Source organism: Pseudomonas sp. NBRC 111124 (genome assembly GCF_001320245.1).
GTDB lineage: Bacteria > Pseudomonadota > Gammaproteobacteria > Pseudomonadales > Pseudomonadaceae > Aquipseudomonas.
The window spans coordinates 1-57,671 of sequence record NZ_BCBA01000004.1 but is presented as its reverse complement, the minus strand read 5'-3'; the positions used below and the strand labels follow the sequence as shown (position 1 = coordinate 57,671).

49 protein-coding genes (1 of these 49 running past the window's edge) are annotated in these 57,671 nt (G+C 63.4%); 24 read left to right on the top strand and 25 right to left on the bottom strand.

The genetic code is table 11. The features are described 5' to 3' along the window. The 4 genes in view from ureE to ureG are tightly spaced (at most 23 nt apart) and all read left to right on the top strand, a layout consistent with a single transcriptional unit that may run on beyond the window. Positions 1–106: the end of an urease accessory protein UreE gene (gene ureE, locus APH28_RS02195; RefSeq protein WP_060507409.1), read on the top strand. The gene continues 386 nt to the left of window position 1, outside the view; the window shows 106 of its 492 coding nt (coding positions 387–492); its start codon lies beyond the left edge, outside the window; the stop codon is at positions 104–106. 23 nt (positions 107–129) lie between these two features. Next, positions 130–675, top strand: coding sequence for a HupE/UreJ family protein (locus APH28_RS02190; RefSeq protein WP_060507408.1), 546 nt, complete (start codon positions 130–132; stop codon positions 673–675). After that, positions 675–1,349 (top strand): urease accessory protein UreF, encoded by a 675-nt coding sequence (locus APH28_RS02185; protein ID WP_060507407.1) that lies wholly within the window; start codon positions 675–677, stop codon positions 1,347–1,349. Before APH28_RS02190 ends, APH28_RS02185 begins: the two co-directional genes overlap by 1 nt. Positions 1,350–1,360: 11 nt before the next feature. Beyond that, complete coding sequence (gene ureG / locus APH28_RS02180) at positions 1,361–1,984, top strand: urease accessory protein UreG (RefSeq protein ID WP_027916761.1); 624 nt, start codon at positions 1,361–1,363, stop codon at positions 1,982–1,984. Here the strand turns inward: ureG and APH28_RS02175 are convergent. The 3 genes from APH28_RS02175 to APH28_RS02165 all read right to left on the bottom strand — a co-directional run bounded on the left by APH28_RS02175 (position 1,947) and on the right by APH28_RS02165 (position 5,212). Next, positions 1,947–3,527, bottom strand: a complete 1,581-nt coding sequence (locus APH28_RS02175; protein ID WP_256248336.1) for a sensor domain-containing diguanylate cyclase — start codon at positions 3,525–3,527, stop codon at positions 1,947–1,949. The genes ureG and APH28_RS02175 overlap by 38 nt on opposite strands. A gap of 123 nt (positions 3,528–3,650) precedes the next feature. Beyond that, complete coding sequence (locus tag APH28_RS02170; protein ID WP_060507405.1) at positions 3,651–4,379, bottom strand: thioredoxin family protein; 729 nt, start codon at positions 4,377–4,379, stop codon at positions 3,651–3,653. 170 nt (positions 4,380–4,549) lie between these two features. Beyond that, positions 4,550–5,212, bottom strand: a complete 663-nt coding sequence (locus APH28_RS02165) for an HAD family phosphatase (protein ID WP_060507404.1) — start codon at positions 5,210–5,212, stop codon at positions 4,550–4,552. 95 nt (positions 5,213–5,307) lie between these two features. Between APH28_RS02165 and lexA the strand changes: the two genes are divergently transcribed. From lexA to APH28_RS02145, 4 genes are read left to right on the top strand one after another with little or no spacing between them, the layout of a single operon-like run. Next, positions 5,308–5,925 (top strand): transcriptional repressor LexA, encoded by a 618-nt coding sequence (gene lexA / locus APH28_RS02160; RefSeq protein ID WP_060507403.1) that lies wholly within the window; start codon positions 5,308–5,310, stop codon positions 5,923–5,925. Continuing rightward, a complete protein-coding gene (imuA, locus tag APH28_RS02155; protein WP_060507402.1) occupies positions 5,925–6,545 on the top strand; it encodes a translesion DNA synthesis-associated protein ImuA in 621 nt (206 codons plus the stop codon). The genes lexA and imuA overlap by 1 nt, the downstream gene beginning before the upstream one ends. Positions 6,546–6,551: 6 nt before the next feature. Continuing rightward, positions 6,552–7,970, top strand: a complete 1,419-nt coding sequence (locus APH28_RS02150; protein WP_060507401.1) for a DNA polymerase Y family protein — start codon at positions 6,552–6,554, stop codon at positions 7,968–7,970. Continuing rightward, on the top strand, positions 7,967–11,047 hold the full coding sequence (locus APH28_RS02145; RefSeq protein WP_060507400.1) for an error-prone DNA polymerase: 3,081 nt from the start codon (positions 7,967–7,969) through the stop codon (positions 11,045–11,047). Before APH28_RS02150 ends, APH28_RS02145 begins: the two co-directional genes overlap by 4 nt. A 7-nt stretch (positions 11,048–11,054) precedes the next feature. Here the strand turns inward: APH28_RS02145 and APH28_RS02140 are convergent, their stop codons facing one another. Both APH28_RS02140 and APH28_RS02135 read right to left on the bottom strand, forming a co-directional pair. After that, complete coding sequence (locus APH28_RS02140) at positions 11,055–11,876, bottom strand: aldo/keto reductase (RefSeq protein WP_060507399.1); 822 nt, start codon at positions 11,874–11,876, stop codon at positions 11,055–11,057. Beyond that, positions 11,864–12,769, bottom strand: coding sequence for a LysR family transcriptional regulator (locus tag APH28_RS02135; protein WP_060507398.1), 906 nt, complete (start codon positions 12,767–12,769; stop codon positions 11,864–11,866). Before APH28_RS02135 ends, APH28_RS02140 begins: the two co-directional genes overlap by 13 nt. A 140-nt stretch (positions 12,770–12,909) precedes the next feature. Here APH28_RS02135 and APH28_RS02130 point away from each other — a divergent pair, with 140 nt between their 5' ends. From APH28_RS02130 to APH28_RS02120, 3 genes are all read left to right on the top strand, one after another. After that, complete coding sequence (locus APH28_RS02130) at positions 12,910–13,608, top strand: CoA transferase subunit A (RefSeq protein WP_054885320.1); 699 nt, start codon at positions 12,910–12,912, stop codon at positions 13,606–13,608. A 34-nt stretch (positions 13,609–13,642) separates the two neighbouring features. Further along, positions 13,643–14,299 carry a CoA transferase subunit B gene (locus tag APH28_RS02125; protein WP_060507397.1) on the top strand — a complete coding sequence of 219 codons (657 nt, stop codon included), beginning with the start codon at positions 13,643–13,645 and terminating at the stop codon, positions 14,297–14,299. Positions 14,300–14,488: 189 nt separating this feature from the next. After that, on the top strand, positions 14,489–15,907 hold the full coding sequence (locus tag APH28_RS02120; RefSeq protein WP_060507396.1) for a short-chain fatty acid transporter: 1,419 nt from the start codon (positions 14,489–14,491) through the stop codon (positions 15,905–15,907). A gap of 64 nt (positions 15,908–15,971) precedes the next feature. Here the strand turns inward: APH28_RS02120 and APH28_RS02115 are convergent, their stop codons facing one another. Beyond that, positions 15,972–16,859: a dihydrodipicolinate synthase family protein gene (locus tag APH28_RS02115; protein ID WP_060507395.1), complete on the bottom strand. Its 888-nt coding sequence runs from the start codon at positions 16,857–16,859 to the stop codon at positions 15,972–15,974. Between the two features lie 33 nt (positions 16,860–16,892). After that, positions 16,893–17,675 (bottom strand): aldolase, encoded by a 783-nt coding sequence (locus tag APH28_RS02110; RefSeq protein ID WP_060507394.1) that lies wholly within the window; start codon positions 17,673–17,675, stop codon positions 16,893–16,895. 153 nt (positions 17,676–17,828) lie between these two features. Between APH28_RS02110 and APH28_RS02105 the strand changes: the two genes are divergently transcribed. Together APH28_RS02105 and APH28_RS02100 are read left to right on the top strand one after the other, a co-directional pair. Continuing rightward, positions 17,829–18,371, top strand: coding sequence for a helix-turn-helix domain-containing protein (locus tag APH28_RS02105; RefSeq protein ID WP_060507393.1), 543 nt, complete (start codon positions 17,829–17,831; stop codon positions 18,369–18,371). Positions 18,372–18,381: 10 nt separating this feature from the next. Beyond that, complete coding sequence (locus APH28_RS02100) at positions 18,382–19,230, top strand: AraC family transcriptional regulator (protein WP_060507392.1); 849 nt, start codon at positions 18,382–18,384, stop codon at positions 19,228–19,230. On the opposite strand, the gene APH28_RS02095 is transcribed toward APH28_RS02100, so the two are convergent. Beyond that, positions 19,165–19,746, bottom strand: a complete 582-nt coding sequence (locus APH28_RS02095; protein ID WP_060507391.1) for a LysE family translocator — start codon at positions 19,744–19,746, stop codon at positions 19,165–19,167. The two genes, APH28_RS02100 and APH28_RS02095, sit on opposite strands and share 66 nt — an antisense overlap. 259 nt (positions 19,747–20,005) lie before the next feature. Here APH28_RS02095 and APH28_RS02090 point away from each other — a divergent pair, with 259 nt between their 5' ends. Beyond that, entirely contained in the window at positions 20,006–21,577 is a 1,572-nt protein-coding gene (locus APH28_RS02090; RefSeq protein WP_060507390.1) for a TerC family protein, read from the top strand. Here APH28_RS02090 and rarD read toward each other — a convergent pair. After that, complete coding sequence (gene rarD, locus APH28_RS02085) at positions 21,540–22,427, bottom strand: EamA family transporter RarD (protein ID WP_060507389.1); 888 nt, start codon at positions 22,425–22,427, stop codon at positions 21,540–21,542. The two genes, APH28_RS02090 and rarD, sit on opposite strands and share 38 nt — an antisense overlap. A gap of 32 nt (positions 22,428–22,459) precedes the next feature. Continuing rightward, positions 22,460–24,046 carry a cyclic diguanylate phosphodiesterase gene (locus APH28_RS02080; protein WP_060507388.1) on the bottom strand — a complete coding sequence of 529 codons (1,587 nt, stop codon included), beginning with the start codon at positions 24,044–24,046 and terminating at the stop codon, positions 22,460–22,462. A gap of 302 nt (positions 24,047–24,348) precedes the next feature. On the opposite strand from APH28_RS02080, the gene hppD reads away from it, so the two are divergent. Beyond that, entirely contained in the window at positions 24,349–25,425 is a 1,077-nt protein-coding gene (hppD, locus tag APH28_RS02075) for a 4-hydroxyphenylpyruvate dioxygenase (protein WP_060507387.1), read from the top strand. A 16-nt stretch (positions 25,426–25,441) separates the two neighbouring features. Here the strand turns inward: hppD and APH28_RS02070 are convergent, their stop codons facing one another. Together APH28_RS02070 and APH28_RS02065 are read right to left on the bottom strand one after the other, a co-directional pair. Further along, positions 25,442–26,248: a CSS-motif domain-containing protein gene (locus APH28_RS02070; protein WP_060507386.1), complete on the bottom strand. Its 807-nt coding sequence runs from the start codon at positions 26,246–26,248 to the stop codon at positions 25,442–25,444. A gap of 130 nt (positions 26,249–26,378) precedes the next feature. Then, complete coding sequence (locus tag APH28_RS02065; protein WP_060507385.1) at positions 26,379–27,065, bottom strand: type 1 glutamine amidotransferase domain-containing protein; 687 nt, start codon at positions 27,063–27,065, stop codon at positions 26,379–26,381. 240 nt (positions 27,066–27,305) lie between these two features. Between APH28_RS02065 and APH28_RS02060 the strand changes: the two genes are divergently transcribed. Next, positions 27,306–29,372 carry a response regulator gene (locus APH28_RS02060; protein ID WP_371263058.1) on the top strand — a complete coding sequence of 689 codons (2,067 nt, stop codon included), beginning with the start codon at positions 27,306–27,308 and terminating at the stop codon, positions 29,370–29,372. 13 nt (positions 29,373–29,385) lie between these two features. Here APH28_RS02060 and APH28_RS02055 read toward each other — a convergent pair whose 3' ends face one another. The 5 genes from APH28_RS02055 to mexE all read right to left on the bottom strand — a co-directional run bounded on the left by APH28_RS02055 (position 29,386) and on the right by mexE (position 38,156). Then, positions 29,386–30,981, bottom strand: coding sequence for a response regulator (locus APH28_RS02055; protein WP_060507384.1), 1,596 nt, complete (start codon positions 30,979–30,981; stop codon positions 29,386–29,388). A gap of 103 nt (positions 30,982–31,084) precedes the next feature. Continuing rightward, positions 31,085–32,140, bottom strand: coding sequence for a HEAT repeat domain-containing protein (locus tag APH28_RS02050; RefSeq protein WP_060507383.1), 1,056 nt, complete (start codon positions 32,138–32,140; stop codon positions 31,085–31,087). Positions 32,141–32,307: 167 nt separating this feature from the next. Then, positions 32,308–33,726, bottom strand: a complete 1,419-nt coding sequence (locus tag APH28_RS02045; protein ID WP_060507382.1) for an efflux transporter outer membrane subunit — start codon at positions 33,724–33,726, stop codon at positions 32,308–32,310. Continuing rightward, complete coding sequence (locus APH28_RS02040) at positions 33,723–36,902, bottom strand: efflux RND transporter permease subunit (RefSeq protein WP_060507381.1); 3,180 nt, start codon at positions 36,900–36,902, stop codon at positions 33,723–33,725. The genes APH28_RS02045 and APH28_RS02040 overlap by 4 nt, the downstream gene beginning before the upstream one ends. A gap of 12 nt (positions 36,903–36,914) precedes the next feature. Beyond that, complete coding sequence (mexE, locus tag APH28_RS02035) at positions 36,915–38,156, bottom strand: multidrug efflux RND transporter periplasmic adaptor subunit MexE (RefSeq protein ID WP_060507380.1); 1,242 nt, start codon at positions 38,154–38,156, stop codon at positions 36,915–36,917. Between the two features lie 354 nt (positions 38,157–38,510). Here mexE and APH28_RS02030 point away from each other — a divergent pair, with 354 nt between their 5' ends. Then, positions 38,511–39,632, top strand: a complete 1,122-nt coding sequence (locus APH28_RS02030; RefSeq protein ID WP_060507514.1) for an MFS transporter — start codon at positions 38,511–38,513, stop codon at positions 39,630–39,632. Between the two features lie 61 nt (positions 39,633–39,693). Here APH28_RS02030 and APH28_RS02025 read toward each other — a convergent pair whose 3' ends face one another. From APH28_RS02025 to APH28_RS01995, 7 genes are all read right to left on the bottom strand, one after another. Further along, positions 39,694–39,936, bottom strand: a complete 243-nt coding sequence (locus tag APH28_RS02025; protein ID WP_060507379.1) for a hypothetical protein — start codon at positions 39,934–39,936, stop codon at positions 39,694–39,696. Between the two features lie 134 nt (positions 39,937–40,070). Next, positions 40,071–42,485 (bottom strand): RHS repeat protein, encoded by a 2,415-nt coding sequence (locus APH28_RS02020; RefSeq protein WP_060507378.1) that lies wholly within the window; start codon positions 42,483–42,485, stop codon positions 40,071–40,073. Between the two features lie 108 nt (positions 42,486–42,593). Continuing rightward, a complete protein-coding gene (locus tag APH28_RS02015; protein WP_060507377.1) occupies positions 42,594–43,886 on the bottom strand; it encodes an MFS transporter in 1,293 nt (430 codons plus the stop codon). Positions 43,887–43,923: 37 nt separating this feature from the next. Then, positions 43,924–45,084, bottom strand: a complete 1,161-nt coding sequence (tcuB, locus tag APH28_RS02010) for a tricarballylate utilization 4Fe-4S protein TcuB (protein ID WP_060507376.1) — start codon at positions 45,082–45,084, stop codon at positions 43,924–43,926. Next, positions 45,071–46,516, bottom strand: a complete 1,446-nt coding sequence (tcuA, locus tag APH28_RS02005; RefSeq protein WP_060507375.1) for an FAD-dependent tricarballylate dehydrogenase TcuA — start codon at positions 46,514–46,516, stop codon at positions 45,071–45,073. Before tcuA ends, tcuB begins: the two co-directional genes overlap by 14 nt. A 115-nt stretch (positions 46,517–46,631) precedes the next feature. Beyond that, the gene (locus tag APH28_RS02000; protein ID WP_060507374.1) at positions 46,632–47,564 is read right to left on the bottom strand and encodes a LysR substrate-binding domain-containing protein; all 933 of its coding nucleotides are present in this window, start codon (positions 47,562–47,564) and stop codon (positions 46,632–46,634) included. A gap of 110 nt (positions 47,565–47,674) precedes the next feature. Then, entirely contained in the window at positions 47,675–48,721 is a 1,047-nt protein-coding gene (locus APH28_RS01995) for a LacI family DNA-binding transcriptional regulator (protein ID WP_060507373.1), read from the bottom strand. 258 nt (positions 48,722–48,979) lie between these two features. On the opposite strand from APH28_RS01995, the gene APH28_RS01990 reads away from it, so the two are divergent. The 4 genes from APH28_RS01990 to APH28_RS01975 are packed head-to-tail and all read left to right on the top strand — an operon-like array spanning position 48,980 to position 54,520. Beyond that, a complete protein-coding gene (locus tag APH28_RS01990) occupies positions 48,980–51,184 on the top strand; it encodes a TonB-dependent receptor (protein ID WP_082432242.1) in 2,205 nt (734 codons plus the stop codon). A 28-nt stretch (positions 51,185–51,212) separates the two neighbouring features. After that, complete coding sequence (locus APH28_RS01985; protein WP_060507372.1) at positions 51,213–52,535, top strand: LLM class flavin-dependent oxidoreductase; 1,323 nt, start codon at positions 51,213–51,215, stop codon at positions 52,533–52,535. Between the two features lie 8 nt (positions 52,536–52,543). After that, complete coding sequence (gene mgrA / locus APH28_RS01980) at positions 52,544–53,587, top strand: L-glyceraldehyde 3-phosphate reductase (protein WP_060507371.1); 1,044 nt, start codon at positions 52,544–52,546, stop codon at positions 53,585–53,587. Between the two features lie 3 nt (positions 53,588–53,590). Then, positions 53,591–54,520 (top strand): aliphatic sulfonate ABC transporter substrate-binding protein, encoded by a 930-nt coding sequence (locus APH28_RS01975; RefSeq protein WP_060507370.1) that lies wholly within the window; start codon positions 53,591–53,593, stop codon positions 54,518–54,520. Between the two features lie 66 nt (positions 54,521–54,586). Here APH28_RS01975 and APH28_RS01970 read toward each other — a convergent pair whose 3' ends face one another. Further along, the gene (locus tag APH28_RS01970) at positions 54,587–55,066 is read right to left on the bottom strand and encodes a GNAT family N-acetyltransferase (protein WP_060507369.1); all 480 of its coding nucleotides are present in this window, start codon (positions 55,064–55,066) and stop codon (positions 54,587–54,589) included. A gap of 121 nt (positions 55,067–55,187) precedes the next feature. On the opposite strand from APH28_RS01970, the gene APH28_RS01965 reads away from it, so the two are divergent. The 3 genes from APH28_RS01965 to APH28_RS01955 all read left to right on the top strand — a co-directional run. Next, entirely contained in the window at positions 55,188–55,817 is a 630-nt protein-coding gene (locus APH28_RS01965; RefSeq protein WP_177334208.1) for a LysE family translocator, read from the top strand. A gap of 21 nt (positions 55,818–55,838) precedes the next feature. After that, on the top strand, positions 55,839–56,711 hold the full coding sequence (locus tag APH28_RS01960) for an alpha/beta fold hydrolase (protein WP_060507367.1): 873 nt from the start codon (positions 55,839–55,841) through the stop codon (positions 56,709–56,711). Positions 56,712–56,811: 100 nt separating this feature from the next. Next, positions 56,812–57,671: pirin family protein (locus tag APH28_RS01955; protein WP_060507366.1), on the top strand; the 860-nt coding region annotated here is incomplete at its 3' end.

Genomic DNA, 57,671 nt, shown 5'->3' with positions numbered 1-57,671 from the left:
GGCACCGTTCGAGCCCGAAGCCGGCGCCTACCAGAGCGCACCGCACAGCCACAGTCACAGTCACAGCAACGACCATCCATTCGTGCGCCTGCCAGCCCATTGCTGAATCCCTCATATAAGGAACCCACCATGAAAAAGATTTTCGCCCTTGCCCTGCTGATGGTCGCACTACCGGCTTTCGCCCACCCAGGTCACGACGGCAACCCATTGCATGACGGCTTGCTGCACCCGCTGACCGGCCTTGACCACCTGCTGATGCTACTGGGTACCGGTGTGCTGGCCGCGCTGACCCGGCGCAACCTGGCCCTGCCACTGGCCACCCTGGCTTCGATGTTCGCCGGTGCCGTGTGTGGCCACCTGTTCGGCGATGTGCTGGGCATGGAAAGCATGATCGCCCTGTCGGTGCTGGTGGCTGCAGCCGCCGTGCTGCTGCCGAGCCGTCAGTTGCTGCTGGCCCTGGCCATGCCGGTGTTCGCCCTGTTTCACGGCTGGGCTCACGGCGTCGAAGCCACGCCAAGCGCGTTCTGGATGTTCAGCGCCGGCTTTGTCACCGTCAGCGGCCTGCTGCTGGCCGTCGGCTTCGGCGTCGGTTGCCTGCTGCGCCGACACAGCGGCCTGCAGAAAGCCTTCGGCGGCGGCATGCTGGCTGGCGCCGCGCTGGTGCTGGCCGGTTGATGAACAGCGACCTGGCACTGCTGCGCCTGCTGCAGCTGGCCAGTCCAGGCCTGCCGGTGGGTGGTTTCACCTACTCGCAGGGGCTGGAGTGGGCCGTCGAGGCTGGCTGGGTACGCGACACTGCCGGCTTCAGTGCCTGGCAGCGCGAGCAGTTGCACGACACCCTTGCCCACCTGGACTGGCCGGTGCTGGCGCGCCTGTACCGCGCCTGTGAGGCCGACGATGCGCAAGCATTCGCCCACTGGAGCCGCTTCCTGCTGGCCAACCGCGAAACCGCCGAGCTGCGCCTGGAAGAACAGCAGCGCGGCTCGGCCCTGGCGCGGTTGCTCGATGGCTGGCAGCTGGGCCAGGACCCGGCCTGGCGCGCCAGCCTCGAACTCAGTCAGCTTGGCGGCATGGCCTGGCTTGCCGCGCACTGGCAGATCCCGCTGCGCCAGTTGGCCCTCGGCCATGCCTTCGCCTGGCTCGAGGGGGCGGTGATGGCCGGGGTCAAGCTGGTGCCGTTCGGCCAGCAGGCGGCGCAGACCTTGTTGCGCGACCTGGGCGCCGAACTGCCCGGCGTACTGGACGAGGCCTTGGCTTTGGCCGATGACCAGCTCGGCGGCGGCTTGCCGCTGCTGGCAATCGCTTCTTCACGTCACGAAACCCAATACACCCGTTTGTTCCGTTCCTGAGGACTGCCTCCATGCAAAGCTATCAGCAACCCCTGCGCGTCGGTGTCGGCGGCCCGGTCGGCTCTGGCAAGACCGCGCTGCTCGAATGCCTGTGCAAGGCCATGCGCGATCACTACCAGATCGCCGTGGTCACCAATGACATCTACACCAAGGAAGACCAGCGCATCCTCACCGAGGCCGGTGCCCTGGAGCCTGAACGTATCGTTGGCGTCGAGACCGGTGGCTGCCCGCACACCGCCATCCGCGAGGATGCGTCGATGAACCTGGCGGCCGTCGAAGCCCTGGCGCGCAAGTTCGGCAATCTTGAAGTGATCTTCGTCGAAAGCGGTGGCGATAACCTTAGCGCCACCTTCAGCCCCGAGCTGGCCGACCTGACCATCTACGTCATCGACGTGGCCGAAGGCGAGAAAATCCCGCGCAAGGGCGGCCCCGGCATCACTAAGTCGGATTTCCTGGTGATCAACAAGACCGACCTGGCGCCTTACGTGGGGGCTTCGCTGGAAGTGATGGAGCGTGACACCCAGCGCATGCGCCCGCAGCGCCCCTGGACCTTCAGCAACCTGAAGAAGGGCGAGGGCCTGCAGGCGGTGATCGACTTCATCGTGGAGCGGGGGATGCTGGGTGTGAGGGGTTGAATGCCTGTACCTCGACGCGGTTGCGGCCGTTCTGCTTGGCCTTGTACAGCATCTCGTCGGCTTGCTTGAGCAGGGTTTCGGCCAGCTCGCTATCGGGCTGACGGCAGGCCACGCCGACCGACAGGGTGAGTTTGCCGCAGTGGGGCGTGTCGGCCTGTTCGACCGCCTCACGGATGCGCTCGGCGATACGCCGGGCATCGGCCAGGGTGGTGTCCGGCAGCAGCATGGTGAACTCCTCGCCGCCGACCCGGCAGGGCAGGTCTTGCTGGCGGGAATTCTGCCGCAGCAGCTCGCTCAGGTGCTTGAGCACGTCATCGCCGGCGTCATGGCCATAGGTGTCGTTGACCCGTTTGAAGAAATCGATGTCCAGCGCCAGCACAGCGAATGCGCGTTCGCTTTCCATCAAGGTAGCGAGTGCCAGTTGCAGCGCCCGACGGTTGGCCAGGCCAGTAAGGGCGTCACTCTGGGCTTCCTGGCGCAGCTTGCCGAACTTCTCCTGCATCAGGCGCTCGGCAGTGAGCAGGGCCCGGCGGATGGCAGCGGCCTCGACGTACCAGGCATCTATCCCCCGCAGTTCATTGGCGGTTTCGCTGGCTGAAAGGTGCCTGGCGCCGTGTGCCAACTGGCGCAGTGGCTTGATCAGCCAGTAGGTCATCCACAACAGCAGCAGGAAGCCGATGAGGCTGGCCGGAAGAATGTACAACAGCACTTTGCGCATCAGTTCATGCAGCGGAGCCAGCGCCAGTTCGCGCGGTTGCTGGGCGACCACGGCCCAGTGCGTGTCAGGCACCGGGGCGAAGCCGGCGAGCATGGGGATGCCGATGTAGTTGGGCGCATCCAGGTTACCGGTCTCGCCGCGCAGGGCCGCTTCAATGGTCGGGCTGCCGGTGGCCAGCGCGCCGATGCGTTCATGGTCGGGGTGGTAGAGCAGGCGTTCGTTGGCGTCGGCGACGAAGGCAAAGGTGCCGTCATGCTGATAATGCTGGCCGATCACCGTGTGCAGTTCGCTTTCTTTTTTGAGAAACACCGAGCCACCGACAAGGCCCAGGTAGCGCCCGTCTGCAGCGAAGATCGGCTCCGAGACGAACACCACCAGCTCGTCCCCCCGTGAGGTGTAGGCCGGGCTGACCAGCGGCTTGCGGGCATCGACGGCCTGCTGGATTTCTGATGAACGCTGGCGGTGGCTGGCGATCTGGCGAATATCCGGGTACGCCACCAGCACTTGCCCCTGCGCATTGACGATGACAATGGAGTTGAAGTCCTCATCCTGGGCTTGCAGGCGCTTGGCTTCGGCTTGCAGCAACAGTGGGTCGTCCAGGCCGCCGGCAAGTTGCCCGGCGCTGTAAATCAGATGGCTGCGGGACGAGCGCAGGAACTCGGTGATGCTCGAAGCCACTTTGCTGGCATAGGCCTGGTTGGCCTTCAGGGAAAACTGTACCAACGTGTTGTGCTGCACCCGGTAGGCGACATACAGGGCATTGCCCAGCGTCGCCAGGCACGCCAGCACGACGATGCCGAGCACCAGGGTTCGCAGATCGATCATGGGCAAGCGCTTGGGCATGGCGGGTCTGTCTGGCAAGGGCGACGGGCTCAAGTATGGCCGGTTTCTGCCAGGCTGCTGCCAAAGTGCCGCCGTTGTGCGGCAGGTGGCACTTTGGGCGATGGGTCACTCATGGCAGCAATGGGGTTTGCCGGCTTGGCCCTCGTAGCGATCGTGGTGCCGGACCCAGTCCAAGGTCCCGGTCTCGTTGCGCCCCAGTGGGGCGATGTCGAGGAAGTTGTAAGTGTTGATCAGGATGTCCAGGCCACGGGCGTAGGTCGAATAGGTATGGTAGAGCGTGCCGTCCGGGTCCATGTAGAAGGCGCTCAGGCCGGGCAACTCGGCCTCATTGCCGGTGTACGGCGCGTAGTTGTACTGGCGTTGGCCTTCGCTGCCGACGCTGACGCCGAAGTCCTCGTTGAAACCGCTGCCGTCGGATGAGTACCAGGGGAAGCGCCAGCCCATGCGCTGGCGGAAGGCCTGGAATTCGGGGTAGGGCGCGCGTGACACGGCCACCAGCGAAACGTCGTGGTGGGCCAGGTGCAGGTTGGCGCCATCGAAATGGTCAGCGAGAAACGAGCAGCCTGGGCAGCCTTCGCTCCAGCCTTCGGCGAACATGAAGTGATAGACCAGCAGCTGGCTGCGCCCGGCAAACAGGTCGGCCAGGCTCAGCTCGCCGTCCGGGCCGTGGAAACGGTAGGGCTGTTCGACCTTGACCCAGGGCAGGGCGCGGCGGGCGGCGGCCAGTTCGTCGCGTTGGTGGGTGAAGGCTTTTTCGTGTAGCCAAAGTTGGCGGCGAGCGGCCAGCCATTGGTCGCGCGTTGCGACCGGGTGTTTTTGATCGGGGGTGCTCATGGTGCTGACTCCGCTTGGGGGTTCAGCTTTTGGTCGATTTGAAGTGAGGGAAATCGACAGGCCGGGCGGATGGGCGATGAGTGGTTGAGTGTGTTCGGCTCTGGATGTGTGGCGCCTGTGAGATCGAGCGCCGCGCGGGCGGCGCTCGATTGCCCGCCCTGATCAATAAATCAAGGCGAGCACATGGCCTCGATCACCGTCCACAGCTGCGGATCATTGAAATCTTTCACCACCAGCTTGGCCCCCGCAGCCAGCAGCCGCTCCGGCGTCTGGGTGGTGGCAACCCCCACGGTGAAGATTCCGGCCCTGCTCGCAGCCGTCACCCCCGGCAACGAATCCTCGAATGCCAGCGCTTCCCCAGCCTCCACTTCCAAGCGCTGCAGCCCGGTCAGGTAGGGCAGCGGATCAGGCTTGGGCCGCTCCAGCTCTTCGGCCACCAGCACATGCTCGAAGCGTTCCCCAAGGCCCATGGCTGTGAGCATGTGCTCGGCATTGAGCCGGGGTGCATTGGTCACCACGCACATGCCGATGTCCCAGGCTCGCGCATGGTCCATCAGGCGCAGCAGGCCTGGCATGGGTTGCAGCTCGGGTGACAGTTCGCGGAAAAGCGCTTCCTTGCGGTCGGCCAGCGCGTGGCGCTCGGTGGTATCGGCAAGTGGAAACAATTCGGCAAACAGTTCGCCATTGGCCCGGCCACTGACCTGGGCATCGAATTGCTCCTGGGTCAACTCGCGGCCGTCATAGTCGTGAAGCAGTTGGCGAAAGGCCTGCAAGTGCAGGGTGTCGGTGTCGGTCAAGGTTCCATCGAGATCGAACAGCAGGGCAGTCAGCATCAGGTATCCAGGTATTCACATAAACAAAAGCCCGGGGATGATAACCAAAGCTGACGACAAAGGGGGCTGTTCAGCGTACGCCGAAAAGAGTACAAATGTGCTCCATGGACAATCTCACCCCAAAACGCCGTGCAATCCTCGAATTCATTCGCGAGCGCATTGCCGACCACGGCCAGCCTCCGAGCCTGGCCGATATCGCCAGCCGCTTCGGTTTTGCCTCGCGCAGTGTCGCGCGCAAGCACATCACCGCGTTGAGGCAGGCCGGTTACATTGATGTCACGCCAAACCAGGCGCGGGGCATTCGCCTGGCCGAGCCCCTGCGCCGGCCGGAGATCCTCGAGATTCCCGTGCTGGGGCAAGTGGCAGCCGGTGCGCCGATCGGCCCGGACCTGGGCATTCACGAGCAATTGCTGCTCGACCCCAGCCTGTTCCGCCGCACACCGGATTACCTGCTTAAAGTGCGCGGCGATTCGATGATCGACGACGGTATCTTCGACGGCGACCTGGTCGGCATCCTTCAGCAGGGTGAGGCACGTGATGGCCAGATCGTGGTCGCGCGCCTGGATGGCGAGGTCACCATCAAGCGCCTGCAACGCCAGCCCGGTGGCTACCGGCTGCTGCCGCGCAACCCGGCCTATGCGCCGATCGACGTGGGGCCTGAACGCGAGTTCTTCATCGAAGGCGTGTTCTGTGGCCTGTTGAGGCGCGACTGATGGGCGCGGTGGTCGATCTCGATCGGCTGCTCGACCAGCGCCAGGTCTGGCGCGGGCGGCAGGGCCAGGTGCGCCCGGCCGGCTTGCAGCCCACCGGCCATGCGATGCTCGACCAACGTCTGCCGGATGGCGGCTGGCCGGCTGCTGCCCTCAGCGAGTTGCTGTTGGCCAGCCCGGGCTGTGGCGAGTTGCAACTGCTCTGGCCAACCTTGTCGCGCCTGACCGATGAAGGCGGGCGAGTGGTGCTGGTGGCGCCGCCGTTCATTCCCTACGCGCCGGCCTGGCAGGCCGCCGGTGTAGACCTGCGCTGGCTGGTGCAGGTCGATGCCGGGCAGGCCGATGCCCTGTGGGCCGCCGAACAATGCTTGCGCTCCGGCAGTTGCGCGGCGGTGCTGTGCTGGCCGGAGCGTGCCGATGACCGCGCTTTGCGTCGCCTGCAGGTGGCCGCTGAGACAGGCCAGGCACTGGCCTTCGCCTGTCGGCCGCAGCAGGCGGCGCACAACCCGTCGCCCGCCGCCTTGCGTATCGCCGTGGATACCCGCCCGGCGCAATGGCGTGTACTCAAGTGCCGTGGCGGTATGCCACCGGCGCTGCCTATCGCCTGCCCAGGGCGGGGCTGATGCACCATGCTCTGGGCCTGCATTCTCCTGCCCCAGCTGGCACTGGACTCGATCCTGCGCGAGCGTGACGACGCCGATACGCCACTGGTGCTGATCGGTGGCCCCGTTCAGCGTCGCCTGCTGCAAGCCGTCAATCCTGCGGCGGCGGCCATTGGCCTGCGGGCGGGGCAGACGCTGACCGCCGCGCGGGCCCTGGCCGATGGTTTCCATTGTGTCGAGGCTGATCCGGCCCGCATCGAGCAACTGCAGCAGTTGCTGGCAGCCTGGGCCTACAAGTTCAGTGCTCAGGTGAGCCTTCACTACCCTCGAGCCCTGTTGATAGAGGTCGGCTCCAGCCTGCAGCTGTTCGGCCCTTGGCCATTGTTCGAGGCCCGCCTGCGTGAAGAATTGGCAGCATTGGGCTTGCGCCAGCGCATCGTGCTCGCGACCAACCCGGTAGCGGCCCGTATGCTTGCCAACGGCCATGATGGCCTGGCACTGACCTGCGCCGACCAGACCCAGGCAGCGCTGGCGCGCATGCCGATTGAGCGTGTCGGGTTGCCAGCGGACGCTGCCGAGGCCTTTGCCCGCATGGGGCTGCGCCAGTTGGGCCAAGTGCTGGCCTTGCCGCGCGATGCGCTGGCCAGGCGTTTTTCCGCCCAGGTGCAGCTGCACCTGGACCAGTTGCTCGGCCTGCGTTCCAAGGGCCTGGATTTCTATCAGCCGCCGGACCGCTTCGAAACGCGTCTGGAGCTCAACTTCGACATCGAATCGCATCAGGCCTTGCTGTTCCCGCTGCGACGCATGCTCAATGACCTGGCAGCCTTCCTCGCTGGCCGCGACTGTGGTGTGCAGCGCTTTAGCCTGTACCTGGAACACGTCGAAGGGCCGGACACCTTGCTGCACGTTGGGCTGCTCTCTGCCGAGCGGGACGCCGCCATGCTGTTCGAACTGGCCCGCGGGCGCCTTGAGCCGCTGCGCATCCCGGCGCCCGTGCGTAACCTGCGGTTGGTCGCTGACGACCTGCCAGCCTTCGTGCCCCAGCACCAGGCACTGTTCGACCCCCGCGCCAAGCAGGCCCAGCCTTGGGAGCAACTGCGCGAACGCCTGCGTGCGCGCCTGGGTGATGAAGCCGTCAAAGGGCTGCGCGCCGAGGCCGACCACCGTCCCGAGTGTGCCTGGCAGCAAGCGGAGCAGGGCGCCCAGGGCAGCCTGCCGGCCTTGCCCGGTAGCCGTCCGGGGTGGTTGCTGCCCACGCCACAACCCCTCGAGGCGGCTGGCCATACGCTGCTGGGCCAGGCCGAGCGCATCGAGTCGGGCTGGTGGGACGGTGGTGACGTGCGCCGTGACTACTACCGCATCGAAACCCGCGATGGCCTGCGCGGCTGGGCCTATCAGGATCTGGCTCAACCCGGTCCGTTGTGGCTGCAGGGCTGGTTCGCATGAGCACGCCGGGCTACGCCGAGCTGCATTGCCTGTCCAATTTCAGCTTTCAGCGTGGCGCATCGAGCGCCGAAGAGCTGTTCCGCCGTGCCCATGAGCAGGGCTATCAGGCATTGGCGATCACCGACGAATGCACCCTGGCCGGTATCGTACGCGCCTGGCAGGCCGCCAAGGCGCAGCAATTGCGCTTGATTGTCGGCAGCGAAGTGCGCCTGCAGGATGGCCCCAAACTGGTGCTATTGGTGCAGAACCTGACGGGCTACCAGAACCTCTGCGCCCTGATCACCCGCGCCCGGCGGCGGGCCGAGAAGGGCGACTACCAATTGTTCGCGGACGATCTGCAGCAGCACCATGAAGGGTTGCTGGCGCTATGGATTGCCGATGACCCAGATGACCAGGCAACTGGCCGCTGGCTGCGTGGCGTATTCGCCGAGCGCTTGTGGCTGGGTATACACCTGCACCGTGGCAGCGATGATGACCGGCGCCTGGTCCGCCTGAGCGAACTGGCGGCGCACCTGGGCATCCGCGCTGTCGCCTGCGGTGACGTGCACATGCACGTACGCGGCCGGCGTGCACTGCAGGACTGCATGACCGCCATCCGCCAGCACTGCAACGTGGCCGAGGCAGGGCGATACCTGTTCGCAAATGGCGAGCGTCACCTGCGTTCGCTGGAGCAATTGGCCGAGCTGTACCCAGCAGACCTGCTGGCCGAGAGCCTGGTGATCGCCGAGCGTTGCCAGTTCGACCTGGGTGAACTGCGCTACCAGTACCCGCGCGAACTGGTACCCGAAGGCCAGACCCCCTCCAGCTGGCTGCGCGCATTGTGCGAGCAGGGCTTGCCCCAGCGTTGGCCTGCTGGGCCGAGCAGCAAGGTACGTGCGGTACTGGACAAGGAACTGGCACTGATCGAGGAGCTGGGTTACGAGAGTTATTTCCTGACCGTGCATGACATCGTCGCCTTTGCCCGCCGTCAGCACATTCTCTGCCAAGGCCGTGGCTCGGCAGCCAATTCGGTGGTGTGTTTCGTGCTGGGCATCACCGAGCTCGACCCGATGGAGCATCGCCTGCTGTTCGAGCGCTTCCTGTCCCGCGAACGCAACGAGCCGCCGGATATCGACGTGGACTTCGAGCATGACCGGCGCGAAGAAGTCATCCAGTACGTGTTCCGCCGTTACGGCCGGCACCGCGCCGCCCTGACTGCCGTGGTCAATACCTACCACGCTGCCGGGGCTGTTCGTGATGTGGCCAGGGTATTAGGCCTGCCGGCCGACCAGGTGGATGCGTTGGCCAAGTGCTGCGGCCGCTGGAGCGACCGTATCCCGGACGCTCAACGGCTGGCAGAGGCCGGCTTCGAGCCCGGAAGCCCGTCGCTGCGGCGCATCCTGGTACTGGCCGGTGAACTGATCGGTTTCCCCCGTCACCTGTCCCAGCACCCGGGTGGTTTCGTCATTTCCGAGCAGCCGCTGGACCACCTGGTACCGGTGGAAAACGCCGCCATGGCCGAACGCACGGTGATCCAGTGGGACAAGGACGACCTGGACATGGTCGGCCTGCTTAAGGTCGATGTGCTGGCCCTGGGCATGCTCAGCGCCTTGCGCCGCTGCTTCGACCTGTTGCAGCGGCACCGCGGTCGGCAGCTGACCCTGGCGACCATCCCCGGCGAAGACCCGGCGACCTACGCGATGATCAGCCGCGCCGAAACCATGGGCGTGTTCCAGATCGAATCGCGTGCCCAGATGGCCATGCTGCCGCGGCTCAAGCCTGACACCTTCTATGACCTGGTGATCGAGGTCGCCATCGTGCGCCCTGGGCCAATCCAGGGCGACATGGTTCACCCCTACCTGCGCCGGCGCCTCAAGCAGGAGCCGGTGACCTACCCCTCGGAAAAGCTCAAGGAAGTGTTCGAGCGCACCCTGGGCGTACCGCTGTTTCAAGAGCAGGTGATGGAACTGGCCATGGTCGCTGCCGACTACAGCCCCGGCGAGGCCGACCAGCTGCGCCGCAGCATGGCAGCCTGGAAGCGCCATGGTGGGCTCGAGCCCCATCGCCAGCGCCTGGTCGATGGCATGCTGCGCAACGGTTACGACCTTGCGTTCGCCGAGCGCATCTTCGAGCAGATCAAAGGCTTTGGCAGTTACGGCTTCCCCGAGTCCCATGCGGCAAGCTTCGCCTTGCTGTGCTATGCCAGCAGCTGGCTCAAGTGCCACGAACCGGCGATTTTCACCTGCGCGCTGGTCAACAGCTGGCCGATGGGGTTCTACAGCCCGGATCAGCTGTTGCAGGAGGCGCGTCGGCAAGGCATCGAGGTACGGCCGGTGGATGTGTTCCATAGCGAATGGGACTGCACGCTGGAGCCGGATCACCAGAGCGTTCTGGCCATACGCCTTGGGCTGCGGCAGATCCGGGGTTTCAGCGAGGCGGATGCTCGCCGGCTGGAGCAGGCGAGGGCGCAGCGCCCCTGGCGGGATGTCGAAGACCTGTGCCTGCGCGCCGGGCTCGACAGCCGTGCCCGCGCCCGGCTGGCCGATGCCGGCGCGCTGCGAGCCTTGGCCCGTGACCGCCACCAGGCGCGCTGGCAGGTGGCGGCAGTACAGCCGCAGTTGCCGCTGTTCGCCGAGGTGCAGGCATTGCCGGAAGCTGACGTGGCATTGCCCGCGCCAACGGTGGGCGAGGATCTGGTTGCCGATTACGACACCTTGGGAACGACCTTGGGCCCGCATCCGCTCAGGTTGTTGCGCTCACGGCTACGGGCGCTGGGCTGTCGCAGCTCCGCCGAGCTGGCGGGGGTCGAGCATGGCGATGCGATTGCCGTGGCCGGACTGGTGGTGGGGCGCCAGCGGCCGCAGACCGCCAGCGGGGTGACCTTCGTTACCCTTGAAGATGAGCACGGCATGGTCAACGTGGTGGTCTGGCGTGACCTGGCCGAGCGGCAGCGGCGGGCGCTGGTCGGGTCGCAGCTGCTCAAGGTGAGCGGGCGGCTGGAGCAGGAGAACGGGGTGCGGCATTTGATTGCCCGGCGCCTGGAGGACATCAGCCCCTTGCTGCAGGGGCTGGATGTAAAGAGCCGGGACTTTCACTGAGCTTGAGTCAGACCATCGCCAAATGCTGTTTGCGCGTCGGTGCGGGAAACGCCCGGTCGATCGCCCGCAAGTCTTCACTTGTCAGGGTCAACGCTCCGGCAGCCGCATTCAGCCGCACGTGTTCTGATGACACCGCCTTGGGAATGGCAATCACATCATTGTCCCGTGTCACCCAGGCCAGGCTGACCTGCGCCGGCGTTGCGCCATGGCGTTCGGCAATCTCGCTCAGCACCGGGTGCTGCAACAGCTGGCCAGCCTGGGCCAGCGGGCAGTAGGCCATGGTCGGCAAGCCCCGTTGGCGGCTCCACGGCAACAGGTCGAATTCAATGCCCCGCTGAGCCGGGTTGTACAGCACCTGATTGGTGGCGCAATCCGGGTTGTGCAGTTCGCGCAGGTCATCGACATCGAAGTTGGATACCCCCCAGTGGCGAATCTTGCCCTGCTCGCGCAAGCGCTCGAACGCCTCGACCGTTTCCTCCAGCGGATACTGCCCACGCCAGTGCAGCAGATAAAGGTCGATCACCTCGGTACCCAGGCGCTTCAGGCTGCGTTCGCAGGCTTCAGGCACACCCCGGCGGCTGGCGTTGTGCGGGTACACCTTGCTAACCAGAAACACCTGATCACGGCGCCCGGCAATGGCTTGGCCGACCACATTCTCGGCGCCGCCTTCGGCATACATTTCGGCACTGTCGATCAGGGTCATGCCCTGTTCGATACCGTATTGCAGGGCGGCCACTTCGGCGGCCTTGCGCGCCGGGTCTTCGCCCATGTACCAGGTGCCTTGGCCAATGGCCGGCACGCTGCAACCTGCCAGTTTCACGTAACGCATGTCACCTCCGGAGTCTGGGTATGGGAAAGCAGTACCTCGAGCAGCGCCTGGGCTGCGGTGGAAAGTTTGTGATCGGCCAGGGCAATCACCCCGATACGCCGTTCGACGGCGGGTTCGACCAGCGTCACGCAGTGGGCGCCCAATTCCTGCATCTGGTTGATGCACAGCGCCGGCACCGCGCTCACACCCAGGCCACTGGCGACCATGCGGCCGATGGTCGAGAGCTGGTGGCTTTCGAATGCCACCGCGAGTTTCCCATGGTGTGCCGCAACATGCTGTTCCATCAGCAAGCGCACTGCTGAAGGGCGTTGCAGGGCGATAAAATCCTCGGCCAACAGTTGTGCCCATGTGGTCTGGCTCTGCAGGGCCAGCGGTGAATCGACCGGCACCACGGCGACGAAACGGTCCATGTACAACGGGTGGAAATTCAGGCCTTCGGTGTTTTCCGGTTCGAAGCCGATGCCCAGTTCGACGCGGCGATGGCGCACCAGTTCCAGCACCTGTTCGTTGATCACGTCATGCACGGTGACGTTGACCTTGGGGTAACGCTGGCGGAACACCTTGAGTGAATGCGGCAGCAGGTTGCCGGCAAAGGCCGGCATTGCCGCCACCGAGACGCGGCCAAGCTGCAGGGTGAAGCGCTGGCGCAGCATCTCTTCGGTGTCGTCCCAGTCGGCCAGCAGGCGCCGGGCCAGCGGCAGCAGCACCTCGCCTTCGGCGGTCAGGCTGACGCTGCGCGTGGTGCGGGTGAGCAGGGCGCCGCCGAGGTTTTCTTCCAGCGCCTTGATGGTCAGGCTCAAGGCCGGTTGCGACACATGCAGGAGTTCACCGGCCTGGGCAAAGCTTTGGTACTTGGCGACGGCGACGAAGGCACGCAGTTGCTTGACGTTCATGACAGCCTCGATCGCTGTTTTGGAAAAGTTATCAATCGATGATGAAAACAAAATTAACAAATCAGTCGTCAGCGGTGAAGATGGGGGCACACGCTCACCGACAGCCTCGTCGGTTCAACAACTACAAAAGGCGGATCAGCATGGCCGGACTGGACAAGCGCGTAGCAACCTATGAAGAGGCCCTGGCAGGCCTGACCGACAACATGACGGTATTGGCCGGTGGCTTCGGCCTGTGCGGCATTCCCGAGAATCTCATCGCCGAAATCAAGCGCCTTGGCGTCAAGGGCCTGACTGTCGTTTCCAACAACTGCGGCGTCGACGGCTTCGGCCTGGGCGTGCTGCTGGAAGACCGGCAGATCCGCAAGATGATCGCCTCCTACGTTGGCGAGAACGCTGAATTCGAACGCCAGCTGCTCAGTGGCGAACTGGAAGTCGAACTGACCCCGCAAGGCACCCTGGCCGAGAAGATGCGCGCCGGCGGTGCCGGTATCCCGGCCTTCTTCACCGCCACCGGCTACGGCACCCCGGTTGCCGACGGCAAGGAAGTACGCGAGTTCAAGGGTCGCAAGTACATCCTCGAAGAGTCCATCACCGGCGACTTCGCCATCGTCAAGGGCTGGAAGGCCGACCACTACGGCAACGTGGTGTACCGCAACACCGCACAGAACTTCAACCCGCTGGCGGCCACCGCCGGCAAGATCACCGTGGTCGAAGTAGAGGAAATCGTCGAGCCTGGCGTGCTGTTGCCCAGCGAGATCCACACCCCGGGCATCTACGTCGACCGGGTGATCGTCGGCACCTTCGAAAAACGCATTGAAAAGCGCACCGTCAAGGCCTGAGGCCGTCCATCAGAACAACAAAGAGATCCTGACCATGGCACTGACCCGCGAACAGATGGCGCAACGCGTCGCCCGTGAACTGAAGGACGGCTACTACGTCAACCTCGGCATCGGCATCCCGACCCTGGTGGCCAACTATGTACCGGCCGACATGGACGTGATGCTGCAGTCCGAAAACGGCCTGCTCGGCATGGGCGAATTCCCCACCGAAAGCACTCTTGATGCCGACATGATCAACGCCGGCAAACAGACCGTCACCGCTCGCCGTGGTGCGTCGATCTTCGACTCGGCGCAATCGTTCGCCATGATCCGTGGCGGCCATGTCGACCTCACCGTGCTGGGCGCCTTCGAAGTGGATGTGGAAGGCAACATCGCCTCGTGGATGATCCCTGGCAAGCTGGTCAAAGGCATGGGCGGCGCCATGGACCTGGTGGCCGGTGCCGATAACATCATCGTCACCATGACCCATGCCTCCAAGGATGGCGAGTCCAAGCTGCTGCCGCGCTGCAGCCTGCCGCTGACCGGGGCCGGCTGCATCCGCAAGGTGCTGACCGACCTGGCCTACCTGGAGATTGAAGACGGCGCCTTCATCCTGCGTGAAACCGCGCCGGGGGTGAGCGTTGAAGAGATCATCGAGAAAACCGCTGGCAAGCTGATCGTGCCGGACGATGTAAAGGAGATGACCTTCTAAAGCGTCACACTGCCCCCCTGTAGGAGCGGCCTTGTGTCGCGAAAGGGCAGCAGAGCGGCCCCTCGATCTCGGCGTTGGTGCTGAAATGGTGGGGCTGCCTTGCAGCCCTTTCGCGACACAAGGCCGCTCCTGCAGGGTTTTTTGCGTTTTTGCTGAAAAGTCCGATAAAACCAATAAAAGGAAGTAACCGTGGCCGCTGAAATCCAAGACAGCCGCTCCGCCCGCTTTGCCCTGCGCTGTTCCAACTGGGCCGAACGCTGGTTCCCCGACTCCTGGGTATTCGCCGCCCTGGCCGTGCTGCTGGTGTGCATCGGCGCCCTGGCCATGGGTGCCAAACCGACCGACACCGCCAAAGCCTTCGGCGATGGCTTCTGGAGCCTGATCCCTTTCACCATGCAGATGGCCTTCGTGGTCATCGGCGGTTATGTAGTGGCCAGCTCGCCACCCGCTGCCCGCCTGATCGACCGCCTGGCGCGCATCCCCAGCAATGGCCGTTCTGCGGTGTGCTGGGTCGCACTGATCTCGATGCTGGCCTCGCTGCTCAACTGGGGCCTGTCGCTGGTGTTCGGCGGGCTGCTGGTCCGTGCCCTTGCCCGTCGGACCGAACTGAAGATGGACTACCGCGCTGCGGGTGCTGCGGCTTATCTGGGCCTGGGTGCTGTCTGGGCGCTGGGCCTGTCGTCTTCGGCTGCACAGTTGCAAGCCAACCCGGCCAGTCTGCCGCCTTCGATCCTGTCGATCACTGGCGTGATCCCGTTCACCGAGACCATTTTTCTCTGGCAGTCCGGCGTGATGCTGGCGGCCCTGGTAATCGTCTCGCTGGTGATCGCCTATGCCACGGCACCTGGCCCGAACAGTGCGCGCAGCGCCGAAGACTGCGGTGTCGATCCCAGCTTTACCGCGCCACCGGCACCCAAGCGTACCCGCCCGGGCGAATGGCTGGAGCACAGCCCGATCCTGATCCTGATGCTGGTGGCCCTGGCCGGCGGCTGGCTGTACCAGGAGTTCGCCACCAAGCCTGCGATCACCGCCATTTCCGGGCTGAATACTTACAACCTGCTTTTCATCATGCTCGGTGCCTTGCTGCACTGGCGCCCGCGCAGCTTCCTCGATGCCGTGGCCCGCGCCGTGCCGACCACCACCGGGGTGCTGATCCAGTTCCCGCTGTATGGCTCGATCGCGGCAATCCTTACCCAGGTCAAAGGTGTGGATGAGCAGACCCTGGCCCACCACATTTCGCTGTTCTTCACCCAGATCGCCACCCATGACACTTACGCGCTGCTGATGGGTGTGTACTCGGCGGTGCTGGGCTTCTTCATCCCGTCGGGGGGTGGCAAGTGGATCATCGAAGCGCCTTACGTGATGCTGGTAGCCAACGACCTGCAGTACCACCTGGGCTGGGCCGTGCAGATCTACAACGCCGCCGAGGCGCTGCCGAACCTGATCAACCCGTTCTACATGCTGCCGCTGCTGGGCGTGCTGGGGTTGAAGGCACGTGATCTGATCGGCTTCTCGTTCGTGCAGTTGCTGGTGCATGTGCCGCTGGTGCTGGTGTTGCTGTGGGCGCTGGGCGCCACGTTGCAATACGTGCCGCCAGTAATGCCTTGAAGTAATTGCGTTGGCTGCACCGGCCTCTTTGCGGGCAAGCTCGCGAAGAGGCCGGTGCCGGTTTTCAATCAGCCAGCGTTGCCAGCAATGCTGCCAGGGCCGCTCGCTCTGGCTCATCCAGCCCGAACACCGGCCGCCGTGGCTCACCTACTGGTAAGCCAGTCATTCCCAGGCCAGCCTTGATGGTCGCTGGCAAGCCGCCCTTGAGAATGAAGTCGAGCAACGGCAACTGCCGGTAGAACAGCGCCCTGGCCCGCGCCAGGTCACCCTCAAGCACAGCTTGGTAAAGCGCCTGGTTCAACGCCGGAATCAGGTTAGGCGCTGCGGTGCACCAGCCCTTGGCCCCGGCCACGAACGCTTCCAGGGCCAATGGGTTGCAGCCGTTGTAGAACGGCACTTGGCCCTCGCCAAGCAGCTGCAGCTTGTGCATGCGCTGGATGTCGCCGGTGCTCTCCTTGACCATCGTCACGTTGGCCACCTCGCGCACGATGCGCAGGATCAGCTCCACCGACATGTCGGTGCCGCTGGTGGCAGGGTTGTTGTAGAGCATGATCGGGATATCGATTGCATCGCCAATAGCGCGGTAGTGCTGGAGGATCTCGGCTTCGCTGAGTTTCCAGTAGGCTGCCGGCAGCACCATCACCGCGTCGGCGCCATGGGCCTGGGCGAAGCGGGCACGGCGTACGGCGCCAGCCGTGGTCAGGTCGGACACGCTGACGATGCTGGGCACCCGCCTGCCGATCTTGTCGAGGCTGTACTCGGCAACCTGCTGCCATTCGTAGTCGCTGAGGTAAGCACCTTCGCCGGTGCTGCCCAACGGGGCGATGGCCTGCACGCCGCCGTCGATCAGGCGTCCGATGGATTGGCCCAGTGCAGGCAGGTCGAGCTGTTCGCCGCCGGCGCTGAAAGGGGTGATGGTGTAGCCGATGATGCCGTGGAATTCAGTGGTCATGGTTGTAGGCTCCGCAAGCAAGGCATTCAGGGGTCAGTTAAGGCAGTCGGGGTGAGCACGCAGACTCTGACGGGCAAAATAGTTGAAGGCAGCGGCATGTCGCTTGGGCCGGTCGATCCAGTCATGGGCTTCGCGGCCCAGCGCCGGAGCAATGGGTTTGATGGTGCCGGCCGACATCGCCAGCAGTTGCAGGCGCGCGGCGCGTTCGATCAGCTGGGCGTAAACGCAGGCCTGCTCGATGCTGGTGCCGGTGGACAGCTGGCCATGGTGCGAGAGCAGGATGGCGCGCTTGTCGCCCAGCGCGGCGCTGATGATTTCGCCTTCCTCGTTGCCCACCGGCACGCCTGGCCAGGCTTCGAGGAATGCGCAATCGTCGTACAGCGGGCACAGGTCCATGTGTGATACCTGCAGCGGGACTTCCAGCATCGACAGGGCAGCAACGTGGGTCGGGTGGGTGTGGATGATGCAGTGCACATCCGGCCGGGCGCGGTATACCCAGCTGTGGAAGCGGTTGGCCGGGTTGGGCATGCCCTGGCCTTCGAGCACTTCGAGGTCCTCGTTGACCAGCAGCAGATTGCTGGCGCTGATTTCGTCGAAGCCCAGTCCCAGTTGCTGGGTATAGAAAGTGCCAGGTTGCGGGCCGCGGGCACTGATCTGCCCGGCCAGGCCGGAGTCGTGGCCGTGATCGAAAAGAATTCGGCAGGTGAGGGCCAGCTTTTCCCGTACAGTCCACGTATTATCGGCAAGCGAGCCTTGCATCTGCTTCAGCGCCTGCTGGACCAACTGGTCCTTGCTGTGTGTCAGGGTCTTGGCCATGGGGGGTTCCTCTGTGGCGTGATGAGCGATGTCGGCGCTGGCCCGCTCCGAAGCGTTGGTAGGTTGAGGAGCAGCTCAGTGCGTGACACAAATAATCCTATATGACACAAAGTGTCATAAGCAAGCCTGTGGATCCCGGGAAAATCGCGCGACATGCCTAACCGATTGAAAGTATTGAGAAAAAAATTGGGAGTCACGCTGGAGGCGCTGGCCGAAAGAGCCGGCATGACCAAAAGCTACCTGTCCAAGGTGGAGCGCGGCCTGAACACGCCCTCGATCGCTGCTGCGCTCAAGCTGGCACGGGCGCTGAACGTCAATGTCGAAGAATTGTTCGCTGAGGAGCAGGCCGGGCAGAGCCGTTACAGCCTGGTGCGCCAAGGCGAGCGTCAGGCGTTGGTGGGTGATGGCCACGGGCCGGGCTACGCAGCGCTGACCCGCCAGTTCGGGCAGCACAACCTGCTGCCGTTTCTGATCCAGCCACCGACCGAGTTCAGCGACCCGACCTTCAAGGAGCACGAGGGAGAGGAGTTTCTGTTCGTTCACGCCGGCCAGGTGGAGGTCGACTTCATGAATGAGCGGGTATTGCTGGAGCAGGGCGATGCGCTGCACTTCAACGCCCAGACACCACACCGCCTGCGCTCGGTCGGCGAACAGCCGGCGCAGCTGCTGGTGGTGGTGCACCACAGCGGCGAATGAGGGCAGGGCGATGATCGAGGTGTCGCGGTTCTGGCGGGATCCGGCATTGCCCTTCGTCGAGGCCCGGCGCGTGGGAGATGGGCGCAAGGTCTGCTATGCCGCCCATTCCCATGAGAGCTTTTCCATCGGCGTGATTACTAGCGGGCGCAGTACCTACCTGAGCGGTGCCGGCCAGGTCGAGGTGATGGCCGGTACCACGGTGTTGATGAACCCCGGTGTGGTGCACACCTGTAACCCGATCGCCGGGCAGCCTTGGTCGTACCTGATGCTGTTCGTCGACATGCCGTGGTTGCTGGCTCGGGGCTTCGTATTGCCAGCGCAGACGTTCAGTCCTTCTGCTGGGCTGTACAGCCGGTTGCTGCAACTCTTTGCCGACATGTTCGACGCTGAATTGAGTGATCGGGAAGCACGCCTAGCCGCTTTTTTCGCCGATCTTCCCGGTTATCTGCATCCCAGCGCGCAGAAAGTGCGCAGCGAACATCCGCAGTTGGATGCCGCGGCGGCGTTCATTCGTGCCCACCGAGGCGACCCGTTGTGCCTGGCAGACATCTGCGCGGCTTGTGGCTTGTCCCGGTCCTACCTGATCCGTGCGTTCCGCCAGCGCTTCGGCCTGACGCCACACGGTTACTTGCTGGATCAGCGAGTGCAGCAGGCGCGGGCGCAACTGCGCAAGGGCAGGCCGATCGCTGAGGTGGCACTGGAGGCGGGTTTTGCCGATCAGGCGCATCTGCAGCGGGCGTTCAAGCAGCACCTGGCGGCGACACCGGGGCATTACCGCGATGCAGTGCCGGCCTCAAACCAGCAGATAAACCGCGCTGCCCACCAGCAACACGGCCAGCCCCCGATTCAGCAACCGTAGATACCGCGGCTCCCGCAAGTACTGGCGGATCACACTCCCGGCCCACGCCCAGCAGGCTACCGAAACGAAACAAATCGGCCCGTAGATCCAGGTGAACAACCACAGCAGTTGCTGTTCACCACCGGTATAGGCACCCACGCCCGCCACCGCTGCCAGCCAGGCCTTGGGGTTAAGCCATTGCATCGCCGCACCCTGCCAGGCCGAAGGTGCACGCTGCTGATCGTTACCCCCCAGCTGGCCATCATCGCTGGCCAGCTTCCACGCCATGTACAGCAGGAACGCCACGCCGCCCCAGTGCAGCGCCTTGCCCAGCAGCGGCCAGCGCACCAGCAGTTCGTGCAACCCCAGGCCTACCAGTACCAGCAGCAGGCAAAAGCCCAGCGTTGCCCCCGTCACATGCCACAGGCTCGCCCGCAGGCCATGACGGGCACCGCTGCCGAGGGCGACGACATTGACCGGACCGGGTGAGATCGAAGCGGCAAGGGCAAAAGCGGCCATGGAAAGAGACAGACTCATTTACCGTTACTCCGTGCGTTGGACGATCCTGCCATCCTGCGGCTTCAAGCGTCACGGGTATTGAACAAAAGTCCCCTGCAGCGTGTTACAGGTTTTGTAATAGTTTCGCGCTATCTGAAAAACCTGCTGTGCTTGTAGGATCTCTTTCCCTATTTTTGATCAAGGTCTTTATGAGCACCTTCGCGGAGCCCCCCAGTTCTCGGCCCTTCTGGCCATCCCCCTTTCGTCCTCGTGACGCCGCCTTCGTGAGTACCCGCTAATGGAATGGCTAGCCGACCCCACGGCCTGGCTGGGCCTGTTGACGCTTATCGTCCTCGAGCTGGTGCTGGGTATCGACAACCTGGTGTTCATCGCCATCCTCGCCGACAAGTTGCCGCCACATCAGCGCGACCGCGCGCGGGTCATCGGCCTGAGCCTGGCGCTGATCATGCGCCTGGGCCTGCTGGCCAGCATCTCGTGGATGGTCACCCTGACCGCGCCGCTGTTCGAGGTGTTCGGCAAGAGTTTCTCCGGCCGTGACCTGATCATGCTGTTTGGTGGTGTGTTCCTGCTGTTCAAGGCCACCATGGAATTGCACGAGCGCCTGGAAGGGCACGTCACCCAGGCTTCGGGTGCGGTACGCCATGCGCTGTTCTGGCCGATCGTGGCGCAGATTGTCGTACTCGACGCGGTGTTCTCGCTGGACGCGGTGATCACAGCCGTGGGCATGGTCGAAGAGTTGTCGGTGATGATGATCGCGGTGATTTTCTCGATCGGCATCATGATCGTCGCCAGCAAGCCGCTGACCCGCTTCGTCAACGCCCACCCGACGGTGATCATGCTATGCCTCGGCTTCTTGATGATGATCGGTTTCAGCCTGACTGCCGAAGGCCTGGGCTTCCATATCCCGAAAGGCTACCTGTACGCGGCCATCGGCTTCTCGATCCTTATCGAGCTGTTCAACCAGCTGGCCCGTGCCCGCCGCAAACGCAGCCTGCAACAGCATCGTCCACTGCGTGAGCGAACTGCACATGCCGTGCTGCGCCTGCTGGGTGGTCGTCGGGTCGAGGCTGACGAGGTGGGCGAAGAAATTGCCGACCTGGTAGAAGGGGGCGAGGAGCAGGTGCTGTTCGACCGCCGTGAACGCGTGATGATCAGTGGTGTGCTGAACCTGGCCGAGCGACCGATCCGCACGGTAATGACCGCGCGGGCCGAGGTTGATGTGCTCGACCTGGCGCAGCCGGCCCATGCCATCACCGAGGCCTTGGCCAACTCGCCGTACTCGCGCCTGCCGCTGATTCGCGATGGCCATATTGAGGAACCGCTGGGCTTCGTGCACAAGAAGGAGCTGCTCAAGGAGCTGTTGTCCGGCAGCCAACCAGACCTTGAGCGGATGGCCCGGGCGCCGTTGAACCTGCTGGAGAGCTTCAGCATCCTCAACGCCCTGGAGCAGATGCGCAGCCAGTCGACGCACATTGCCTTCGTGATCAACGAGTTCGGTGATTTCACCGGCCTGTTGACCATGACCGACATCCTCGAGTCGATCGCCGGCGAGTTGCCGGATGCCAGTGAGGTGGAAGGCCCGGCGATCATCGAGGAGGGTGGCAGCTTTGTCATCAGTGGCGCCCTGAACCTGAGCCAGGTCCAGGCCCGTACAGGCTTCAGCGCTCGTGCCACCGAGGACTATCAGACCCTGGCGGGCCTGGTGATGAGCTTGCTGGACCGCCTGCCGGTGGTGGGTGACCAGTTAGCCTGGAACGGCTGGAGCATGACCGTGGTGGCGGTGGAGGAGCGTCGGGTGCGCCAGGTGCGCCTTACACCGAACGTCGACGCTGACGTAGCAGGTGCTTGAAGCCTTCAAGCACCAGCACCAGCACGGCGGCCCAGATCGGCAGGTAGGTCAGCCACTGGTCCGGGCCGATGGTTTCACCCAGCAGCAGGGCGACGCCCACCAGCAGCACCGGCTCGACGTAGCTGAGCAGGCCGAACAGGCTGAATGGCAACAGGCGGCTGGCCAGCACGTAGGCGATCAGGGCACAGGCGCTGATCGCCCCCAGCAGCGGGATTAACCCGTAGAGCCCTGGGTGTTGCTGCAGATCGGCTGCCGACAGCGGCCCCTGGGTAACGAAGTACACCGCCCAGGGCAGCAACAGACACATGTCGCACCACAGGCCACCGAGGTGGTCGGTGCGGCAGCGTCGCCGCAAGACGAAGTAGATTGGGTAGCCGATCGTCACCAGCAAGGTTTCCCAGGCGAAGCTGCCATTCTGGTACAGCTCATGTCCCACGCCCAGTGCGGCGCAGCTGACCGCAACTTTCTGCAGGCGTGACAGGCGCTCGCCGTACACCAGGCGACCGGTCAACACCATCGCCAGCGGCAGCAGGAAGTAGCCCATCGACACTTCCAAGCTGCGCCCGTGCAGCGGTGCCCAGAGGAATAGCCACAGCTGTACGCCCATCAACCACGAAGTACCGACCATGCCCAGCAGCAGGATCGGCGTCTGACGTACGCGGGCGAGCAGCTCGCCGACGCGCTTCCAGTCTTTGCTGACCAGCATGAACAGGGTGAGGCAAGGCAGCGTCAGCAACGTGCGCCAGCCAAAGATCTCTTCGCCGTCGAGCGGCGAAACCAAGGACGTATAGAAATACATCACGGCGAACAGACAGGACGCCATGACCGACGAAATAATGCCTTTTGACACGAATGCCTCGGATAGGGGAGTGAGCGGGTGGATCAGTCGCGCATGATCTCAGGGGGCGCGTCTTGCGGCAACCGCGTAACACCGGGGCGTGTAGCCAGTGCGCTGAGAAACGCGTCCGCCGGCATCGGCCGGGCAAACAGGTAGCCCTGCTGAAAGTCCACCCCGAAATCAGCAAGATAGTCACGCTGGACTTCGGTTTCCACCCCTTCGGCGACAATGCCCAGACCCAGTTTGCCGGACAGCTCGATAATGCTGTCGAGAATGTGCTGCGACAACGCGTCACCACCGATCATGGCCACGAAGCTCTGGTCGATCTTCAGGTAATCGACCTTGAACTGGCGCAGGTAGTTGAGGCTCGACTGGCCCGTGCCAAAGTCATCCAGAGCAATCATCACCCCCATGTCATGCAGCTTGGCGAACAGCTCGAGGGCTACCGGTGTGGCTTCGAGCAGCTTGCGCTCGGTCAGCTCCAACGTCAGCCGTACCCGCCCAGGCGGGAAATGCTGCAGGAAGGTGCGGCAGTCGTCGAGCAGGCTCAGGTCGCGGCAGTGGTCGGCGGTAATATTGATGCCGATGTGAAAGCCGTCTTCCAGCAGCGCGGCGTACGGCGCAAGGCTCTGTGCGGTATGCAGCATCAGGGCCCGGGTCATGGCAACGATCTGGCCGCTGTGTTCGGCGTAGGGGATGAACAGGTCCGGGCGCACCAAGCCTTCACGGGGGTGGTTCCAGCGCATCAGCACTTCAGCTCCGGCCCAGCGGTAGTCACCTTTGCGTACTACCGGCTGGAAATACGGCAGAAACTCGTCCGCTTCAAGGGCACGACGCAATTCGGCGCGCGGTGAACTGGCCCGGCGAATCTGCCAGCGGCAGGCGCAACCGGCCACCACGCCCAGCACCAGCAGCAAGCTGAGCAGGGCGGGGTAATGGCTGCGCAGCACCTCACCTTTTTTGCTGGCTTCGTAGCCGCCGTGCACGCTGAACGGGTAGCGGGTCGAGCCCAGGGTGACATCGGCGGCGGCAGCCAGCGGTGGGGTACCGTCGTGCACCACGCCGTCCTTGCCCAACCAGGCACTGCCGACACGAATCTGTAACGCTTCCTCCGGGCCGATCAGGCGCAAGGCGGTGAGCAGGTGATCGCCATCCACGGTGCTGATCGCGCCACGGTCACCATCGCTGGTCCGATAGACAAGCAGGGCATGGCCGGGCGTTACCGAGTTGCCATCCATCAGCCATAGCCGGCCATCGGTGTAGTCGTTGCCATCGACGGGCTCATCGAAGTCGCCGAACAGCGAACTGCAATACAGGGTGTGCTGCTGGACCAGGTTGGTCGAACGCACGAAGGCATTGCGTGTGACTTGGCTGCGCAAGGCAAGCTGGGCGTCCGCGCAGGGGCTCCCCGCCAGCGGCAGCAGCGCCTGCGCGGCATTGGCGAGGTTGTCTAGAATGTGATCGACATACTCGACTACCTGGCGTGTGGTTGCCTGGCTGGTGGCGCGCAGTTCGCGCTCGATCTGCCAGTTCATCACCACCAGGCCACAGGCAAGGGGCACCACGCCAACGATCCAGGGCAGGAGCGTGCGCCAGCTCCAGCGAGCGGGGCGTTTGACCGTGAGGGGCATGCTGGGGTGATCTTCCTGAAGACTGACGTGCTGAGGATAGCCCTTTGTCGGCAGCGGTGGCGAACTAATGCGCGACAAAGCCAGTTACGCACTGTAGAATCGATTTACGAATACAACAATAAGGTCCTTCGCCTCTGGAGGATCAACTCCCGCCGAGAATGGGTCCATATGACATACCATGGGTTCAAGCTGATCATTGGTGACTTCCTCGCCCGCAGCGTGCGCGGTATCCCGTGCTCACCACCATTGCCGTTCCACATCCTACGCATTCATTAATTTTCGCTGCAGATGAGGGTACGAACATGGCTGATATCTTTGAAAATCCAATGGGCCTGATGGGCTTCGAATTCATCGAACTGGCTTCGCCGACACCTGGCGTGCTGGAACCGGTATTCCAGATCCTGGGTTTCACCAAGGTGGCCACCCACCGCTCCAAGGACGTGCACCTGTATCGCCAGGGCGGCATCAACCTGATCCTCAACAACGAACCCAAGAGCATTGCCTCCTACTTCGCTGCCGAGCACGGTCCGTCGGTGTGCGGCATGGCGTTCCGGGTACGTAATGCCCACGAAGCGTATGCCCGGGCACTGGAACTGGGGGCTCAGCCGGTCGAAATCGAAACAGGCCCGATGGAATTGCGCCTGCCGGCGATCAAAGGCATCGGTGGAGCACCGCTGTACCTGATCGACCGTTTCGAAGAAGGCAGCTCGATCTACGACATCGACTTCAACTTCATCGAAGGCGTCGACCGTAACCCGCAAGGGGCAGGCCTGAAGATCATCGATCACCTGACCCACAACGTCTATCGCGGGCGCATGGCGTATTGGGCCGGTTTCTACGAGAAGCTGTTCAACTTCCGCGAAATTCGCTACTTCGACATCAAGGGTGAGTACACCGGCCTGACTTCCAAGGCCATGACTGCCCCCGACGGCATGATCCGCATTCCGCTCAATGAAGAGTCGTCCAAGGGCGCCGGGCAGATCGAAGAGTTTCTGATGCAGTTCAACGGTGAAGGCATCCAGCATGTCGCCTTCCTCACCGATGACCTGCTCAAGACCTGGGACGCGCTCAAGGGCTTCGGCATGCGTTTCATGACCGCACCGCCGCAAACCTATTACGAAATGCTCGAAGAGCGCCTGCCTGGGCATGGCGAGCCGGTCGACCAGCTGCAAGCCCGCGGCATCCTCCTGGACGGTGCGTCCGAGTCAGGCGACAAGCGCCTGCTGCTGCAGATTTTCTCTGAAACGCTGCTCGGCCCGGTGTTCTTCGAGTTTATCCAGCGTAAAGGGGATGACGGTTTCGGTGAAGGCAACTTCAAGGCACTGTTCGAATCCATTGAACGGGATCAGGTCCGCCGTGGCGTGCTCAATGCGCAGTGAGTGAGACGTAGCGCCGTCAGCCCTTGCTGGCGGCGCTGCGAACACGCTGGTGACGTTGCCTGAACAAACCCCAGTAAGTAATCGAGCCAGTAATGATCCCGACCAGTGCCAGGGAAGGGAAAAGTTGTTTCATGGCGTGGCGCTTCTCTCGAGCCGAGAACCCTTTTTCATAGCCTGCCTTGACGGTATAGCCATACTTGGTCGAGACACCCTCTCTGAAAAATTCGTCTTGCGATGGCCGCACCGGGTCGCGACTGTCGCCATCCGCCCAGATGTATAGATCCGCGAACTCAAGTAACAGGGTCAGCCCCGTCTGAAAGGCACGCAGTTCATTGCGCAGCAATGTGCCATAGGAGATGGCAATGACACCCAGCTGCTTTTCTCTCAGCTGATAGGCAAGCAGAACGGCATTGGGCATTGCAGGCGGGTCCAGTACCAGACGAAATTGCGATTGTTCATCTGGAAATATCTGATCCTGTGTGTTGGGCGTTTTCATGGTTTTGCAATAAGTACGCCCGTCAATGGTCAATGCCAGCGAGCGCAGGTGCGCTGCATTTGCAACCTGATCGACCAGTTGCGCCTGGGTATCCTCGCAGGCGGTACCTGCCAACATCATTGCCGCAGACGCTGAAGCGTGTATACGGTCCAGTGCCAGGTCCACGGAATAGATAGCTTCGCTGACAGAGACCTGCGCGGTCTCGTCTAATTTCTTGTCCTGCTGATAGAACATGATCATCAAGCCGGTGCCAACCGGCAGCAAGCTGATCGCCAAAGCCAGCAGCAGTTGTATCAAGCTGTGCCCTGCAGTTTTGAATTTCGACATGATCTTCGGCCCACTTTCACTGGGCGGCCCGAGATGGACAACCCAATGGACAGCCTACGAATCCCTCTGACCCCCGGCTGTAGTCCAAAGCCAAGCTTGTCATGTGAACTACGCTGCTTAGGTGTAGGACTCATTTCGACTTGAGCCAAGCAATCACCTTTTCAGCCAACAGGCCTGTCGAGGCGGGGTTCTGCCCGGTGATCAGCCGGACGTCGCAGACCACGAAAGGCTTCCACGGGTCTTCGTCCTTGCTATAAATGCCGCCCCGCGCAACCAATTCATTTTCGGTGAGAAAGGGCACTACCTTGTCCAGCTCTGCCAGTTTTTCTTCAGTGTTGGAAAAGCCGGTCACCTGCCGGTCCTTGAGCAGCAGGCTGTTGTCGCTGAGCTTGATGTTCAGTAGGCCCACGACACCGTGACAGACGGCGGCGACAACGCCATTGGCCTCGTAAATCTTGCGTGCCAGTTCCTGTAACGGCTGGCTGTCCGGGAAGTCGTACATCACCCCGTGCCCACCGGTGTAGTAAATGGCGCAGTAATCACCTGCTTTGACCTTACCCGGGCTTGACGATGCGCCCAGGCGGTTCATGAACGACTTATCGTCGTACCATTGCCAGTCCAGCTCAGGGGCCATTTGCAAGCTATGCGGGTCGATTGGCACATAGCCGCCATCCGGGCTCACGTAATCGACTTCAAACCCGGCTTTCTGCACGACGTCGACAAAATGCACCGCCTCACCCAGCCACAGGCCGGTGGCCCGCTTCAGGAGCGGGTATTTGGCCGTGTTGGTCATTACTACCAGAATTTTCTTGCTCATCACCACGCTCCCTGGTCTGTCGTTGAAGGGCAATGCGTTGCTTGGCGCGGGGAAAACCTATTGAGCATAGCTTTCGTTGCGCAAGGCGCCATTTCGATAATGGCTCTATGCTATTGGTCAACACCTGCCTGGTCTGGCGAGTGAGAGGCCGTTAACAGTACGGCTATTGCGGTGGCAACCATCGGGGCAGATCATGCGCAAACGTATTTTTTTCCCAAGCTCAAGGGTGGAATCACGACAGTGTTCGTAAACGACACACCGCGCAATCCCTCGGCGCAGGGCATCGAGCTAGCCACACGACAGACCGTGGCAGAGGGCATGACAGCGCAGATCACGCAGTTCGAGTGGCAATACAGTTCGCTCGGGCCGCTGCCGCACTGGCAGGCACCGTTGCGCATCGCCGTCGACATGATGTTGCAGTCGCCGTTTCCCAGCGCAGTGGTCTGGGGCGCCGAGCTGTCCGTGATTCACAACGACGCTTACGCGGCGTTGCTCGAAGGTGGCGGCTATGCGTTGGGGCAAGGGTTCGACAAACTGTGGGCAAAAGCCTGGAAGGGCATCGGGCCCTGGGTGTTCAAGGCACTCGAAGGTGAATCCAACTTTGTCGAAGGCCAGCCGCTGTGGCTACCGTGGAAGCGATCGGACAGCCAGGCCTGCTATGCCTTCAGTTACACGCCGTTGCGCGACGAGCAGCATGAGGTGGTAGGGTTTCTGCACGCGGTGATCGAAACCAGTGCCAGCGTCGATGCACATAATCGATGGCGCGAGCAGGCGTTGGCGTTCGAGCGCCAGATCGAGCGCATCCTGGCTGATCGCGATCACATCTGGCAGCTCTCTCGCGATGCCATGCTCGTTGTGACCCACGATCTGCTGCTGCAAGCGGCCAACCCGGCCTGGCAGCGCGCACTGGGCTGGACTGAAGATCAGGTGCACGGCAAGTCGATCCTGGAACTGGTTCATCCTGCCGACAGGGCCGAGGTGGAGGTTGCGGTGATGGAGTTCATTCGCAACTGCGGGCGCGAGCAACTCGAGACGCGCTTGCGGCACAAGGATGGGCACTACCGCCTGTTCCGCTGGACGGCGAGTTTCGACGGCACGCTGCTGACGGCCGTAGGGCAAGACATTTCGCAGGATCATGAAGAGGCCATGCGCCAATCCGATTCGATGGCATGGGCAGCCCAGCGCCTGGACGCGGTCAGCCACCTGGCAGGCGGCATGGCCCACGAAATGAACAACCTGCTGTCAGGTATCGGCGGCAGCCTTGAGCTCATGCAGCGGCGAATTGCCCAGGGACGCCTGGAACAAGTCGAACGCTATGTGGCGCTTGCCAGCGATTCGGTGCAACGCGCCATGACGCTCACTCACCGTCTGCTGGCATTCTCCCGCCATCAACCGCTGTCGCCCAAGCCACTGGACATCAATCGCCAGCTGACCGCCATGGAGCCGCTATTGCGCCAGGTACTAGGTGCTGAAATGCGGGTGGACTGGGAGCTGGATGTAAAACCCTGGACCGTCTGCCTGGATGTTGCGCAGCTAGAGAATGCGTTGGTCAATCTGTTCGTCAACGCACGTGAGGCCTGCCTTGAGCGTGGTGTGGTGACGCTGCGCACGATCAACAAGCGCCTGGAGGCACCGTTCCCCGATGAACAAGGCTTAGCCCCGGGTGACTATGTCGCCGTGTACGTCACGGACGATGGCCACGGCATGTCCGAAATGGACATGGCCCGGGCGTTCGAGCCGTTCTTCACCACCAAGCCCATGGGCCATGGCGCCGGGTTGGGGCTCGCGATGGTCTATGGCTTCGTCGGCCAGTCGGGTGGTCGCGTATGGCTCGAGTCAGCGCCTGGTCACGGTCTGAGGGTCTGCATGGTGTTCCCGCGCTGCCTTGAGCACATCGCCGAGGACATCCCGCAACCAGTACCCGCTCTAACGCGGGCCAGTGGCCAGCGGCTACTGTTGGTCGATGACGAGGAAAACCTGCGTTCGATAATGAAGGAGTACCTGCAGGAACGTGGCTTCGAGGTGTGTGATGTGAGGGACGCGAACTCGGCGCTCGATCGCTTTCGCCACCACGGCCCCTTCGATCTGGTTATCACCGACATCGGCCTGCCGGGTGGTTTCAGTGGGCGGCAGGTCGCCAGGGCGGTGCGTATGGTTGAGCCGGAGCAGAAGATCCTGTTCATTACCGGCTTCAACGACCAACCGCTGGATCCACAACTGTCCGAGACGCCAGGCACGGCACTGATGCTCAAGCCTTTTGCGTTGGCCAGCCTCATGAACCAGGCCCTGCTGATGCTGAGCGAGTGACTGGGCCCAGGATTTAACCCAGCATGTCGGCTATTCGTGCCTGCAACTGCCTGAGCTCGAATGGCTTGCAGATCAGTTGCATCCCCGGCGCGAGAAACCCTTCGCGCGCCATCGCCGTCTCGGCGTATCCGGTGATGAACAGTACCGGAAGCTGCGGGCGTAGCTTGCGCGCGATCTCGGCCAGTTGTCGGCCATTCATGCCCGGCAGGCCGACATCGCTGAGCAGCAAGTCAATCATCTGCGCCGAGCGCAGCAGCTGCAAGGCCTCGCTGGCGTTGCTGGCACTGCGGCAGGCATAGCCCTCATCCTGCAACGCCTGGCAAAGCAGCTCGCGGACATGAGGATCATCCTCGACCACCAGCACATTACGGCTTTTACTGGCAGGCGAAGGGCACGGCTTGGATGCCTCAGGGCGTTGCGGATCAAGGTGGCGGGGCAGGTAAAGGTCCACGCGTGTGCCGTGGCCGATCTCGCTGAACAGCGCCACGTGGCCGTGGGACTGCTTGCTGAAGCCATAAACCATCGACAAGCCAAGCCCAATCCCCTGGCCCACCGGCTTGGTACTGAAGAAGGGCTCGAATGCATGCTCCAGGGTGCTCTGGGACATGCCCTGGCCATCATCGATGATGCTCAGGCGGGCATAGTCCCCTGTGACCAGCCCACCGCTGCCAACCTGCTGAGCGTCAATCTGCTGGTTGCTGGCTTCTATACGCAACATGCCCCCGTTGGGCATGGCCTCGCAGGCATTGACCAGCAGGTTGTTCACCGCCTCTTGCAATTGCTCTTCGTCCGCCTGCACTGCCCACAGGTTTGCCGGAAGATCAAGGTGCAGGTCCACTCCTTGGGCAAGGACAGCTTCGAGGCGCTGCGGTTGCAGTAGCGCAAGCAGGTCGATGCGTTGACTGTGCAGCGATTGCCTGGACGAAAACGCGAGCAGGCGATGGGTAAGCACTGCGGCGCGTGACACGGCTTGCTGGCCCATGCGCAGGATCCCATCAAGGCCGTCACTACGCCCGTTCTTCAGGCGCCGGTCGATCAGCTCGAAGCTGCCTCCTATGCTGGTCAGCAGGTTGTTGAAGTCATGCGCCACGCCGCCGGCCAGTTGGCCGATTGCCTCCATCTTGCGGGTCTGCTGCAAAGCTTGGTCGATAATCTGCTGTTCCTCGCTACGCGCCTCCAAGCGCTGTTGCAGGTCGAGCATATGGTCGCGTGCGAGGTACTGGCGGCGCCGGTTGCGCAAACTTGTCTGGGCCAGATCGAGCAGGCGATCATCTTCGAAAGGTGCGGCAAGCAGGGTCAGGTTGCCCGCAAGCATGGCGGCAGAAGTGGTCGCAGCGGGCGTGCACGTCAGCAGCACGATGGGCAGGTCGGACCAGGCCGGCTGTTGGTCGATATACCCCTGCAGTAGGCTGATTGCACTCACGTTCAGCGCCTCTTCGGCGATGATCGCCAGGCCTGCGCCCTCAATCAGACCAGCCTGCAGCCTGGCGATATCCTGCGCGCACAAGCAATCGACGCCGGCTGCCGCCAGCAACTTCGACGTATTGCTGGCAAGCTGATCCGGGGCCAGGATCAGAGCACGTTCGTCCATCGCCAACGAGCTGGCCAATGCGATTCTCCTGAAACGGTCGACAAGGTCGGACAGTGCCCTTGGCACCTGAAGGGTCCGATACCCACTGGACCGCTGGCTTTCATCCAGGGTTCAACGCAATCTACAGCCCCTGTTGCAAGAAGGGATCGTCCGGGTTCTGCCGCTCGAGCTCAGCCAGCAAGACCTGAACATTCTGCAGCTGGCCGGACTCTTTCCAGTACTGGATCAGCTGCACCCGCGCCCGGCGATTTGCCGGCTGGCGGCTGAGCAGGGTTTCCAGTTGCTTCTGCGCGGCATCGGACTGATCCAGGTCGTGCAAGGTCACCGCCAAGGTGTAGCGGTAATCGGCATTTTCCGGTTCCAGCTCCACCGCGCGCGACAAGGCGAGCAAGGCGTATTCACGCTGGTCATGGCGGATCAGCCACAGCCCCAGCTCGTATTGCAGGAATGCCGAGTCCGGACGCAGCGCCAGGGCCTTGGCCAGCACCTGCCGGGATTGGTCATGATGGCCCTGGCGTTCCAGCAGCCGCACTTGGGTGGCCAAGGCGTCAGAGCCATCCGGGGCCACCGAGAGGCTGCGCTGCAGGGCTGCAGCCGCCTGGTCGTAATCATTTTCGTGCAGGTACAGGCGCGCCAGGTGCACCTGGGCTTCGGCGTCATCGGGTTGCTTTTCCAGGGCCTGCTGGTACTGCTCCAGCGCAGTCTGCAACGGGCCGAAATAAAGGCCGATGGCATCGGGGTCGAGGCCAAGCAGGGCATCCACCGCGGCGAAGCGTACGCTCTGCTCGTCATCGTCCAGCAGTGGCCCCAGCACCAGGCTGCGCTGGGAGGGCGGCAATAGCTTGCGAATACTGCCAATGGCTGCACGGCGCACCAGCGGGTCGTCGTTTTCCAGGTCCAGGCGGGCCAGCTTCAGTGCCTGTGGCGAGGGGTAGTTGGGCAACTCGGCATAGAGTGCGGCGCGGCGGATTGGCGTCAGGTCATCGCGCTGCAGTTGCTGATACAGCACCCGGGCGGCGCCCGGCAAGCCATCATGCGCCTGGCGCAACGCCTTGCCGTAACTGTGGGGCGGCAGCACTGGCGGTGCCGGCTTGTCGTCGCGGCGCAGGGAAACGATGGCGATCGACACCAGAATCAGCAGCAGTACGGCGATCAGGTAGCTGAGGCGTCTGGGCATCGGGCGCAGCGATCCATGGCGGTGGGAAGGGAGAGCTTGGGGCAGAATGCCCTGGGCTGCAAGCCGCAGGGTCGCCAAGGGTCAATAAAAAAGCCCCGCGGACCAAGGCCTGCGGGGCAAAAGGTTGGGAGAGTCACCAACCAAAGGAGTCGTTGAAACGGGGCGGGTCAGCGTGTGCTGGCGACGGTTTCCGGCTGCCAGCCGCCGCCAAGGGCCTTGTAGATCGAGACGATGCCGCGGTACAGCTCGACCTCGCCCTGGGCCTGGGCGTCTTCGGCGCTCAGGCGTTCGCGTTCGGCATCGAGCAGCACCAGGTAGTCCACCGTGCCCTCGCGATAACGCACCGAGGCCAGGTCGGCCGCCTTGCGGCTGGCGTCGCTCTGGCGCATCAGCGACAGTAAACGCTGCTGCGTCTTGTCGTAGTCACTGAAGGCGTTGGCCGACTCCTCCAGGGCCAGCAGCACCTGCTGCTCATAGTTGGCCAGGGCGCCTTCGGCATCAGCCTTGGCGCCGCGCAGGCGGGCCCGCACGCTGCCCAGGTCGAAGGCGGCCCAAGTGATGCTTGGCCCCAGCGCCCAGGCGTTGGCCGCCGACGAGCCGATCTGCGAGCCACGGGCGGCGGTAAAGCCGAGGAAGCCGCTCAGGCTTACCCGTGGGAACAGATCGGCGGTGGCTACGCCGACATTGGCGGTGGCTGCAGCCAACTGGCGCTCGGCGCTGCGGATATCCGGGCGACGGCGCAGCAGCTCGCCGGGGTCGCCCACCGGCAAGGCCTTGGAGATGGCTGGCAGGGCTTTGGGCGAAAGGTCCACGCTCAGCGCGTCGGGGCGCTGGCCGAGCAGGGTGGCGATGCGGTGCCGCGCCCGGGCCTGTTCAGCCTGCAGCTGCGGCACGGTGGCTTCAACACCGGCCAGACGGGCATCGGCACGCACCACGTCGAGCTCGTTGCCGACCCCGGCGTCGCGCAGGGTAACGGTGATGTTGCGCGACTCCTGCTGGGTCTTGAGGTTGGCCACGGCGATGTTCTCGCGCAGTTGTGCACCACGCAATTGGCCGTAAGCGTCGACCAGCTCGGCGATCAGGCTGACCTGCAGCTGTTGCAGGTCGGCCTGCGCTGTTGCTTCCTGAGCCTCGCTGGCCTCGATCTGACGCTGGATGCGGCCGAACAGGTCAAGCTCCCAGACCATGTCCAGGCCTAGGTCGTAGCGCTCCTGGTTGACCCGCTGCGTGGTCTGGCCGGGAACCTGGCCTTTGCCGATTTCGCTGCTGGCGCGGCTGGTAACCACCGGCAATGGGTCGTTGGCGACATCATCGTAAATCGCCCGGGCTGCCTTGAGCCGGGCGAAGGCCACGCGCAGGTCGCGGTTGCCTTCCAGCGATGCCTGCACCAGCTGGTTCAGCACCGGGTCGTCGAACTGCTTCCACCACAAACTTTCGAAGCGGCTGCGGTCGAAGGCCTTGGCCCGCACGTCGGTGCTGTCGAATTGCGCAGGTTCCGTGTCCGGCGTCTTGTAGTCCGGGCCTACTGCGCAGGCCGCCAGGGCCAGTGCCAGCAGGCTCGGTGTCAGGGGTTTGAGCAGGTTCATGCATGGTTCTCCAGCACAGGCGCGTGTTCGGCCTTGCGGGCCTGGCGACGCTCGACGAATCGGCGGATCAGGAAGAAGAACACCGGGGTCAGGAACAGGCCGAACACGGTCACGCCGATCATCCCCGAGAACACCGCCACACCCATGGCATGGCGCATTTCCGAGCCGGCACCCGAGCTGAACACCAGCGGCACTACACCCATGATGAAGGCGATCGAGGTCATCAGGATCGGCCGCAGGCGCAGGCGGCAGGCCTCCAGCACCGCAGCCAGCGGGTCGAGGCCCTTGGCCTGTTCATCCTTGGCGAACTCGACGATCAGGATCGCGTTCTTGCACGCCAGGCCCACCAGCACGATCAGGCCGATCTGGGTGAAGATGTTGTTGTCGCCACCCGACACGATCACGCCAGTGATGGCCGACAGCAGGGTCATCGGCACGATCAGGATCACCGCCAGCGGCAGGCTCCAGCTCTCGTACTGGGCGGCCAGCACCAGGAAGGCCAGCAGTACGCACAGCGGGAACACGAACAGCGCGGTATTGCCCGAGAGGATCTGCTGGTAGGTCAGGTCGGTCCACTCGTAGGTCATGCCATTGGGCAGCTCTTGCTTGAGCAGCTTTTCGATCGCCGCCTCAGCCTGGCCGGAGCTGTAGCCCGGGGCTGCGGCACCGTTGATCTCGGCGGTGATGAAGCCGTTGTAGTGCATCACCCGGTCAGGCCCGGAGGTGTCGCTGACCTTGAGGAAGGTCGCCAGCGGGATCATCTCGCCGAGGTTGTTGCGCACTTTCAGCTGGCCGATCTGCTCGGCATCGAGGCGGAACTGCTGCTCGGCCTGGACGTTGACCTGATAAGTACGGCCAAAGCGGTTGAAGTCGTTGGTGTACAGCGAACCCAGATAGACCTGCAGGGTGTCGAAGATGTCGGTGATCGCCACGCCATGGGTCTTGGCCTTTTCCCGGTCGATGGCGGCATCGACCTGTGGCACGTTGACCTGGTAGCTGGTGAACAACCCCGCCAGTTCCGGCACGTTGTGGCTCTTGGCGATGATGTTCTGGGTCTCTTTGTACAGCGCTTCGTAGCCCAGGTTGCCGCGGTCCTCGATCTGCAGACGGAAGCCGCCGATGGTGCCCAGGCCTTGCACAGGCGGTGGCGGGAAGATCGCGATGTAGGCGTCCTGGATGTCGGCGAACTTAGCGTTCAGCGCGGCGGCAATCGCTGCAGCCGACTGGCTCGGGTCCTTGCGCTCGTCGAACGGCTTCAGTGGGGTGAACACGATGCCGCTGTTCGGGCTGTTGGTGAAGCCGTTGATCGACAGGCCCGGGAAGGCCACCGAATCGGCTACGCCCGGTTGCTCGAGAGCGATTTCGCTCATGCGCTTGATTACCGCCTCGGTGCGGTCGAGGCTGGCGGCGTCTGGCAGTTGGGCGAAGGCCACCAGGTACTGCTTGTCCTGCGCCGGGACGAAACCGGTCGGCGTGGATGAGAAGCCCAGGTAGGTCAGGCCCATCAGCCCGGCATAGATGAACAGGGCAATGCCGCTGGAGCGGATGACCCGGCGCACGCCGCCGACGTAGCTGTGGCTGGCACGGTCGAAGAAGCGGTTGAACGGGGCGAACAGCCAGCTGCCCAGCAGGCGTTCGAGGAACCGCGAGAAGCGGTCCTTCGGCGCGTGGTGGTCTTTGAGCAGCACGGCCGCCAGCGCGGGGGAAAGGGTCAGCGAGTTGAACGCCGAGATCACGGTGGAAATGGCGATGGTCAGCGCGAATTGCTTGTAGAACTGCCCGGTGAGGCCGGAAATGAACGCAGCAGGCACGAACACCGCGCACAGCACCAGTGCCGTGGCGATGATCGGCCCGGTCACTTCGCTCATGGCTTTTTGCGTGGCTTCCAGGGGTTTCAAGCCTAGCCCAATGTTGCGCTCGACGTTCTCCACCACCACGATGGCGTCGTCCACCACGATGCCGATGGCCAATACCAGGCCGAACAGCGACAAGGCGTTGAGCGAGAAGCCGAACAGGTGCATCACCGCGAAGGTACCGATCAGCGAGACGGGTACGGCCATCAGCGGGATGATCGAGGCGCGCCAGGTCTGCAGGAACAGGATCACCACCAGCACGACCAGGATCAGCGCTTCGAACAGGGTGTGCACCACCGCTTCGATGGAGCCGCGCACGAACACGGTCGGGTCATAGACGATGCTGTAGTCCATGCCTTGCGGGAAGTCCTTCTTCAGCTCGGCCATCTTTGCCCGCACTTCGTCGGAGATCTCAATGGCGTTGGAGCCTGGGCGCTGGAAGATCGGGATGGCCACTGCCGGCTGGTTGTTCAGCAGCGAGCGCAGGGCGTACTGGCTGGAACCGAGCTCGACCCGGGCGATGTCCTTCAGGCGGGTGATTTCGCCATTGGCACCGGCACGGATGATGATGTTCTCGAACTCTTCCTCGTTGACCAGGCGGCCCTGGGTGTTGATCGACAGCTGGAAGCTGGTCGCACCAGGGGCGGGCGGGGCGCCCAGCTGGCCGGCAGCGACCTGGCGGTTCTGCTCGCGGATAGCCGCCACGACGTCGCTGGCAGTCAGGTTGCGCGACGCAGTCTTGTTCGGGTCGAGCCACACACGCAGCGAGTAGTCGCCCATGCCGAACAGTTGCACGTCACCGACGCCGCCCAGGCGCGCCAGCTCATCCTTGATGTTGAGGATGGCGTAGTTGGACAGGTACAGCATGTCGTAGCGGTTGTCCGGCGAGGTCAGGTGCACGACCATGGTCAGGTCGGGCGACGCCTTGTCGACGGTAATACCGATCCGGGTCACTTCCTCTGGCAGCTTGGGCTGGGTACGGGTGACGCGGTTCTGCACCTGCACCTGGGCGTTGTCCAGGTCGGTGCCCAGGGCGAAGGTGATGGTCAGGGTCAGCTTGCCGTCGGCGGTGGATTGCGAGGACATGTACAGCATGTTCTCGACACCGGTGATGGCCTGTTCCAGCGGCGCGGCGACGGTCTCGCCGATGACCTTGGGGTTGGCGCCGGGGAAGTTGGCGCGCACCACCACGGTCGGCGGGACCACTTCGGGGTATTCGCTGATCGGCAGCTGGAACAGCGAGATCGAGCCCGCGATCAACAGCACCAGCGACAGCACCGCGGCGAAGATTGGCCGGGTAATGAAGAATTTCGAAAAGTTCATCGGTGGGGTCCCTTAACCGCGTGGCGCCTGGGCGCTGGCGACTTTTTCGGTGGTGCCGGCCACTTTCGGCGCCGGGTTGCTGGCCTCCAGGGCCTGGCGCTGCTGGGCGAGGGCGGCGAGGGTCTGTTCACTGGCCATCGGGGTTTCTTCCGGGGTCACCGGCGAGCCTGGGCGCACACGCTGCAGGCCCTTGACCACGATGCGGTCGTCCTTGGCCAGGCCGCTGCGCACGATGCGCAGGCCTTCGAGCTTCGGTCCCAGCTCCACGGCGCGGTAGGCGGCCTTGTTGTCCTTGTCCATGACCAGCACGAACTTCTTGCCAAGGTCAGTGCCGACCGCTTCGTCATTGATCAGCACGGCGTCGTACTGGGCGCTGCCGACCAGCTTCAGGCGCGCATACAGCCCAGGGGTGAACTGGCCGTCACGGTTGTCGAACACGGCGCGGCCACGGATGGTGCCGGTGCGCGGGTTGACCTGGTTGTCGACGAAGTTCATCTGGCCCAGGTGCGGGTTACCGGTTTCGTTGGTCAGGCCCAGGTACACCGGGGTGCTCTGGCCGCGCTGGCCTTCTCGCGCCAGCTGGGTGTACTTGAGGTACACGCGCTCGTCGGCGTCGAAGTAGGCGTACACCTTGTCGGTGGACACCACGCTGGTCAGCGGCGTGACATCGGCAGTGACGATGTTGCCGGCGGTGAATTCGGCGCGGCTGACGCGGCCGCTGATCGGCGCGGTGACCCGGGTGAAGCTGAGGTTAAGGCGAGCCAGGTCGAGCTGCGCCTGGATCGCATCGACCCCGGCGCGGGCTTCGGCAGCGGCGCTGCTGCGCGACTCGGCCAGCTCGGCAGAGATGGCGTTGCTGTCGCGCAGGCGCTCGCCACGGCGGGCTTCGTTGGCGCTGCGGATGGCGGTGGCCTTGGCCTGTTGCAACTGAGCTTCGAGGCGGCGGACTTCAGCCTGGAACGGGCGCGGGTCGATCTGGAACAGCAGGTCACCTTTCTTCACCTGAGCACCTTCGGTGAACGCCACCATGTCGATCTGGCCGGAGACCCGTGGGCGCACTTCGACGGTTTCCGGCGCTTCCAGGCGGCCGGTGAACTCGTCCCATTCGTTGATCGGCTGCTCGATGACCTTGGCGACGCTGACCTTGGGCGCGGCGGGAGCCTGCACGGCGTCGGGGGTGCGGCCACAAGCGCTGAGCACCACCACTGCCAGGGCAGCGAGGGGGAAGCGCAAGGGTTTGAGTGAGTGGTCCATGGAGAACTCCGCCAATGTATTAGTAGTGGGCGGAGTGTGAGTGCCTTGCGCGTGACGCACGAATCGAACGCAGCGAAGGTTATTATCACGCGCAATGATATGTCGGGATCAATCATCGATGGCGGGCATGTGACGGGGCCAGCAGGTAAGCTCTCTAAAGGCAGTACTGGCCTCTTCGCGGGCAAGCCCGCTCCCACAGGTACTGCACAGGCTCTGAAGTTTGTGCGATCCCTGTGGGAGCGGGCTTGCCCGCGAAGAGGCCAGCACAGGCACCCCCGCCCAGCGACTGAAATAGGCCCCACCTTGCACACTTACCACCGCCTGCCCGGCCCCCTCGGCATCGTCCTGCTCGGCGTGCTGCAAATCCTGGTCTGGGGCGGTTCGTTCTTCCTCATGGCAGTCATGGCCGACCCCATCAGCCGCGACACCGGCTGGCCCAGCCAGTGGGTCTACGGCGCACTGTCCCTGAGCCTGATGGTCTCGGCACTGTTCGCTCCATTGTCCAGCCGGCTGGTCGCCCGCTACGGCGGCCGCCCGCAAATGGCGGCCAGCGGCGCGGTGGTGGCGGTGGGGCTGCTGATCATGGCTGCCAGCCATGACCTTGGCCTGTTCCTGCTGGCCTGGGCGGTGATCGGCATCGGCATGGCCATGGGCTTGTATGAAGCGCTGTTCGCCACCCTCGGCGGGCTGTACGGCGAGGGCGCGGGCAAGGCCATTACCGGTATCACACTGATTGCCGGCTTCGCCTCGACCCTTTCATGGCCGACCGTGGCCCTGGCCATCGAACATTTTGGCTGGCGGGCGACCTGCCTGTGTTATGCGTTGGTGCTGATCATAGTGGTCGCGCCGCTCTATTGGCGAGTGCTGCCGGCGGGCGGTCGGGTCGAGGTGCCGGCCAAGGCGCAGGCGCAAGGCGACGCGGTTGGCGTTGACCGCACGCTGTACCTGCTGCTGACCAGCATGTTCGCCATCGGCGCGATCATCATGACCGCAATCGCCATACAGCTGGTGGCCGTGCTTCAGGGGTTGGGGCATTCGCTGCCGGTGGCCATCGGCCTGGCGGCGATGCTCGGCCCCAGCCAGGTGGCGTCGCGGGTGCTGCAGATCCTGGCGGGCAAGCGCCACCCGATCTGGACCGCGCTGGCCTGGGTCAGCCTGGTGCTGGTGGGGTTGCTGATGGTGACCTTTGTGCCGGCCGCCGCGGCGGTCGGCTTGCTGGTGTTCGGCTGCGGCAACGGCTTGCGGGCGATCGTGCGTGGGTTGCTGCCGCTTGCGATGATGCCGCCCGCGCAATATGTGCTGCTGATGGGGCGCATGTCGCGGCCTTCGCTGATCGGGCAGGCACTCACGCCAGTGGTAGGTGGTTTTCTGTTCGAGCATTTCGGCTCGATGGGAGTGTTGCTGACGCTGTGCCTGCTGGCGCTGACCAATGTGCTGCTAGTGCTCACGGTGATGCGTAAGGTTCGTATTGGCTAGCTCAGATCGCCTGTAATCTTGCCGCCATATTAATCATGAGGGTGAAGACAGTGAGTTGCATTCATAACCTAGCAGCCATTGCCATGGCTGAGTGAGCGAGGCTGTCAGCATTTTTGCTAGTGATGCGGGCGCGCAGAGATTCGCTTGAATTGAATATCGATACTGCATGATCGAGTGGCAGGTAGCCTAGTCCTTGTTGGTCCATATAATGCGCTGAGGTGTCGCTAACTTGGAATATTTCGTAATTATTCTCAGCGGCGATCTCATTGTATAAACCGATTGGGTCTACGACATAGTCTGGCATTAGCGCTCCTTTGTAGGCGATTTCGAAAGAATCTGCTGACGGGTTGTCGGTGGTAAGGTAAAAGAAATCCTGGGAACCCACGCTGACTGACGGTATACCTGGCACTCGCCGAAGATGGCTAATTTCATGGATGATTATTGTCGCGCGAACTTCGTTTGTAAATGAAGGTGAAAAAAATCGTCCAGGATGATAATCTCGCCCTGGAAGTCAGTTACATCAGCCCCCGCTGTGGCGGTGCTGGGGCCTCCTGTTGCTCGATCTATCTTCTCGTGCCCTATCTCGGGCTTGGCGTAGCCGGTTAGCATGCCCTCGATGCGTTTCCAATTGTCTATTACGTTTGCTAGTACGCTCTGATATTCAGGTCCAAAAAATATTTCCAATTCCCTCCTGTACATTGGCTGACCAGGTTCCACTACTTTTTTGAGCGCGAGGAGTGCCGTATCAATTGCTCGTTTTACTATTTCTGCTTCATTCGGGGGGAACTGCGATAACCCATATGCTGTAATAGTCACCTCGAGGCCGTTTGAGTCTGCATAGGTGCCAGGATTGTTTTGGACCATGCAGTAAAGATTCAAACCATCGACGGTCTTAGCCGGGTCCGCACTCAACCAGCGCCCTGACCAAGGCTGGTAGTACCGGTAGCCGTAGTAATACAAACCGGTCGTGTCCCGTTCCTTGCCCGAAAAGCGCACGGTCTTATAGTCAGCCTCAACCGCGCTGCGCGCCGCCCATAGCGACGTCTCCCCGTATGGGTAATATTCCTCCTGGCTGATCAGGTTGCCGCTACCATCGAGCTCCAGGCCATGGCTACCGACAAGGTCACCATACTGGTAGCGCAACTGATCATTGGCAATCTCGGCCGGCTTGCCGGCCACCCAGTGCAAAGCGCGCACTTGCGCATGACCGGCTTCACCCATGCACAGGACCTGAAGGTTTTCTTTCCCCGACGTTCGCAGTTCCAGATTGGCCAGGTAGATGACCTGCTGGCTGTTCACCTGTTGCGTGCTGCTTTTCAGTACGCGCTGGCAGTGGGCATCGTAGCGGTAGAGTTCATGATCGCCCGGGGCGCCGTCGCGCATTACAGGGGCGACTTTCTGCAGTTCCCCCTGAGGTGTCCATCCGAGTGCCTGGCCTGGCTGCAACAGGCGTTGATGGCCTGCGGCTGTAAACAGCGCATCCACTTCCTCAGGGATGCCAGTCAAGCTACTGGTCACCCCCCGGTTACAGCGGTTGCTGATGGTAATGTCGGTGGTGTAGCCGTTGTTGGTGGCGGGTGCACTGTGGCGGATCTGAGTCAGATTGCCTGCGATATCGTAGTGGTAGAGGCGGGTGTATCGGGTGTAGGTGTGGTTGTCACTGGCAAGCGGCAGGGATGCCGGAGTTGATTGGCAGTTCTGGCGACTCGCATTGGCCATTTCCCGCCCGCTGGCGCTGACCAGTTGGTACAGGCTGTCGTAGCAGTAGAGGCTTTCTGGTTCCACCCGTTGGTTGCGCCAAATGCGCGTCTGCTCAGTCTCGTCCCTGGCATTGAGCACATTGCCCACCGGGTCGTATCGGTAACGCAGGTCCTGCAGCAAGCCGTTTAAACGTTCTACCCGGATGATTGCCAATCGTTGCGTTTGTGGCTCATACCTGTAGCCGCATGTCACGCCGTTGCCATGCACCTCGCTAAGCTTTTGTCCCGCTGCCGAGTAGGCAAGCGAAACTATCACGGGCTGCTCCGCGCCTTGCTTCACGGTCAGCCAACTGCACGCCAGCTGCCCGTTCACGCCATACGCCACACGTTGCTGATGGCCAGCCGCATCCAGTGTGCGCAGCACATTGCCCGTGGCATCGGCGCGGGTCACGGTGGTGTATCTTTCTGGCGCCAGCAGCGTATCCCAGGCTGCCGGGTCAGCACCGTGCCAATCGACCTGCATGTCGGGGTCAGGCGCTGCTTGGGGCAAGCGGCGTGTCATCGACAGTGGCACGCCAGAGAGGGCCATGCATTCGGTGGCCATCAGCCCGGCAGTATCGTAATGGCTGATGCAAAGCCCGGCGATGTTCAGGTCTTTGTCTGAAGCCGTGCCGGCCGCGTAAATGAAGCGCTGAGTTGTTCGTGGTACTTCGCTGGCAAGCTGTTCGGAAACGGCTAGCGGCCGGCCAGGCAGGGTAGACACCTCGTAATGCCAGGTGTGGCTGACGGCCTGGCTATGGTCCTCCGTGCTGTTGCCACTGCTGAGGATGCCGTTCACGATGAGCAGTGGCCGGCCGGCGGTGTCTTTTAGGCTGACCGAGGTGCCCGCGTCCACGCTACGGGTGTGCAAGGCATTGCCTCGCAGATCGCAGCTGTAGATGAAGTTCGCAAGCCCTCTGTCGGCGAGACGTGGGTCCGTGCTCTGCTGCAGAAAGCCAGATGCAGTGAAGTGGTGACGTGTGATGCGTACCTGGGTTTCATCCCGCTGGTCAGGGTGACGATAAAAGGCAATCTCGCGCACGGCGAGGTTACGGCTCTTGTGGGCCATTACGGTTGGGGTGTTGCGGTTGACTGCCTGTTCGATACGACCCATGGGAAAGCTACCTCGCAGGATCAGGGCGTGACTCGATGCGAGGCTAGCTTCCAGCAAATCCGTCAGTGCGTAACCTGATAAAAATGACAGGTGCCCATGGGCTCAGGGTCAGGAGGCGCTTACCGTCTGTGGTCTGTGGCGACGGTACAGCACGGTCGTGGCGGTAAACCCGCACACGGCCGCGAACATCAGCCAGTAGGCCGGCGAAGCTTTGTCCCCGGTGGCCTGCACCAACAGCGTCGAGACCGCCGGCGTAAAGCCGCCGAACAGCGCGGTGGCCAGGCTGAAGGCCAGTGAGAAGCCGACCACCCGCACGTTCGCGGGCATCACCTCGGTCAGCGCCGCGACCATCGCGCCGTTGTACATCCCGAAGAAGAACGAGAAGTACAACAACACCGCCAGCAGGCGTTCGAAGCTGGCAGCCTCGGCCAGCCAGTGCATGGCCGGGTAGGCGGTGAGCATGCACAGCAGGGAAATCGCCAACAGCTGCGGGCGCCGACCGATGCGGTCGGAAAGCGCGCCGCCGATGGGCAGCCAGATGAAGTTGCTGACCCCGACCAGCAGGGTCACCACCAGACTGTCGGTGGTGCTCAGTTGCAGCACGGTCTTGCCGAAGGTCGGGGTGTAGACCGTGATCAGGTAGAACGTGGTGGTGGTCATCGCTGCCAGCAGGCCACCGGCCAGCACCGTGCGCCAGTTGTCGCACATCGAGCGGAACACTTCAGCTGCGCCCGGGTGGTGTGCGCGGGCCTTGAACGCGTCGGTCTCCTGCAGCGAGCGGCGGATGACAAAGATGAAAGGGATGATCACGCAGCCGATGAAGAATGGAATGCGCCAGCCCCAGGCCGCCACCTCGCTGGTGGCCATGCAGGCGTTGAGCGTGTAGCCCAGCGCCGCCGCCACGACGATCGCCACCTGCTGGCTTGCCGATTGCCAGCTGGTATAGAAGCCGGTGCGCCCCGGCGTGGCGATTTCCGAAAGGTACACGGAAACGCCACCCAGCTCAGCGCCAGCGGAAAAACCCTGCAGCAGCCGCCCCAGCAGCACCAGCAGCGGGGCCAGGATGCCGATGCTGGCGTAGCCGGGCACCAGGGCGATCAGCACGGTGCCGGCGGCCATGATCGACAGCGTCACGATCAGCCCTTTGCGCCGGCCGACCTTGTCGATGTAGGCGCCCAACACGATGGCGCCCAGCGGGCGCATCAGGAAGCCCGAGCCGAACACCGCGAAAGTCATCATCAGCGAGGCGAACTCGCTGCTGGCCGGGAAGAACGTCTGGGAGATGTAGGTGGCGTAGAAACCGAACAGGAAGAAGTCGAACTGTTCGAGGAAGTTGCCGCTGGTGACCCGCAGGATGGCGCCCAGCTTGGCGCCCCGGGACTGTGTTGTTGTTTTCATCATGGCTACCGTTTTGCTCGCTTTTGTTGTTTTTGAATGTTCAATCGCTGCCGGCATTGATCGGATTGGGCTGGCGTTTCTCGATGGCGTGCTTGAGCAACGCCGCGCTGCGGAAGATGCCGTGGGCGAACTTGCTGTAAGGCATGGTCAGGAAGAACGCCATGACCAGCCCCAGGTGCAGGGCCAGCAGCAGGCCAAGGGCGCTGGTCTCGCGCCACGCCAGCAGGGCCAGGCCGCTGGCGCTGACCAGCAACAGCAGGGCGATGAAACCGCGGTCCATGGGTTTCTGCTCGGCGTCGCCGTGATCGGGGTTGCGTCGCAGGTTGAGGTACAGCAGGCCGGCAGGGCCCACCAGCAGGCCGAGACCGCCGGCAATACCCAGCAAGACCGGCAGGCTCAGCACCGGGTACGGCGCCGCCAGGCCCAGCAGGTAGTGGTAGAGCGTCGCGGTGCCGGTGGCGGCCAGGCACAGCAGGAAGCCGTAGAAGGTCAGGTGGTGGAACCGCCGCCGCCACAGGGTGAAGCGGTCATCGGTGTTGTTGCAGCCTTCGCCGTGGCCACCGTCCAGGTACTTGAGCTTGGCCACGCTGGCTGTCGCTTCCAGTGCTGCGGCGGTTTTCAGCCCCGCGTCTGCCGCAGGTGGCGAGACGTCGCGCCAGAACCGGCGCACACCCAGGCCCAGGGCAATGACCGCAAAGCCGAACACCGCGCCAAACATCAGCGCCAGGGTGTTGTGCGGGAAGATCCCATAGAAGTTGCCGCCGGGCATTGCTGTAAACAGGTTACCCATGGCCAGCAGTGTCAGACACAGGAACAGCGCCAGGCCAAAGCCGCTGGCCACCGCCAGGGTCAGGCCATTGCGTTGGTACAGTCGGCCCAGGGCACGGGGCCAGGCGTATTCGGCATAAGTATCGAGGCGCACCTTGGCCATCGCCTTGGGCACGTTGACTTCGAACGCATGAGGCGCGGCGTACTGACAGGCGTGCAGGCAGGCGCCGCAGTTGTGGCACAGGTTGGCCAGGTAGTGGATGTCGGCCTGGGCGAATTCCAGGCGTCGGGTCATCGCCGGAAACACCGCGCAGAATCCCTCACAGTAGCGGCAGGCATTGCAGATGCTCATCTGCCGTTGCACTTCGCTTTCGTGCACGTTCAGCACCGGGATCAGTTCGCTTTTCTGTGCCTGCGGATCAAACAGCTGCATGGTGCGCCTCCCGGTTGCCGACGAAGCCTGCGCTGGCGGCTGCCTGGACACCGGCGATACGGCCGAATGCCGTGCCGATGGCCATGCCGATGCCGGCGGTGTAGCCCTTGCCCAGTACGTTACCGGCCATCATTTCTCCTGCGACGAAAAGGTTGGGGCTGGGCTTGCCGGCGAAATGCACCGCAGCGCTTTCGTCGGTCGCCAGGCCCAGGTAAGTGAAGGTGACGCCTGGCTTGAGCGGGTAGGCGTAGAACGGTGGCTTGACCAGCGGGCGGGCCCAATGGGTCTTGGCCGGGGTAAGGCCTGTGGTGTGGCAGTCGTCGAGCGCGGTATGGTCGAAGGTGCCGACCTGGCAGGCGTTGTTGAATGCCTCGATGGTCTGGCAAAACGGTGTCTCTGGCAGGCCCAGCTTGCGCGCCAGTTCGGCCAGGGAATTGGCCGAGGTACCCGGGAACACCGGTGGCATGAAGCGTCCGATGGCCTGTTGGTCGATGATCGAATAGGCCTGCTGACCCGGCTGGCCGGCTACAAGGCGGCCCCAGATGGCATAGCGCTTGGGCCAGAAGTCCTCGCCCTCGTCGTAGAAGCGCTCGCCGTCGCGATTGACCACCACACCCAGTGACACGCAGTCGATGCGGGTGCAGATACCGCCGTCATACAGCGGTGCGCGGGCGTCGATGGCGACCATGTGCGCCTGGGTCGGGTCGCCGATGATGTCGGCGCCGAGTTCGCCCATGCGCTTGAGCAGAATGCCGGTGTTGAAGCGTGTGCCGCGAATCAGGAAATTGTCCGACGGCCATTCGCCCCGGGCATTCTGGCCCCAGGCTTCGCGCAACCATTCGCGGTTGGACTCGAAGCCGCCTGCCGCCAGCACACAGGCCTTGGCCTGGATACGTTCGGCAGGCAACTGCCGACCCTCGACCTCACGCGCGGGCAGGTGCGCGGCAACGAACCTGCCGTCCTGCAGTTCGATGTCGTTGACCTGGGCGTTGTAGCGCACCTGCACACCGAGCCGTTCGGCACTGCGGAAATAAGCGTTCACCAGAGCCTTGCCGCCCCCCATGAAAAACGCGTTGGTCCGCGCCACGTGCAGGGCGCCGGACAACGGCGGCTGAAAGTGCACGCCGTGGCTGCGCATCCAGTCGCGGCAGCTGGAGGACGCGCGGATGGCAATGCGCGCAAGCTTTTCGTTGGTCAAGCCGCCGGTCACCTTCAGCAGGTCCTGCCAGTACTCCTCTTCGGGGTAGGCGTCGACCAACACGTCCTGGGGCGCGTCGTGCATGCAGCGCAGGTTGCGGGTGTGCTGCGAGTTGCCGCCGCGCCACACCTTGGGCGCGGCTTCCAGCAGCATGACGCTGGCACCGGCCTCGCGGGCCATCAGTGCGGCGCAGAGGGCGGCGTTGCCACCGCCGATTACAAGAACATCGATCATTTTCGCTCCTCGGTCGCAAGGAGGCATGAACGAAGGGCCCCCTGCGAGTGAGGGGAAAATAGTGCGGGCGGCCAGACGTCGAAAGGCGGGCTACGGCATGGGGTGTTCAGTTTTACTAAAGGCTGGCCTCTTCAATCCAGGTCGCCCCGGGCCATTGCTGCTGGGTGACCAGCTGGCGGGCAACGTCGATGATCACCCGTCGGGCAGCCAGCGCGGCAGGCGACAGCTCATCGTCCGCCAGGGTTGCCAGCAGGTTGCGCCGGCCGACGTGGGCGTCGCTGATCTGCGCGACCCGCAGCCCGCTTTCACCGCTGAGCGCCGCGGCGGCGCCCGGCTGGATGGTGGCGGCATGGCCGGCGCGCACGGCATTCATCAGCACGGCCAGGCCATCGACTTCCATGATGATGTTCGGCACCAGGCCGGAGCGTTCAAAAGCGGTCATCAAGGTCGAGCGCAGCCCATGCTGGACGCTGGGCATGACCAGCGGCAGTTGGCCAAGGTCGGCCAGTTGCACACTGTTTGTGGGCGCATGGGCCAGCTGTGGCGGGCTGATGACGAACAGCTTTTCATCCAGCAGCGGCGTCACGCTCCAGCGTTTGCCACCCTCGAGCTGGAAGAGGATGGCAAGGTCGATCTGCCGGGCGTTGAGCTGCGCGGCGAGGTGGCCGGAGAGCATTTCCACCAGGTGCAGCTGGATATCGGGGTAGCGTTCGCGCATGGCATTGATCAGCGGCAGCGCGAGCACCGTCGCGGTGGTGGGCGGCAGGCCGACAGTGACGTAGCCGCTCATGCGCCCACGGTGGGCGGCCAGGACGGCGTTTTCAGCCTGGCGCAGGCTCAACTGCGCATGGTGCAGGAACGCCATGCCGGCGCTGGTCGGTGTGACCCCTGTGCTACTGCGGTTGAGCAGCCGGGTGCACAGCTCGCTTTCAAGCTTGGCGATCTGCTGGCTCAGGGCGGAGACGCCGACCTCCAGTTCGAGCGCGGCGCGGCCAAGGCTGCCGTGTTCGATGATCTTGACGAAATAGCGCAGTTGCCTGAGTTCCAAGGGAGGGCTCCTGACGAAGGCAGAGGAGGGGATGGCTGAGCGGGCAGTGTACCGTGCCTGCTGCGTCAGGCCTGGTGCACGGTGCTCTCAAGCCGCATTCGCCGTGTGCGTCATGCACTTTCCCGGGTAACCAGTTCGCAATGCAGCAGGTTCAAGCGTTCGACTTCACCGTCATGCGCCACGCATCCCAGATGCTGCAATACCCGCATCGCTGCCAATTCGCCGATCTGCCGCGACGGTGGCCGTAACGTGGTCAGGCTGGGTAACAGCATCTCGGCGAAGGGGTAGTCGCCAAAACCGACTATGGCCATGTCCTCGGGCAAGCGCAGCCCGGCACGCTGGCCGGCGAGAAGTGCGCCGGCGGCCAGGTTGTCGTTGGCGAAGATGATCGCCTCAGGCCGTGGATCGCGACGGATCAACGCCTGCATGGCCTGTTTGCCGGCCTCGAACGGCGCGCAGTCAGACGACGGCACGAACACCCAGGGCTCAAGCCCGGCTTCACGCAGTGCTTCGATATAGCCATCGCGCCGCTCCAGCGCGCTGAGGTCACCCGCCGCACTGTTCTGCACGAAGGCAATGCGCCGATGGCCCTTGCCCAGCAGATAGCGGCATGCCTGCACACCCACCTGGTGATGGAGGAAGCCAACCTGCAGTGGGGAGCGTTCCGGGCGATAGTCCCAGATCTCCACCACCGGTACTTCGGCCTCACTGAGCATTTTCTCGGTGGCCGGGCTGTGGAAATGGCTGGTCACCACCAAGGCTGCTGGTGACCAGCCGAGAAAGGCCCGCACGGCGCTTTCTTCCTGGGCCTCGCTGAAATAGCTGGAGGCCAGCAACAGTTGGTAGCCATGCCGGCTCAAGGTGTCGCTGAAGGCCTGGATGGTCTGGGCGAAGATCGGCCCGGAGATGTTTGGAATGACCATGCCGACGATGCGGCCGCGGGCAGAAGCCAGCCCTCCCGCCACCAGGTTCGGCACATAACCTAGCGCTTGTACCGCTGCCTCGATGCGTTCGCGCAGGGGCGGGGACACCTGCCCGGGCTGGTTGAAATAGCGCGACACGCTGATGGCCGACACGTCGGCCGCTCGCGCCACTTCGGCGAGCGTGACGCGACCAGCGCCACGGCGCTTGCGGGTGGGTTCCTTGGCTTGGCTCACAGGCTGGCCTCGTTGGGAAATGACGCGATGTTAGCGCTAACGGGCCCAGACATGACAAATAGCTTTATGGAATATAAATCGTATTTTTTATTATTTGACCTGCTATTCCTGAGCCTTTGATACTTGTTGATGTTAGCGCTACCAAGCGCGGCTGTTGGCAAGCGCCTGCCACTCGCTCGAGCGAGACCAGACTCCCACAGCATCACCCGTGTCGGCCCCGTGCGGGCCATGGTCTGGTCTTCGAAAGGCAGTAGCATCATGCACAAACACCGCAAGGCATTCCCGTTCAAGCAACGCCAACCGCTGGCTGCAGCCGTCTTGCTGGCCGCCATCGGCCAATCCACACAAGCGGCCGAACCCGCGCCGCAGGCCACGTCGCTGGACGCGGTGACCGTGACCGCCACCCGCCGCGAGTCGACCTTGCAGGAGGTGCCGGTGGCCGTTTCGGTGGTCGATGGCGAACAGCTCGAGCGTGACAATCGCAACAATGTCGCCAGCATCGTCCAGCAGGTACCCACGCTCAATTACCGCGCCGGCGCGTCGAACAAGGACACTTCGCTGTTCATCCGCGGCGTGGGCACCATTTCAACCTCGCCCGGCGTCGAGCCGACCGTGGCTACCGTGGTCGACGGCGTGGTGTTCGGCCGCCCCGGTCAGTCCACCCTCGACCTGCTCGACCTGGAGCGCATCGAAGTGCTGCGTGGCCCTCAGGGTACGCTGTTTGGCAAGAATGCTTCCGCTGGCGTGCTGAACGTGGTGAGCAAGGCCGTCCCGGAGCAGACCCAAGGCTACGTGGACTATTCGCACTTCGGCGGTGGCAACGAGAACCGCCTGCGCTTCGGCATCGGTGGCCGCCTGAACGAGCAGGTCAAAGGCTCGCTGAGCACCTTGTGGGGGGACTATGACGGCAATGTCGAAAACGTTGCCAATGGCCACGACGTCAACGGTTACGAACGCAAGGGCGCCCGCGGCAAACTGGAATTCGAGCCCAGTGACGAGCTGCGCCTGACGCTGATCGCCGACTACATGAAGGGCGAGGACAGCTTGCCCAGCGGGGTGATCACCAGCGCCAGCACGGCCTTCACCAGCCAGCTGCGCCCGGTTGTTCCCAGCGCTCACAACCGCGACATCAACAGTGACTTCAAGACCCACGTCGAAGACGAGAACCAGGGCCTTTCGGCACAACTCGACTGGCAGTTGGGCGACTACACGCTCACGTCCATCAGCGCCTGGCGCGGCTGGGACAACACCCAATATCAAGATGGTGACCGCCGCGCCTTGCTACCGGTCACGGCCTCCCACGACAAGGGCACGGTCGACTATGACCAGTACAGCCAGGAGTTTCGCCTGACGTCGCCCAAGGGGCAGTTCAATGAGTACGTGTTGGGCGCCTTCTACATGCACGGCACCTCCAACGAGACCTATCAGCGGCTGTCAGTCAACAGTGGGGTGGCCAACACGGGCAGGGCGGATTATTCGACCACCAACGACAGCGTCGCGCTGTTTGGTGAGAACACCTTCAATTTCACTGACGATTTGCGCGCCATCTTCGGCTTGCGCTGGACCCACGACGACCTTGAGTACGACCACCGTCGCGTGTCGACTTCAGCCACGGCGGTCACCGGTATCCAGCCGTCGACCGCCAGTTCCGGCTCGGTGGACGAGGACGGCTGGAGTGGCCGTACCGGCCTGCAGTACGACTTCAACGACAACCTTACCGGCTACGTTACCTATTCGCGCGGCTACAAGGGCCCGGCGTACAACGTGTTCTTCAACATGCAGCCGCGTGATACCCAGGCGCTCAAGCCGGAAACATCCGACGCCTACGAGGTCGGCCTCAAAGGCACCGCGCTGGATAATCGCCTGATGGCCAACCTGGCGGTGTTCCACACCGATTACGATAACTACCAGGCCAACTTCTTCGACACCGTGGCCAACCAGGTGGTCACCCGCCTGGTCAACGCCGGCAAGGTCAAGACTCAAGGTGTCGAAATCGATGCCAGCTTCCAGGCTACCCGTCAGCTCAAGTTTTCCGCCGCTGCGGCCTACACCAAGGCGCGGGTCGATCATTTCAACTGCCCGGTCGGGGCGGCGGCCAATTGCAATATCGACGGCGGCCGCTTGCCGTTCACGCCGGACTGGAAGACCTATGTGCGCGCCGATTACGTGATCCCGCTGGATAACGGCCTGGATGTGGAGCTGGCCACCGACTACAGCTGGCAGGACTCGGTGCAGTTCAGCCTCGACCAGAACCCCGACACCGTGCAGGGCGCTTATGGCATCTGGAACGCCAGTATCGCCCTGGCCGATTACAACGACGGCTGGCGCGTGGCGTTGCTGGGCAAGAACCTGGGCGACAAGTCCTACGCGCAGATGCTGGCCAGTGGCGGTGACTACATCTACCGATCTGTACCGCGTGATGACGGGCGTTATTTCGGCGTTCAGCTGCGCAAGGATTTCTGACTGTGCGAGCACTGCAAGGAGACAGAGCATGAGTCGTCAAATGAGCCTGGGTGCCTTCCTCATGGCCACCGGGCACCATGTCGCCGCCTGGCGTCACCCGGACGTGCCCGCCGACCCGCTGGACTTCGCCAGCTACCGGCGCTCTGCGCAAATCGCTGAAGCGGCCTGCTTCGACGCGCTGTTCGTCGCCGACAGCGTTGCCGCCCCCAGTGATGCACTGGCCAGTCGCAGCGCCCGATCGGTGTATTTCGAACCCCTGACCCTGCTGTCGGCGCTGAGCGTGGTGACCGAGCGCATCGGCCTGATCGCCACGGCCACCACCAGTTACAACGAGCCATACCATGTGGCACGCAAATATGCCTCGCTCGATCATCTCTCGGGCGGCCGTGCCGGCTGGAACCTGGTGACCTCCGACGCCGCAGCCGAGGCCGGCAACTTCGGCCGCGATGCGCATATTCCCCACGCCGAGCGTTACGCCCGGGCTCGCGAGTTCCAGCAGGTGGTACAGGGCCTGTGGGACAGCTGGGCCGATGACGCCTTCGTCCGTGACAAGGCCAGCGGCCAGTTTCACCGGCCGCAGGCGGTGCGAAGCATCGACCATGCCGGTGCGCATTTTCGTGTTCGCGGCCCCCTGAACGTGCCCCGTTCGCCCCAGGGCCGACCGGTACTGGTGCAGGCCGGGTCTTCCGAAACCGGCCGCGAGCTGGCGGCCGAAAGCGCCGAGGTGGTGTTTACCGCGCAGCCCAGCCTGGCGCGCGCCCAGGCGTCCTACGCCGACCTCAAGGGCCGCCTGGCACGCCATGGACGTAGCGAAGCGTCACTGAAGATCATGCCGGGCGTGTTCGTCGTGGTCGGCCGCAGTGCCGCTGAGGCCCAGGCGAAGTACCAGCAGTTTCAGGACCTGGTCGATCCCCAGGTGGGGGTTGCCTTGCTCGGCCGCATGCTCGGCAACTTCGACCTGTCCGGCTACCCGCTGGACGGCCCGCTGCCGGCGCTGCCGCTGACCGAGGATGGCCAGCGCAGCCGCCAGCAATTGCTGGCCGAACTGGCGGGGCAGGAGCAATTGACCCTTGCCGAACTGGGCCGACGCATTGCTGGCGGGCGAGGGCACTACAGCCTGATCGGTACACCGACGCAGATCGCCGATGCGCTGCAGGCGTGGTTCGAAAACCGCGCGGCCGACGGCTTCAATGTGCTGGTGCCGCACCTGCCGCAGGGGCTCGAAGACTTCGCCAGCCTGGTGGTGCCAGAGTTGCAGCGTCGGGGCCTGTTTCGTCGCCAGTATCAGGGCCACACCCTGCGCGAGCACTTGGGCCTGGAGCGGCCCGCCAACCCCTATTTTGCCGAGTGAGGTCAAGCATGAGCTACATTGCCAACCCTGAGCGCTACGCGCGCATTCCGTACCGCCGCGTCGGCCGCAGCGGCCTGGTGTTACCGGCCCTGTCCCTGGGCCTGTGGCACAACTTCGGCGATGCGACGCCGATCGACACCCAGCGCTCCTTGCTGCACACGGCCTTCGATGCCGGCATTACCCATTTCGACCTGGCCAACAATTACGGCCCGCCCTATGGCAGCGCCGAACGTAACTTCGGCCGCCTTCTGCGTGAAGACCTGCGCAGCTACCGGGACGAGCTGATCATTTCCAGCAAGGCCGGCTGGGATATGTGGCCGGGGCCGTATGGCCAGGGTGGCAGCTCGCGCAAGTATCTGATTGCCAGCCTCGACCAGAGCCTTGAGCGCCTGGGGCTGGACTACGTGGATATCTTCTATTCGCACCGCTTCGATGCCGACACCCCGCTGGAGGAAACTGCGATCGCCCTGGCCGATATCGTGCGCCAAGGCAAAGCACTGTATATCGGGATTTCTTCCTATTCCGCAGGCAAGACACGCGAGATCGCCGCGCTGCTGGCCGAATTGAAGGTCCCGCTGCTGATTCACCAGCCCTCGTACAACCTGTTCAATCGCTGGATCGAGCACGACCTGTTGGACACCACTGACGCGTTGGGAGCCGGTGTCATCGTGTTCACGGCACTGGCCCAGGGGTTGCTCAGCGACAAGTACCTGGACGGCATTCCGGCCGATGCCCGGGTCAACCGCCCCGGTGGCGGCTCGCTGCTGCCGCAGCATCTGTCCGAGGCCAACCTGGCCCGCGCCCGTGCGCTCAATGAGATTGCCCGGCGCCGCGGCCAGAGCCTGGCGCAATTGGCGTTGGCCTGGACCCTGCGCGATCCGCGGGTGAGTTCGGCACTGATCGGTGCCAGCCGGCCGGAGCAGATCACCGAGAATGTCGCGGCACTCGACAACCTGGCCTTCAGCCCGGAAGAACTCGCCGAAATCGACCGCCATGCCGTTGAGGGCGGGATCAATCTGTGGGAAAAGCCCTCGACCGACTGGAAGGAATGAGCCATGCGCGTACTACGCTATGCCACGCTGATACTGCTGGCGCTGGCGGGTGCCGCGCATGCGGCGGACCCTGCCACACTGCGCATCGGCTACCAGAAAGGCTCGATCAGCCTGGTGCTGGCCAAGCAGCACCGGCTGCTGGAACAGCGTTTCGCCAATACGCGTGTGCAGTGGATCGAATTTCCTGCAGGGCCACAGATGCTCGAAGCGCTGAACATTGGCAGCCTCGATATCGGTTCCACCGGTGACATCCCGCCGATCTTCGCCCAGGCAGCGGGTGCAGACCTGCTGTACATCGGCGCGGAACCGGCAAAGCCGAAGGCCGAAGTCATTCTAGTGCCCAAGGGCAGCCCGATCACTTCGGTGGCTGAGCTCAAAGGCAAGCGTGTGGCACTGCAGAAGGGCTCCAGTGCCCACAACCTGCTGCTGCGCAGCCTGGGGAGCGTGGGCTTGAGCATGCGCGATGTGCAACCGGTGTACCTGGCGCCTGCGGATGCCAGGGCGGCCTTCGAGCGTGGCAGCGTCGACGCTTGGGCGATCTGGGACCCGTACTATTCGGCTATCGATCTGGAAGGCAAGGCGCGGCTGCTGGCCGATGGCGAGGGGCTGGGGTTGATCGGGCCGTTCATGCTGGGGGCGCGCGGCTATGTCGAAGCCAATGGCGATTTCATCAAGCGCTTGCTGGCGCAGATCTCCGAGGCGGAGGCACTGACGCGCTCTGACGAGGCGGGCAGTGTTCGCCTACTGGCGCAGTTCATGGGGTTGCCGGAAGAGGTGGTGCGGCGCAGTTTCAGTCATCGGCCGGCGTCGCCGTTGCTACCGGTGAGCGAAGAAATTGTCGCCGCGCAACAGCGCACGGCGCAGCTGTTCTTCGAAAACCGGGTGTTGCCCAAGCGGGTCGACATTGCCGGCGCGGTCTGGCACCAGGATTGAAGCCCTGTGGCGGCCCTGTCCTCGGCAAGTCAGCTTGCGGCAGACAGGGCCGGTTCAGGCCGCAGGTCAGCCCCGGGCAAACTGCAACAGCCTGTCGCCCTCCAGTCGATAGCGCACCCACTCATCTTGCGCTTCGGCGCCCAACGATTGGTAAAAGCCGATCGCCGGTTCGTTCCAGTCCAGCACGCTCCATTCGAAGCGACCGCACCCTTTGGCGACGGCTTCGCGAGCGATGTACCGCAGCACATCCCGACCTGCACCGCCGCCGCGTTGCTCGGGGGTGATGTACAAGTCTTCCAGATAGATGCCGTTGCGGCCCTGCCAAGTCGAGTAGCTGTAGAAATACACGGCAAAGCCGATGGCCTTGCCGTCGCGCTCGCAGATCAGGCTGTGCACCGTGCTGCCTTCATCGAACAGGCTGTGCTCGATATCGGCCAGGGTGGCGACCACTTCGTCACGGGCGCGCTCGTAATCGGCCAGTTCGGTGATGTAGGCCAGAATCTGCGCAGCGTCGGCGCGCACGGCGGGGCGGATGGTCAGGCTCATAGGGCTTCCTTGTTCTATCGTTAACGGTACAGGAACGTGTATCTGCATAATTTAATGCAACTGTATCGGTCGCAGGGCAGGGCGACTCCGTTAGTGTGACACCACCTGCCCCCGTTCTGGAATGCCTGCCATGCTTGCCTCTGCAGACCTGCTGACCGCCTTTGTGCTGTTTGCCTTCGTTTCCTCGATCACCCCGGGGCCCAACAACACCATGCTGCTGGCCTCGGGCGTGAACTTCGGCGTGCGCCGTTCAATCCCGCATGCCATGGGTATCAGCGTCGGTTTCATGGTCATGGTGCTGGCGGTCGGCCTGGGCCTGGGCGAGGTGTTCAACGCCTGGCCAGTGCTGTACAGCGTGTTGCGCTACACCGGTGCCGCCTACCTGCTGTACCTGGCTTGGAAGATCGCCACCGCCGGGCCGCTCGGCGCGGACGCGCCTGGTGCGCGCAAGCCGCTGGGGTTCTGGGGCGCTGCGGCATTTCAGTGGGTCAACCCCAAGGCTTGGGTGATGGCGGTCGGGGCGATCACCACCTACACACCAGCCCAGGGCTATGTGATGAATGTGGTGGTGATTGCTGCGCTATTCGCCTTGGTCAACCTGCCCAGCGTCGGCGTGTGGGTGATGTTTGGCAGCGCCCTGCGCAACCTGCTGCAGAAGCCGCGCTGGCTGATGCTGTTCAATGTCCTGATGGCCTTGTTGCTGGTGATTTCACTTTACCCGCTGCTGTTTGTAGAATCGGCGTTTTCATGAACCCGTGAGTACAGCAAGCCGATGGAGTTGATTCCCTGGTCCTTTGACAGCTCCGAAGGCTTCACCCTGCGTGGCTGGCGCTCGCCAGCCAGCGGCAAGCCGTTGTTGCACTTCCTGCACGGTAACGGCTTTTGCTGCCTGGCCTACCAGCCGTTGCTATTAAACCTGAGTGAACATTTCGACCTGTGGTTGTGCGATGTCCAAGGCCACGGTGACAGCGACCATGGCGGTGTGTTCCGTGGCTGGAACCGCACCGCTGCGCTGGCGCTGGAGGCCTTCGAGGCCGGCCGTGGGGAGTATGGCGAGGTGCCCCGGTACGCCGTGGGGCACAGCTTCGGTGGTGTACTGACCGGGTTGATGCTGGCCAGCCAGCCGGGCTTGTTTGCTCGTGCCGTATTGCTCGACCCGGTGCTGTTCAGCCGGCGCATGCTCGGTGTGATGGGCGCGGCTGCACTGGTCGGCCTGCACCGCCGGCATGCCTTGGCGCGCAAGGCCGCCAGCCGGCGCAGCCATTGGCCGGACCGTGAAGCAGCACGAGCATCGCTGCACGGGCGTGGCATCTTCAAAGGCTGGAGCGACGCGGCGCTGCAGGCGTATGTCGAACATGCGATCGGTGATTGCGGCGAAGGGGTGGTGCTCAAGTGCCGGCCCAGCCGCGAAGTGGAGATCTTCAGCTCGTTCCCGTCGCGCATGTGGGCGCAGCTGGCCTCCATCCAGGTGCCCACGCGGGTGCTTTATGGCGAGCATACCTATCCCTTCGTGCCCCATTCGGTACAGCGCCTGGCCCGCCTCAACCCTGCGGTAAGCGCTGTTCAGGTCCCGGGCGGGCACTGTTTCATGCAGGAGGACCCGGCGATGGCCGCGCAAAAAGTGCTTGATTACCTGCAATCGTGATCAACTGTTCCATTAATGGAACGATCAGTGCCATTTCAGCCGACTACCGACTGATTGGTCTCATTGGTAAGGTGATCCCAGCTTAGAGAGGAGACTTCTCATGAAAAAGATCCTGGGTATCCACCGCAGCCCTCACGCCCATTGGGTAGGCGATGGCTTCCCCGTGCGCAGCCTGTTCACCTACGACAACCTGGCGAGCAAGATCAGCCCGTTCCTGTTGCTGGACTATGCCGGCCCTTACGACTTCACCTCCACCAGCGACCGTCGCGGGGTTGGCCAGCACCCGCACCGCGGGTTCGAAACCGTGACCATCGTCTATCAGGGCGAACTGGAGCACCGCGACTCGACCGGTGCCGGCGGCCTGATCGGCCCCGGTGACGTGCAGTGGATGACGGCCGCCAATGGCATCATCCATGAAGAGTTTCATTCGCCAGCATTCGCCCGCAGCGGCGGTACGCTGGAGATGGTGCAGTTGTGGGTCAACCTGCCAGCGCGTGACAAACGCGCGGCGGCGGGTTACCAGACACTGCTGGCAGCGGACATTCCCGTGGTCCAACTGGAAGGTGAGGCCGGCAGCCTGCGGGTGATCGCCGGTGCCTATCAGGGCCATTCGGGCCCGGCACGGACCTTTACCCCGATGGATGTGTGGGACATGCGCCTGAACGCCGGTGCCAGCCTGCAGTTGCCGATCACCGATGGCCACAATGCTGCGCTGGTGGTATTGCGCGGTAGTGTGCGGATCAACGGCGAGCGTGAAGCGGGCCCGGCCAGCCTCGTGCTGCTGGAGCGCGGTGGCGAGGACGTGGCGATCGAGGCGCTCGAAGGCGCCAGCCTGCTGTTGCTCAGCGGCGAACCGATCGATGAGCCGATCGTTGGCTATGGGCCGTTCGTGATGAACAGCCAGGCAGAGATTGCCGAGTCGTTCGATGACTTCCACGCCGGGCGCTTTGGACAGATGGC

Bases quoted from the DNA above. Each gene is read 5' to 3' on its own strand.
- APH28_RS02095 (WP_060507391.1), bottom strand. From the start codon at position 19,746: ATGAGTCTGTCTCTTTCCATGGCCGCTTTTGCCCTTGCCGCTTCGATC.
- APH28_RS02100 (WP_060507392.1), top strand. From the start codon at position 18,382: ATGATCGAGGTGTCGCGGTTCTGGCGGGATCCGGCATTGCCCTTCGTC.
- APH28_RS02140 (WP_060507399.1), bottom strand. From the start codon at position 11,876: ATGCGTTACGTGAAACTGGCAGGTTGCAGCGTGCCGGCCATTGGCCAA.
- APH28_RS02135 (WP_060507398.1), bottom strand. From the start codon at position 12,769: ATGAACGTCAAGCAACTGCGTGCCTTCGTCGCCGTCGCCAAGTACCAA.
- imuA (WP_060507402.1), top strand. From the start codon at position 5,925: ATGGGCGCGGTGGTCGATCTCGATCGGCTGCTCGACCAGCGCCAGGTC.
- APH28_RS02150 (WP_060507401.1), top strand. From the start codon at position 6,552: ATGCTCTGGGCCTGCATTCTCCTGCCCCAGCTGGCACTGGACTCGATC.
- APH28_RS01970 (WP_060507369.1), bottom strand. From the start codon at position 55,066: ATGAGCCTGACCATCCGCCCCGCCGTGCGCGCCGACGCTGCGCAGATT.
- APH28_RS02190 (WP_060507408.1), top strand. From the start codon at position 130: ATGAAAAAGATTTTCGCCCTTGCCCTGCTGATGGTCGCACTACCGGCT.
- tcuA (WP_060507375.1), bottom strand. From the start codon at position 46,516: ATGATCGATGTTCTTGTAATCGGCGGTGGCAACGCCGCCCTCTGCGCC.
- ureG (WP_027916761.1), top strand. From the start codon at position 1,361: ATGCAAAGCTATCAGCAACCCCTGCGCGTCGGTGTCGGCGGCCCGGTC.
- hppD (WP_060507387.1), top strand. From the start codon at position 24,349: ATGGCTGATATCTTTGAAAATCCAATGGGCCTGATGGGCTTCGAATTC.
- APH28_RS01975 (WP_060507370.1), top strand. From the start codon at position 53,591: ATGCGCGTACTACGCTATGCCACGCTGATACTGCTGGCGCTGGCGGGT.
- APH28_RS02015 (WP_060507377.1), bottom strand. From the start codon at position 43,886: ATGATGAAAACAACAACACAGTCCCGGGGCGCCAAGCTGGGCGCCATC.
- mgrA (WP_060507371.1), top strand. From the start codon at position 52,544: ATGAGCTACATTGCCAACCCTGAGCGCTACGCGCGCATTCCGTACCGC.
- APH28_RS02175 (WP_256248336.1), bottom strand. From the start codon at position 3,527: ATGATCGATCTGCGAACCCTGGTGCTCGGCATCGTCGTGCTGGCGTGC.
- APH28_RS02110 (WP_060507394.1), bottom strand. From the start codon at position 17,675: ATGGCCAAGACCCTGACACACAGCAAGGACCAGTTGGTCCAGCAGGCG.
- APH28_RS02050 (WP_060507383.1), bottom strand. From the start codon at position 32,140: ATGCCCAGACGCCTCAGCTACCTGATCGCCGTACTGCTGCTGATTCTG.
- APH28_RS01990 (WP_082432242.1), top strand. From the start codon at position 48,980: ATGCACAAACACCGCAAGGCATTCCCGTTCAAGCAACGCCAACCGCTG.
- APH28_RS02070 (WP_060507386.1), bottom strand. From the start codon at position 26,248: ATGTCGAAATTCAAAACTGCAGGGCACAGCTTGATACAACTGCTGCTG.
- APH28_RS02185 (WP_060507407.1), top strand. From the start codon at position 675: ATGAACAGCGACCTGGCACTGCTGCGCCTGCTGCAGCTGGCCAGTCCA.
- APH28_RS02105 (WP_060507393.1), top strand. From the start codon at position 17,829: ATGCCTAACCGATTGAAAGTATTGAGAAAAAAATTGGGAGTCACGCTG.
- APH28_RS02090 (WP_060507390.1), top strand. From the start codon at position 20,006: ATGGAATGGCTAGCCGACCCCACGGCCTGGCTGGGCCTGTTGACGCTT.
- APH28_RS02145 (WP_060507400.1), top strand. From the start codon at position 7,967: ATGAGCACGCCGGGCTACGCCGAGCTGCATTGCCTGTCCAATTTCAGC.
- APH28_RS02170 (WP_060507405.1), bottom strand. From the start codon at position 4,379: ATGAGCACCCCCGATCAAAAACACCCGGTCGCAACGCGCGACCAATGG.
- APH28_RS02115 (WP_060507395.1), bottom strand. From the start codon at position 16,859: ATGACCACTGAATTCCACGGCATCATCGGCTACACCATCACCCCTTTC.
- APH28_RS02045 (WP_060507382.1), bottom strand. From the start codon at position 33,726: ATGAACCTGCTCAAACCCCTGACACCGAGCCTGCTGGCACTGGCCCTG.
- APH28_RS02065 (WP_060507385.1), bottom strand. From the start codon at position 27,065: ATGAGCAAGAAAATTCTGGTAGTAATGACCAACACGGCCAAATACCCG.
- APH28_RS02080 (WP_060507388.1), bottom strand. From the start codon at position 24,046: ATGCCCCTCACGGTCAAACGCCCCGCTCGCTGGAGCTGGCGCACGCTC.
- APH28_RS02125 (WP_060507397.1), top strand. From the start codon at position 13,643: ATGGCACTGACCCGCGAACAGATGGCGCAACGCGTCGCCCGTGAACTG.
- APH28_RS01960 (WP_060507367.1), top strand. From the start codon at position 55,839: ATGGAGTTGATTCCCTGGTCCTTTGACAGCTCCGAAGGCTTCACCCTG.
- APH28_RS01985 (WP_060507372.1), top strand. From the start codon at position 51,213: ATGAGTCGTCAAATGAGCCTGGGTGCCTTCCTCATGGCCACCGGGCAC.
- mexE (WP_060507380.1), bottom strand. From the start codon at position 38,156: ATGGACCACTCACTCAAACCCTTGCGCTTCCCCCTCGCTGCCCTGGCA.
- tcuB (WP_060507376.1), bottom strand. From the start codon at position 45,084: ATGCAGCTGTTTGATCCGCAGGCACAGAAAAGCGAACTGATCCCGGTG.
- APH28_RS02020 (WP_060507378.1), bottom strand. From the start codon at position 42,485: ATGGGTCGTATCGAACAGGCAGTCAACCGCAACACCCCAACCGTAATG.
- APH28_RS02025 (WP_060507379.1), bottom strand. From the start codon at position 39,936: ATGCCAGACTATGTCGTAGACCCAATCGGTTTATACAATGAGATCGCC.
- lexA (WP_060507403.1), top strand. From the start codon at position 5,308: ATGTGCTCCATGGACAATCTCACCCCAAAACGCCGTGCAATCCTCGAA.
- APH28_RS02040 (WP_060507381.1), bottom strand. From the start codon at position 36,902: ATGAACTTTTCGAAATTCTTCATTACCCGGCCAATCTTCGCCGCGGTG.
- APH28_RS02165 (WP_060507404.1), bottom strand. From the start codon at position 5,212: ATGCTGACTGCCCTGCTGTTCGATCTCGATGGAACCTTGACCGACACC.
- APH28_RS02130 (WP_054885320.1), top strand. From the start codon at position 12,910: ATGGCCGGACTGGACAAGCGCGTAGCAACCTATGAAGAGGCCCTGGCA.
- APH28_RS01965 (WP_177334208.1), top strand. From the start codon at position 55,188: ATGCCTGCCATGCTTGCCTCTGCAGACCTGCTGACCGCCTTTGTGCTG.